This window comes from Paenibacillus sp. FSL H8-0048, assembly GCF_038002825.1.
Classification (GTDB): domain Bacteria; phylum Bacillota; class Bacilli; order Paenibacillales; family Paenibacillaceae; genus Paenibacillus_AQ.
Genome location: NZ_JBBODF010000001.1, coordinates 1728419 through 1786089, shown reverse-complemented (window position 1 = coordinate 1786089; position 57671 = coordinate 1728419). Strand labels below are relative to the sequence as shown.

Annotated in this window: 41 protein-coding genes (2 of these 41 running past the window's edge); 34 read left to right on the top strand and 7 right to left on the bottom strand. The window is 53.2% G+C overall.

Annotated features, from left to right (window positions below; genetic code table 11):
• On the top strand, window positions 1-2217 hold the 3' portion of the coding sequence (locus tag NSU18_RS07840) for a glycoside hydrolase family 31 protein (RefSeq protein WP_341148712.1). 210 nt of this gene lie to the left of the window's left edge; only the last 2217 of its 2427 coding nucleotides appear in the window; the start codon falls outside the window, past its left edge; the stop codon is at window positions 2215-2217.
• Window positions 2218-2274: 57 nt separating this feature from the next.
• Here NSU18_RS07840 and NSU18_RS07835 read toward each other — a convergent pair whose 3' ends face one another.
• Complete coding sequence (locus NSU18_RS07835) at window positions 2275-3141, bottom strand: AraC family transcriptional regulator (protein ID WP_341020661.1); 867 nt, start codon at window positions 3139-3141, stop codon at window positions 2275-2277.
• Between the two features lie 131 nt (window positions 3142-3272).
• On the opposite strand from NSU18_RS07835, the gene NSU18_RS07830 reads away from it, so the two are divergent.
• From NSU18_RS07830 to NSU18_RS07770, 13 genes are all read left to right on the top strand, one after another.
• Window positions 3273-4109: an amidohydrolase family protein gene (locus tag NSU18_RS07830; RefSeq protein WP_341020663.1), complete on the top strand. Its 837-nt coding sequence runs from the start codon at window positions 3273-3275 to the stop codon at window positions 4107-4109.
• A 20-nt stretch (window positions 4110-4129) separates the two neighbouring features.
• Window positions 4130-5089, top strand: coding sequence for an aldo/keto reductase (locus NSU18_RS07825; protein WP_341020665.1), 960 nt, complete (start codon window positions 4130-4132; stop codon window positions 5087-5089).
• Window positions 5089-6108, top strand: a complete 1020-nt coding sequence (locus NSU18_RS07820) for a zinc-binding alcohol dehydrogenase family protein (protein ID WP_341020667.1) — start codon at window positions 5089-5091, stop codon at window positions 6106-6108. Before NSU18_RS07825 ends, NSU18_RS07820 begins: the two co-directional genes overlap by 1 nt.
• Window positions 6109-6159: 51 nt before the next feature.
• Window positions 6160-8412, top strand: a complete 2253-nt coding sequence (locus NSU18_RS07815) for a glycoside hydrolase family 95 protein (protein WP_341023242.1) — start codon at window positions 6160-6162, stop codon at window positions 8410-8412.
• A gap of 636 nt (window positions 8413-9048) precedes the next feature.
• Window positions 9049-10746 (top strand): extracellular solute-binding protein, encoded by a 1698-nt coding sequence (locus tag NSU18_RS07810; RefSeq protein WP_341020669.1) that lies wholly within the window; start codon window positions 9049-9051, stop codon window positions 10744-10746.
• Between the two features lie 111 nt (window positions 10747-10857).
• A complete protein-coding gene (locus tag NSU18_RS07805) occupies window positions 10858-11844 on the top strand; it encodes an ABC transporter permease (RefSeq protein WP_341020672.1) in 987 nt (328 codons plus the stop codon).
• Window positions 11845-11858: 14 nt separating this feature from the next.
• A complete protein-coding gene (locus NSU18_RS07800; protein WP_341020674.1) occupies window positions 11859-12770 on the top strand; it encodes a carbohydrate ABC transporter permease in 912 nt (303 codons plus the stop codon).
• A gap of 132 nt (window positions 12771-12902) precedes the next feature.
• Window positions 12903-14435: a response regulator transcription factor gene (locus NSU18_RS07795; protein ID WP_341148711.1), complete on the top strand. Its 1533-nt coding sequence runs from the start codon at window positions 12903-12905 to the stop codon at window positions 14433-14435.
• 24 nt (window positions 14436-14459) lie between these two features.
• Window positions 14460-16268, top strand: a complete 1809-nt coding sequence (locus tag NSU18_RS07790; RefSeq protein WP_341148710.1) for a sensor histidine kinase — start codon at window positions 14460-14462, stop codon at window positions 16266-16268.
• A complete protein-coding gene (locus tag NSU18_RS07785; protein ID WP_341020680.1) occupies window positions 16261-17781 on the top strand; it encodes a response regulator in 1521 nt (506 codons plus the stop codon). The genes NSU18_RS07790 and NSU18_RS07785 overlap by 8 nt, the downstream gene beginning before the upstream one ends.
• 119 nt (window positions 17782-17900) lie before the next feature.
• On the top strand, window positions 17901-18920 hold the full coding sequence (locus tag NSU18_RS07780) for an endo-1,4-beta-xylanase (protein WP_341148709.1): 1020 nt from the start codon (window positions 17901-17903) through the stop codon (window positions 18918-18920).
• 44 nt (window positions 18921-18964) lie between these two features.
• Window positions 18965-20398 (top strand): glycoside hydrolase family 43 protein, encoded by a 1434-nt coding sequence (locus tag NSU18_RS07775; RefSeq protein ID WP_341020684.1) that lies wholly within the window; start codon window positions 18965-18967, stop codon window positions 20396-20398.
• Window positions 20399-20416: 18 nt separating this feature from the next.
• Entirely contained in the window at window positions 20417-21928 is a 1512-nt protein-coding gene (locus NSU18_RS07770) for a glycoside hydrolase family 43 protein (RefSeq protein ID WP_341148708.1), read from the top strand.
• Here NSU18_RS07770 and NSU18_RS07765 read toward each other — a convergent pair.
• The gene (locus NSU18_RS07765; protein WP_341020687.1) at window positions 21925-22815 is read right to left on the bottom strand and encodes an AraC family transcriptional regulator; all 891 of its coding nucleotides are present in this window, start codon (window positions 22813-22815) and stop codon (window positions 21925-21927) included. The two genes, NSU18_RS07770 and NSU18_RS07765, sit on opposite strands and share 4 nt — an antisense overlap.
• A 125-nt stretch (window positions 22816-22940) precedes the next feature.
• On the opposite strand from NSU18_RS07765, the gene NSU18_RS07760 reads away from it, so the two are divergent.
• Window positions 22941-24923 carry a glycoside hydrolase family 31 protein gene (locus tag NSU18_RS07760; RefSeq protein WP_341148707.1) on the top strand — a complete coding sequence of 661 codons (1983 nt, stop codon included), beginning with the start codon at window positions 22941-22943 and terminating at the stop codon, window positions 24921-24923.
• Window positions 24924-25448: 525 nt separating this feature from the next.
• Here NSU18_RS07760 and NSU18_RS07755 read toward each other — a convergent pair.
• Window positions 25449-26240, bottom strand: a complete 792-nt coding sequence (locus NSU18_RS07755; RefSeq protein ID WP_341020690.1) for a helix-turn-helix transcriptional regulator — start codon at window positions 26238-26240, stop codon at window positions 25449-25451.
• Window positions 26241-26411: 171 nt separating this feature from the next.
• On the opposite strand from NSU18_RS07755, the gene NSU18_RS07750 reads away from it, so the two are divergent.
• The 10 genes from NSU18_RS07750 (at window position 26412) to NSU18_RS07705 (ending at window position 39519) form a co-directional block, all read left to right on the top strand.
• Window positions 26412-28226, top strand: a complete 1815-nt coding sequence (locus NSU18_RS07750; protein WP_341148706.1) for a family 43 glycosylhydrolase — start codon at window positions 26412-26414, stop codon at window positions 28224-28226.
• Window positions 28227-28299: 73 nt separating this feature from the next.
• Window positions 28300-30324 carry a right-handed parallel beta-helix repeat-containing protein gene (locus NSU18_RS07745; RefSeq protein WP_341020694.1) on the top strand — a complete coding sequence of 675 codons (2025 nt, stop codon included), beginning with the start codon at window positions 28300-28302 and terminating at the stop codon, window positions 30322-30324.
• A 251-nt stretch (window positions 30325-30575) separates the two neighbouring features.
• On the top strand, window positions 30576-32132 hold the full coding sequence (locus NSU18_RS07740) for a response regulator (protein ID WP_341148705.1): 1557 nt from the start codon (window positions 30576-30578) through the stop codon (window positions 32130-32132).
• Between the two features lie 12 nt (window positions 32133-32144).
• Complete coding sequence (locus NSU18_RS07735) at window positions 32145-33869, top strand: sensor histidine kinase (RefSeq protein WP_341148704.1); 1725 nt, start codon at window positions 32145-32147, stop codon at window positions 33867-33869.
• Between the two features lie 135 nt (window positions 33870-34004).
• Window positions 34005-35693: an ABC transporter substrate-binding protein gene (locus tag NSU18_RS07730; RefSeq protein WP_341020701.1), complete on the top strand. Its 1689-nt coding sequence runs from the start codon at window positions 34005-34007 to the stop codon at window positions 35691-35693.
• A gap of 142 nt (window positions 35694-35835) precedes the next feature.
• A complete protein-coding gene (locus NSU18_RS07725) occupies window positions 35836-36759 on the top strand; it encodes an ABC transporter permease (RefSeq protein ID WP_341151003.1) in 924 nt (307 codons plus the stop codon).
• A 15-nt stretch (window positions 36760-36774) separates the two neighbouring features.
• Window positions 36775-37692, top strand: a complete 918-nt coding sequence (locus NSU18_RS07720) for a carbohydrate ABC transporter permease (protein ID WP_341020703.1) — start codon at window positions 36775-36777, stop codon at window positions 37690-37692.
• Window positions 37693-38030: 338 nt separating this feature from the next.
• Entirely contained in the window at window positions 38031-38297 is a 267-nt protein-coding gene (locus NSU18_RS07715; protein ID WP_341148703.1) for a hypothetical protein, read from the top strand.
• Window positions 38197-38595 (top strand): GNAT family N-acetyltransferase, encoded by a 399-nt coding sequence (locus NSU18_RS07710; protein ID WP_341151002.1) that lies wholly within the window; start codon window positions 38197-38199, stop codon window positions 38593-38595. Before NSU18_RS07715 ends, NSU18_RS07710 begins: the two co-directional genes overlap by 101 nt.
• Window positions 38596-38742: 147 nt before the next feature.
• Window positions 38743-39519, top strand: coding sequence for an alpha/beta hydrolase (locus tag NSU18_RS07705; RefSeq protein WP_341020707.1), 777 nt, complete (start codon window positions 38743-38745; stop codon window positions 39517-39519).
• Between the two features lie 533 nt (window positions 39520-40052).
• Here NSU18_RS07705 and NSU18_RS07700 read toward each other — a convergent pair.
• From NSU18_RS07700 to NSU18_RS07685, 4 genes are all read right to left on the bottom strand, one after another.
• Window positions 40053-41849 (bottom strand): hypothetical protein, encoded by a 1797-nt coding sequence (locus NSU18_RS07700; protein ID WP_341020708.1) that lies wholly within the window; start codon window positions 41847-41849, stop codon window positions 40053-40055.
• Window positions 41850-41895: 46 nt separating this feature from the next.
• Window positions 41896-42861: a carbohydrate ABC transporter permease gene (locus NSU18_RS07695; protein WP_341020711.1), complete on the bottom strand. Its 966-nt coding sequence runs from the start codon at window positions 42859-42861 to the stop codon at window positions 41896-41898.
• Entirely contained in the window at window positions 42858-43712 is an 855-nt protein-coding gene (locus NSU18_RS07690; RefSeq protein ID WP_341020713.1) for an ABC transporter permease subunit, read from the bottom strand. Before NSU18_RS07690 ends, NSU18_RS07695 begins: the two co-directional genes overlap by 4 nt.
• Window positions 43713-44174: 462 nt before the next feature.
• Complete coding sequence (locus NSU18_RS07685; protein WP_341148702.1) at window positions 44175-44942, bottom strand: helix-turn-helix transcriptional regulator; 768 nt, start codon at window positions 44940-44942, stop codon at window positions 44175-44177.
• A 256-nt stretch (window positions 44943-45198) separates the two neighbouring features.
• Here NSU18_RS07685 and NSU18_RS07680 point away from each other — a divergent pair, with 256 nt between their 5' ends.
• The 9 genes from NSU18_RS07680 to NSU18_RS07640 all read left to right on the top strand — a co-directional run.
• The gene (locus tag NSU18_RS07680) at window positions 45199-46590 is read left to right on the top strand and encodes an ABC transporter substrate-binding protein (protein WP_341020717.1); all 1392 of its coding nucleotides are present in this window, start codon (window positions 45199-45201) and stop codon (window positions 46588-46590) included.
• A 94-nt stretch (window positions 46591-46684) separates the two neighbouring features.
• Window positions 46685-49579, top strand: a complete 2895-nt coding sequence (locus NSU18_RS07675; protein ID WP_341020720.1) for an extracellular solute-binding protein — start codon at window positions 46685-46687, stop codon at window positions 49577-49579.
• An 18-nt stretch (window positions 49580-49597) separates the two neighbouring features.
• Complete coding sequence (locus tag NSU18_RS07670) at window positions 49598-50563, top strand: carbohydrate ABC transporter permease (RefSeq protein WP_341020723.1); 966 nt, start codon at window positions 49598-49600, stop codon at window positions 50561-50563.
• Window positions 50560-51441 carry a carbohydrate ABC transporter permease gene (locus NSU18_RS07665; RefSeq protein ID WP_341020725.1) on the top strand — a complete coding sequence of 294 codons (882 nt, stop codon included), beginning with the start codon at window positions 50560-50562 and terminating at the stop codon, window positions 51439-51441. Before NSU18_RS07670 ends, NSU18_RS07665 begins: the two co-directional genes overlap by 4 nt.
• Window positions 51442-51459: 18 nt before the next feature.
• On the top strand, window positions 51460-52920 hold the full coding sequence (locus tag NSU18_RS07660; protein WP_341020727.1) for a hypothetical protein: 1461 nt from the start codon (window positions 51460-51462) through the stop codon (window positions 52918-52920).
• Window positions 52917-53543, top strand: a complete 627-nt coding sequence (locus tag NSU18_RS07655) for a YIP1 family protein (protein WP_341020729.1) — start codon at window positions 52917-52919, stop codon at window positions 53541-53543. Before NSU18_RS07660 ends, NSU18_RS07655 begins: the two co-directional genes overlap by 4 nt.
• 14 nt (window positions 53544-53557) lie before the next feature.
• Entirely contained in the window at window positions 53558-56122 is a 2565-nt protein-coding gene (locus NSU18_RS07650) for a DUF5696 domain-containing protein (protein ID WP_341020731.1), read from the top strand.
• Entirely contained in the window at window positions 56119-57024 is a 906-nt protein-coding gene (locus NSU18_RS07645; RefSeq protein ID WP_341020733.1) for a carbohydrate ABC transporter permease, read from the top strand. Before NSU18_RS07650 ends, NSU18_RS07645 begins: the two co-directional genes overlap by 4 nt.
• Window positions 57025-57040: 16 nt before the next feature.
• Window positions 57041-57671 carry the 5' portion of a carbohydrate ABC transporter permease gene (locus NSU18_RS07640; RefSeq protein ID WP_341020734.1) on the top strand. The gene runs 320 nt beyond the window's last position, so 631 of the gene's 951 nt are visible here — the first part of the coding sequence; the start codon lies at window positions 57041-57043; its stop codon lies beyond the right edge, outside the window.

Sequence of the window (57671 nt, the reverse complement as noted above, 5' to 3'; positions counted from 1 at the left end):
GAAATCTCAACGGCGCAGCTAACGATTGAAGTGGATAAAGAAACCTGTGCGTTCAGCTATAGAGCTGCGGATGGTACACTGCTGACACGGGAGCCGGCCCGAGGCGGCAAAACCCTGGAGCGCACAGAGGTCTATCATACAGTCTTCGATGCTTCAGCAGATACGGTCGAGACTGGACAGGGTGCTGATGGGCTGCGTGCCAGAGCAGAGGGGGTGAATCGGAGGCTGGACCGGGAGGCTTTTCATACGAAGCTGGAATTTGAATGGCAGGAAGGGGAGGCCCTGTACGGACTTGGCTCCCATGAAGAGGGGATGATGAACCTCCGGGGACGGCAGCAATATCTGTATCAGCAGAATATGAAGGCGGTTGTTCCGGTCCTGGTGTCTACGCGCGGCTACGGGATTCTGGTAGATTCGGGGTCTTATATGACTTTTCATGACGATGCCTTTGGCTCGTACCTCTGGAGTGATGCGGATGAAGAGATGGATTACTATTTCATTTATGGTCCGGAATTCGATCAGATTACGGCGGGCATCCGCTATCTGACCGGAGAAGCGCCGATGCTGCCAAAATGGTCCTTCGGGTATGTGCAGTCCAAGGAAAGATATGTCTCCCAAGCGGAGCTGCTTGCCATTGTAGAAGAGTATCGTGAACGTTCGCTTCCCCTCGACTGTATCGTACTTGACTGGCAGTCCTGGACGGGCAATCTGTGGGGGCAAAAGACTTTCGATCCTGAGCGCTTCCCCGATCCGGTGCAGATGATGGACAGCCTGCATGCTATGAATGCCAAGCTGATGGTGTCGATCTGGCCGATCATGGGTGCGGGCGGGGACAATCATGAAGAGATGAAGGCGCGCGGCTTCCTGCTCGGTAATCAGGCGACTTATGATGCCTTCCGGGAGGAAGCGCGCGAGCTGTACTGGAAGCAGGCCCATGAAGGATTGTTCGCACATGGAGTCGATGCCTGGTGGTGCGATTGCACTGAGCCGTTCGAAGCAGACTGGAAGGGGGCAGTTAAGCCGGAGCCGGAGCAGCGGCTGCTGATTAATACGGCAGAATCGAAGCGGTATCTCGATCCGGGCTTGATCAATGCCTATTCTATGCAGCACTCCAAAGGAATCTATGAAGGCCAGCGTGCAGCGACCTCAGCGAAGCGGGTAATCAATCTGACACGTTCTGCGTTCGCAGGGCAGCACCGCTATGGCACAATTACATGGTCTGGCGATATAGCCGCCAATTGGGTGACACTCAGGAAGCAGATAGCAGACGGCCTTAACTTTTGCCTGACCGGTTCGCCTTATTGGACGCTGGATATCGGAGCGTTCTTCGTGAAGAATCACAAGGAGCAATGGTTCTGGAGCGGGGATTATGACGAGGGTGTTGCCGATCTGGGCTACCGGGAGCTGTATGTCCGCTGGTTCCAGCTTGGCGCGTTCCTGCCGATGTTCCGTTCTCACGGAACCGATACGCCGAGAGAGATCTGGCAGTTCGGCCAGGAGGGAGAGCCGATGTATGATACCTTGGTGAAATACCTGAAGCTCCGTTACCGGCTGATGCCGTACATCTACTCCCTGGCCGGAGCTGTGGCACACCGCAGTTATACTATGTTCCGCGCGCTGGCCTTCGACTACCGGGAAGATGTGCAGGTTCATGCTATCGGCGATCAGTTCATGTTCGGTCCGGCCTTCATGGCGGCTCCCGTGACAGAGGCCATGTATTACGGTCCCGGCTCCCGTGAGCTTGAAGGGGTTCTTAAGCAGCGGAGTGTCTACCTTCCTGAAGGCGAGTGGTACGATTATTGGAGCGATGAACGGCTGGAGGGCGGAGTGACGATTGTAGCAAAAGCGGATCTGGAGACGCTTCCCCTGTATGTCCGTGCCGGGTCCATTGTTCCGCTCGGCCCCGATGTTCAGTATACGGATGAACAGCCGGAGGCAGTGACGAGGCTCAAGGTATACGGCGGCAAGGATGCAGCCTTCACCCTGTATGAAGATGAAGGCGATAATTATAATTATGAGACTGGCTCTTATGCCATGATTGAGCTGAGCTGGTGTGAAGCGGACCGCAGGCTGACTATCGGGAAGCGGGCCGGAGACTATGCCGGAATGCAGGCGGTAAGGCAATTTGCCGTAGAGCTGGCCGGGCATGCCGGAAGCTGCGTTGTCACTTATGAAGGGGATGCTGTAACCGTCTGCGAGGAGGACCTTCAGAGCTAAGGCAGAAGGTCATTGTAACCAATCCGAACGTTTTGTAAGCTGAATTAAGAAGCACTACTACGCTCTGTTACTCTTGCGGTAGGCGGCGGGTGTCATGCTGGTGATTCTTTTGAACGTACGGTAGAAGTGGGGCAGGCTCTCGAAGCCGCAGGCCATGGCAATCTGCTCGATGGTATAGCTTGATTGCAGCAGGCTGTCCTTGGCGGCAAAAATCCGCTTGGTCGCAATATAATCCGTCACATTCATGCCCAGACGCTGCTTGAAGACCCGGCTGAAATGGGCCGGTGAGATCGAGGCCCGCGCAGCCAGGGAGCTAAGCTCCAGCGGCTGAACGAGATGATCGTTGATGTAGCTGAGCGCCTCACGGAACCACTCCGGCAGCAAGGGATTGGAAGCAACCGGCTCGGCGGCTTGCGGCAGACAGTAGCGGTTCAGATGCAGCAGTGCAAGATGAAGCAGCAGCGTAAGCGCCTGCCCGCCGTCCGGCTGATTCTGCTCGCGCTCCCGGTGGATCGCATCGATATCATTTTGCAGAATCTCAGCATGCTCAGGAGACAGAGTATACTTGTACTGCTTGTTGGTCTTGGCAGCGTCGAACAGCTTCAGATAGGGATAAGACTCACTGTAGGTATGGTTATGGATCAGAGCCGGGCTGAAAAAAAGGGCGGAGGAGGTCACCGGCTCCTCATTGTCGGGAAATCCCCGGTGCACCGTGTTTCCGGGAACAACGATGATGTCACCCGGATGCATCTCATAAAAGGTCTGATCGATGAAAAAGCTTCCTTTGCCGCCGTATACGTAGATGAATTCGTACCAGTCATGCTGGTGGTCGGGCAGCTCGCGCTGCGGGCTTTTCGTTTCCTTATAGTCCAGCAGCAGCGTAATTGGCAATTGATGGTCAAAATGCCTGCGGATCGGTTCCATGAAGTCTCCTCCTGAGTTTCATCTCTGCATTCTTACCCACATCATATCAAAATAAGGTATGAATTTGTTTGTTTTAGCTATTTTTATTCCTTTATCGGATGTTTACAATAAGGTGGAATGGAGGCGTTATCATGTATATTGATGCTCACCAGCATTATTGGAAGATAGACAGGGATGATTATGGCTGGATTACGCCGGAGATTCCGGTGCTGTTCCGGGATTATCTGCCCGCTGATCTGGAGCCGGAGCTAGCGAAGCATGGGATCAGCCGCACGATTGTGGTACAGGCTGCGCCGACCGTGGAGGAGACGGAATACATTCTGGGACTCAGCGGGCAGGCGGAGTCTGTCGCGGGTGTCATTGGCTGGCTGGATCTTGCAAGCCCTTCCTTTCAGGCAGAATTCGAGCGGCTCAGCAGACAGCCGAAGTTCACCGGGCTGCGGGTGATGATTCAGGAGATGGCGGACCCCGGTGTGCTTTTGACCCGGCCATATATAGAAGCGCTCTCATATCTTGCGGAGCGGGATGTGCCGGTGGATCTGCTGGTGCTGGCCGATCAGCTTCCGCAGCTCATTGCGATGCTGGAACAGGTTCCGGGACTGCGGGGAGTTATTGATCATCTGGCTAAGCCGAAGATTGCTTCGGGCCAATTAGAGCCGTGGCGAAGCCTGATGGCGGAGGTGGCTAAGCATCCGGGAATTTACTGCAAGCTGTCCGGGATGGTGACGGAGGCTGATCCGCAGGGCTGGACGCAGGAGGATTTTTCGGCTTATGTGCATGCTGTGCTGGAGCTGTTTGGACCGGGGCGGGTGATGTTCGGCAGCGACTGGCCGGTGTGCCTGATGGCGGCAACCTATGAGGAGGTTGTAGGGATTTTGCGCACAGCACTGCAAGGCCGCTTATCCGCGGAAGAGAGGGAGCCGGTGTTTGGAGCGAATGCTGCTAGATTTTATAAGTTAGATCTATAAACCATAGGAGGTAGTGCAAGATGAAATACAGACAGCTGGGCAATACGGGACTTGAGGTCTCAGCATTAAGCTTCGGGGCCTCTTCGCTGGGCAGCGTGTTCCGGGAGGTTCCGAAGGATGAGGCCATCCTTACGGTTCATACGGCGATTGATCTGGGGATTAACCTCATTGACGTCTCCCCGTACTACGGCCTGATGAAAGCGGAGACAGTTCTGGGCGAGGCACTCCAGACGCTACCGCGTGACAAATATATTCTGAGCACCAAGGCCGGACGTTACGGATCAGATGAATTCGACTTCTCCAGAGAGCGCATCATCCGCAGCGCGGAAGAGAGCATGGCCCGCCTGGGCACGGATTACCTGGATATTCTGCTGCTGCATGATGTTGAATTTGGCTCGTTTACGCAAGTGATGGAGGAGGGCATTCTGGCGCTGGAAGAGCTGAAGCAGGCAGGCAAAATCCGTTACTTCGGCGTCAGCGGCCTGCCGCTGAGTGTGTTCGAGAAGGTACTTCCGCAGACCAAGCTTGATGTCATTCTGTCCTACTGCCATTATTCGCTCAACGATACCACACTGCTCCGGCTTCTTCCGCTGCTGGAGGAGAGCGGCACAGGGCTGATGAATGCGTCGCCCATCTCGATGGGGCTGCTCAGCAACCGCAAGGTGCCGGACTGGCATCCGGCGGGAGCGGAGATTCAGGCGGCGTGTCAGCGTGCTGCTGAATATTGCAGGGATAAGGGGGAAGACATTGCCAAGCTGGCGGTTCAATTCTCTACAGCGAATGAGCAGATTCCTACCACACTGGTCAGTACGGCAACGCCGGAGAATATCCGCAACAATATTAAATGGACCGAAGAGCCCATAGATCAACAATTATTGGCAGAAGTGCGCGATATTCTGAAGCCGATCGACGGGGCGACCTGGCCGAGCGGACTGCCGGAGTGGAACGAAGCACAGAGCCGGAACGGGGAGCGCCTATAATGAAGGGAATTATTTGTGAGGAGATCGGAAAGTTCGTATTCAGGGAAGATCTGCCGGAGCCGGGGCTTGTGGACGGGGAAGCCCTTGTAAGCATCCGCCGTATCGGCATCTGCGGGACAGATCTGCACGCTTACCGGGGGAACCAGCCTTATTTCACTTATCCGCGTGTGCTGGGGCATGAGCTGTCCGGGATTATTGAGCGCATTGGCGACAACCCGCAAGGACTGCGGGCCGGTGACCAGGTCAGTGTCATTCCGTATCTGCATTGCGGAGAATGCCGGGCTTGTCTGAGCGGTAAAACGAATTGCTGCCAGAAAATGAGAGTGTTCGGTGTTCATCTGGACGGCGGGATGCGGGAACGGGTGAGTCTGCCTGTAGGTAATCTGCTGAAGACAGACGGGCTGACGCTGGATCAGGCGGCCATGCTGGAGCCGCTGGCGATTGGTGCCCATGCGGTTCGGCGCTCCGGTGTCGGCGCTGGAGATCAGGTGCTGGTGATCGGCGCAGGCCCAATCGGACTGGGCGTGATGGCCATGGCCCGGTACGCAGGGGCGAAGGTCATTGCGATGGATGTCAACGATGAACGTCTGGCCTTCTGCAAGGGCTGGGCGCAGGCAGAGCATACGGTAAGTGCCTTGAAGGAGCCGAAGGAACAGCTGACGGCGCTTACAGGCGGCAACTTCCTGCCGCATGTCATTGATTCCACCGGCAATATCTCCTCCATGGAAGGGGCTTTTGGACTGGTCGGGCATGGCGGTACATTGACTTATGTCGGCTTGGTCAAAGGGAACATTACCTTTAGTGACCCGGATTTCCATGCCCGCGAAATGACGGTGCAGGGCAGCAGAAATGCGACCCGCGAGGACTTCGAACGGGTAATTAGCGCCATTAGAGACGGTTACATTGATGTGGACCGCTATATTTCCCACCGCTGCTCCTTCGGGGAGATGACCGGGCAGTTCGAGAGCTGGCTGAATCCTGAGTCCAAGGTGATCAAGGCGCTGGTGGAACTGAATTAAGTCTGTTTGAACTGGATCTGAATACGAAGGGACGGAATATCGATGACAAGCATGGAACAGAGCCAGCGGTTATGGTACACGGAGCCGGCACAGGAATGGAATGAGGCACTGCCGGTCGGTAACGGCAGGCTGGGAGCGATGATCTTTGGCAGGGTAGCTGAGGAAAAGCTCCAGCTCAATGAGGATTCCGTGTGGTACGGAGGTCCGCGTGACCGCAACAATGAAGATGCGCTGCCCCACTTGCCGAAGCTCCGCCAGCTGATTCTGGAAGGCAAGCTGCGGGAGGCGGAAGAGCTAGCAGCCATGACGATGGTGGGGCTGCCGGAAGCACAGCGCCATTATCTGCCGCTTGGCGACCTGCTGCTGTCATTCGCCGGACATGAGCAGCCTGCTGAGGACTATCAGCGGGAGCTTGATCTCGAATCCGGCGTATCCCGGGTGAGTTATGTGACCGGCGGGGTCCGGTATACCCGTGAGCTGTTCGCCAGCTACCCGGATCAAGCTATCGTGGTGCGGATTACCTCTGACCGGAAGAACGCAATCTCCCTGAAGGCCAGGTTCAACCGCCAGAACTGGAGAATGCTGGAGAAGACCGAGAAATGGAATGACAGCGGGCTGGTGATGGGCGGAGAATGCGGCGGGCGCGGGGGCAGCTCCTTCGCTGCTGCATTGAAGGCCGTCACGCAAGACGGAACCTGCCGCAATATCGGCGAATATGTGCTGGTGGAGGGGGCAAGCTCGGTTACATTGCTGCTTGCCGCAGGAACCACATTCCGCTATCCCGATCCGGCGCTGTATGCCAAGCGGCAGTTGGAGGCCTTGACTATGGTGCCTTATGAGGAACTGCTTGCCCGCCATGTTGCGGATTACCGCAGCTTGTACGGCCGGACCTCGCTGACGCTCCCGATGAACCCGGAGCTGAGCGGACTGCCAACCAGTGAACGGCTAAATCGGTTCCGGCAGGGGGGAGAAGACCACGGACTGATCTCGACTTATTTTCAATATGGCCGTTATCTGCTGATTGCTTCCAGCCGTCCGGGCTCCTTGCCTGCGAATCTGCAGGGCATTTGGAATGACAGTTTCACTCCAGCCTGGGACAGCAAATTCACAATCAATATTAATGCGCAGATGAACTACTGGCCTGCTGAACTCTGCAATCTGGCGGAATGCCATGAGCCGCTGTTCGATCTGATCCAACGGATGCGTGAGCCTGGACGGGTGACTGCGAAGGTCATGTATGGCTGCGGCGGCTTCACGGCACACCACAATACGGACATCTGGGCAGATACTGCTCCTCAGGATACGTATCTGCCAGCATCGTTCTGGCCGCTGGGAGCAGCTTGGCTGTGTCTGCATATGTGGGAGCATTACCGGTTCAGCCAGGACCGCCAGTATCTGGCGAATGCCTACGATACGATGAAGGAAGCTGCACAGTTCCTGCTTGATTACCTGATAGAGGATGAGTCGGGCCGGCTGATTACCTGCCCGTCCGTCTCGCCGGAGAACACGTATCAGCTGCCCGGCGGAGAATCGGGCGTGCTGTGTGCCGGAGCCTCTATGGACTTCCAGATCATTGAAGCCCTGTTCAAGGCCTGTGTCCAGAGCTCGGAGATTATCGGCTGTGACGAGGTATTCCGCGAAGAACTCCGTTCAGCGCTGAACCGTTTGCCGGGGCCACAGATCGGTAAATACGGGCAGATTCAGGAATGGATGGAGGATTACGAAGAGGTAGAGCCGGGGCACCGGCATATTTCGCATCTGTTCGCGCTGTATCCGGGGGATGCCTTCACGGTGGAGCATACGCCAGAGCTGGCAGCAGCAGCCCGTACGACGCTGGAACGCAGACTTGCCAGCGGCGGCGGACATACCGGCTGGAGCCGGGCCTGGATCATTAACTTCTGGGCCAGGCTGCAGGATGAGCGTAAAGCCTATACCAATGTGCGGGCGTTGCTGGAGCATTCGACCCTGCCTAACCTGTTCGACAATCATCCGCCGTTCCAGATTGACGGGAACTTCGGAGGAACAGCAGGTATCGCGGAGATGCTGCTGCAGAGTCATACAGATAGGATCAGACTGCTGCCTGCATTGCCTGCCGACTGGAACGAGGGCAGTGTCAAGGGTCTGCGGGCGAGAGGCGGCTATACCCTCAATTTCACCTGGAGCGGTGGACTGGTTACGGAAGCAGTGGTAACATGTACCGTATCCGGCCTATGCCGGCTCGAAGGTCCAGGACTTGATCCCGTATCGTTCATAGGAGAAGCGGGCAGTTCGTATACCTTCACCGGTAGAGTAACTTTAGGATAGCTAGTTGACAAATAGGATAATATAGTTATGTAGGATTGGCGTATTTGTGCCAATCCTTTTTGGTGTGGTTAGCTAGAAAGTCGAGTGTGGGTCAAATATAATCGAAAAACCGACTACAATTTGCCGGGGGACGGCGCGCGAGCCGAATGTAATCGAAAAACCGACTACAATTTGCCGGGGTCGGCGTGCGAGCCGAATGTAATCGAAAAACCGACTACAATTTACTGGGGGGCGGCGCACGGGCCGAATGTAATCGAAAAACCGACTACAATTTGCCGGGGGGCGGCGTGCGAGCCAAATATAATCGAAAAACCGACTACAATTTGCCGGGGGACGGCGCGCGGGTCGAATGTAATCGAAAAACCGACTACAATTTACTGGGGGGACGTCGCACGGGCCAAATGAAGAGCACTAATATTCACCCATCACGAGCAGCCGTAAACACGCGCAGCCAGCTCTGAAAGAACGGCAATTCCGCTGCCGCGATTCAAGCAACCGTTTTCTTTTTGTGAATTTATAGGGGGGAAGACCTATATTCTATGAATTGTAAGCGCATTCTGAAAACGTATAATTAAAGTTGTCACCAGGAGAAATTAGAAGCATAAGCGATTAGCCAAAAAGGGGAGGCATAACAACATGCACAAAACGGCAAAACGTTCAGCAGCAGCCGCTGCGGCCGGTGTATTAGCACTCACACTGGCACTGACAGGCTGTGGATCAAGCAATAACACCAGCAACACCGGAAGTAAGGATACCGCAGGCAAGGATACCACCAGCGGAACCAACGCCAGCCCGGCAGCAGCCGGAGACGACACGGCTCCGGTAACGTTCTCGGTATTCATGAATGGTCCCGCACAACAACCAACGCCTGACAATAAGATTTTGAAGCTGATCAAAGACGAGACCGGAATCACCTTCAACCAGGAATTCCTGGTCGGCGATCTGCAGCAGAAGCTGGGGGTCATGATTGCCGGGGGAGATTACCCGGACATCATGTCGGGTGACGACAAATTAATCAATGCCAAGGCATACATTCCGCTGGAGGATCTGATTGAGAAATATGCTCCTAACCTGAAGAAGCATTACGGTGCGGTCTGGAACCAGATCAAGGATGAGAATGACGGCCACATCTACGTTCTGCCAAGCTATGGCGTCTATCAAGGTAAAATTACTGAGCCTACTTATCAGGGACCAGGCTTCTGGCTGCAAAAAGGCGTGCTTGAGGAAATGGGCTACCCTACTCCTAAGACCCTGGATGAGTACTTCGACATCATTGCCAAATATAAAGAAAAACACCCGGACATGATCGGGTTCGAATCACTTAACTTCGACTGGCGCGTGTTCCCGCTGCAGAATCCCCCAGAGCATCTGTCGGGGCATCCGAATGACGGGGCCGTTATTGTAGATAACAATGTAGCACAGATTTTTGCGGACAAGGATATCTCCAAGACCTATTACAAGAAGCTCAATGAGATTAACGCTCAGGGCCTGATGGATAAAGAAGCGTTCGTACAGAACTATGACCAGTATCTGGCCAAGGTTGCAAGCGGCAAGGTCATCGGGATGTTCGACCAGCACTGGAACTTCCAGGACGGCGAGAAATCCCTGATCTCCCAAGGCAAGCTGGAAAATACGTATATCGGTTTCCCTCTGCTCTATCCGGGCGCAGAAGAATGGTATCGTGACCGCGGAGCGGTCGGCACCAACCGCGGATTCGGAATTTCGATTAATGCCAAGGACCCTGTCCGCATTATCAAATTCTGGGATAAGATGATCACCGAGGATTGGCAGAAGACGCTTCAATGGGGCGTGAAAGGCGAAGATTATGAAGTGAACGCAGATGGTTCCTTCTACCGTACACCTGAGCAACGTGCGAATGCGGATAAGACCAGCTGGCAGGTTGCCAACAAAATCACAGGGATGTTCGGTTACATGCCTAAGATTCAAGGTACGTACAGCGACGGTAACGCAGCAGATGCGGGTACACAGCCTCAGGAATTCTTCGACAGTCTGAAGCCTTACGACCAGAAGATTCTGAAGGCGTACAACAAGAAATCATGGTCCGAATTCTTCAAGGAGCCGAAAGAGAACAATATCTACTTCCCTGCGTATTCCATCGTGCTTAAGGATGGTTCACCAGCCCAGCTCGCACAGTCCAAGCTGAATGACCTCATGATTAAGTATTTGCCGAAAGCCATTATGGCCAGCCCGGCTGAGTTCGATAGCGTGTGGCAGGATTATGTGGACAGAATCCACAAGCTGGACATCAAGGCCTATGAAGACCGGATGAATGAAGGCATTCAGCAGCGCATCGAAAAATGGAGCGTTAAATAAACCATTCAATACAGAACTAGGAGCGGGAAATGCTGTTTCCCGCTCTTCCTAAATAAGAATGCGTGAATAGGACAGCGTGGAGAGAATGATTTTTACAGGAGGGAATACAACATGTCTGATGCCGTACTGGACAAACAGGTCAAAAAACAGAAGACCCGAAAAAGCAAAATCGATCCGGAAATCGGTGTGAGTCTAAGCTGGAAAACACTGAAAACACAGAAACAGCTTATTTTTATGTCCGTGCCCATTGCACTTTATCTGATTATCTTCAACTATGTTCCCATCTGGGGCTGGCTTATGGCCTTTCAGAATTACCGCCCGGCGGTGTCCTTTGGCCAGCAGGAATGGGTAGGCTTACAGCAATTCAAGTTTTTATTCTCTGACGATACCTTTATGCTGGTACTTCGCAATACCATTGCCATGAGTTTCATTAATCTTGTACTGGGTACGGTTACGGCTATCGGTCTGGCTCTGCTGCTGAATGAGATCAAGCTCAAGTTCTTCAAGCGTGCCGTTCAGTCGATTTCCTATTTGCCGCACTTTCTGTCCATGGTTATCGCTGCGGGGATTGTGTCCACTTCACTCTCTATCGACGGCGGGATTGTCAATGTCATCCTAATGAAGCTTCACCTGATTAAAGATCCGATTATGTGGCTCAGTGAAGGGAAATACTTCTGGGGCATTATCGGGGCATCGAACGTGTGGAAAGAGGTGGGCTGGGGTACGATCATCTATCTGGCGGCCATTACCTCCATCGATCCTTCCCTGTACGAGGCTGCTTCCATTGACGGCGCAAAACGTTTTCAAAAGATGCGTTATATCACGCTTCCGGGAATTAAGGCTACATTCGTTATTTTGCTGATTATGAACATTGGACATATTCTGGATGCCGGCTTCGAGCTTCAATATCTGCTGGGCAACGGACTTACTGTGGACTATTCGCAAACCATTGATATCTTTGTAGTGAAGTATGGTCTGGCCATGGGTAACTACTCGCTGGCTACGGCGGCAGGGATCTTCAAAACGATTGTCAGTGTTATTCTCGTATTCATCGCAAACAATGTCGCAAAACGCCTCGGCGAAGAGCGATTACTATAGAGGAGGAAGCCCATATGAAAGCCGGGACCAAAGGTTCAAGCCGGATTGAGCCGGTTGTATTTCATACCTTCAACACGATATTTATGCTCTTTGTGGTTACTGTCACGCTCTATCCGTTCCTCCAGACGCTGGCTGTATCCTTCAATGACGGCAGTGACACGCTTACCGGGGGAATCTACCTCTGGCCCCGTGTATGGACGCTGGAGAATTACCGGGCGGTCTTTGTATCAGGAACAATCTATCATGCTGCATTTATCTCGGTATCCCGTACAATTATTTCAACTTTGCTCGGTGTATTCCTTACAACGATGCTCGCTTATGCACTGGCGCAGCCGCAATATATTTTCCGTAAAAAGATCGGCCTGCTGTTCATCCTGACGATGTATTTCAATGCCGGACTGATTCCGAACTACTTCCTGATCAAGAATATGGGCCTGCTGCATAACTTCATGGTCTATATCCTGCCGAGTCTGGTCAGTGCGTTCAACCTGATTATCATGCGGACATATATCCGCGGGCTTCCGTTCAGCCTTACCGAATCGGCGAAGATTGACGGAGCAGGTGAATTCAGAATTTTCTGGAAAATCATCTTCCCGCTCTGTACGCCTGTACTGGCAACAGTCGCACTGTTCATCGCGGTTGGCTCATGGAATTCCTGGTTTGACACCTTCCTCTATGCCTCCTCGGATATCAAGCTTAGCACGCTGCAATACGAAATGATGAAGATGCTCGGCTCCATTATGAGTACGAACAATGATCCGTCGATGCTGGCGGGAGGCCAGAACAATCAGGTCCAGTCGCTGGTTACGCCAGCCTCCATGCGTTCAGCCATTACGATCGTTACAGCGGTTCCGATTCTGTTCGTCTACCCTTTCTTACAGAAGTATTTCGTGGTAGGATTGAACCTGGGTAGCGTAAAAGAGTAATTGTTACTACGTATTATAGTAAGAAAAATAGGTATACGATAACCGTTTCGGGTGCAGCCGAAGCGGTTTCTCCTGTTCAAATATAAGTATGTATATGTTGCACACGATAACTTATATAAAGTTGGTGATTCCATGCTTAAGGTACTGTTTGCCGACGATGAGCCGATTATGCTGGAGGGGCTCCGCTTCCTGGTCGACTGGGAGGCATTAAATTATGAAGTATGCGGCGAGGCGCTGGACGGGGAGGATGCACTGCAGCTGATCGGCAGCACCCGCCCTGACCTGGTCATTACAGATGTGCGTATGCCGGTCATCGACGGCCTTGAGCTCATCCGAAGAACCTCTGAAAGCGATTATCAGCCAAAGTTTATTATTTTTAGCGGCTATGCTGATTTTGAGTATGCCAAGCGGGCCCTGAAATACGGAGTATCCAATTATTTGACCAAGCCGCTGGATGAAAAGGAGCTGACGGAGGCGCTGCAGACGGTTACGGAACAGATCCTTAAGGAACGCAAGGCCTCCTCACGGCGTGATGCGCTTTCGGCTCTAATGCAGGAGGATATGGTATCCCGGCTCCTGATGCGGGAGAATACGGAGGAGGAGCGGGAGCAGGGGCTGAAGACGCTGGGGATCTCCCCCGCCTCGCGGCTATGCTGTATTCTGGTCCATGGAGCAGCGCCGGACAGCTTGCATATGCGTGAGCAGCTCGCCGCCATGAACGCCAAGGAACCGCTGCGCAGCCTCGCGGTCTATCCGTTCACCGCAGGCAGCGGGAAGCACGGCTATCTGCTGGTGTCCCCGCAGGAAGGACCGGCGCTTGACCGGGCACTGCTTACCCGGTGGATGGAGGAGCTGCGGCCGCTGTACAGCACGCCGGTCTTTTTCACAGCAAGTCTTCAGCATCAGGGCCCTGAGGCTCTGAATACGGCATACCAGGAGGCGCTGGCTGCTGAGCTGTGCAGACCGTATGGTCCGGTGGGCGGGGAAGCAGGCTTCTTCGAGAAGCAGGATAAGACTCAGATGGCCATGCTTCCGGCAGAGCTGAGACGATCGCTGCTGCAATCCGTCACCGAAGGGAAGGCCCTGCATCTCACAGATCAGCTCGGAGAGGTGTTCAAGATTTTCTCGGCGGAGGTAGCTTCCAGCTCCTGGATCGACGCATTTCTGGCTAATATCAAAGCAGAGCTGCTACGTGAAATTACTGCCAGAGGGGGAGACTATACGCAGTGGGTGCAGAAATGGTTCCCGTCCCGGCATTCGGCCACTTGTCTGCCGATGCTTAAGCGTCAGATAGAGGAGGAGCTGTGCGAGGCTGCAGAGTGGTTCGCTGCGGCTGCGGATGGCAGGGTAGAAGATCAGATCGTGGCCGCAGCGATCGAGTATGTCCGCGGGCATTATCAGGAGAAGCTGAAGCTGCAGGATATTGCTGGGCACCTGCATGTGAACTCGGCTTACTTAGGACAACGGTTCAAGAAATACTACGGCAGCTCTTTTAACGATTATCTCCATGAATACCGCATTGAAGAGGCAAAGAAGCTGCTGCGCCGGACCGATATGGGGATTTCCGATATCTCAAGCAGAGTAGGCTATTCAGACGCCGATGTGTTTGCCGCCAAGTTCAAGGCGCTTAACGGAGTTACACCTTCCGTGTACAAGAAGAGCTAATTCAAGAGGGAGGAGAGGGCCTGCATGAAGAATAACCGGAAGCCATCTGCCTTCATCAATGATATTCCGCTCAAATACAAGTTTTTGTTCATCTACTTGCTGTGTGTGCTTGTCCCCATACTTAGCATCAATGCCCTCTTTTATGTGCAGATCAGCCGTAATGTGGAAGCACGGGAGAGGAATAATTTGGAGATATCGGTAGACCGGGTGGCTTATGACCTGATGCAGATCGTGAACGAATGTGTGGCGATCAGCAATACGGTGGCTGCGGACCGGCCTTTTATGGAGATGATGGATTACGCCTACCCGGATAATGAGGCTTATTATGATGCCTATAATGATTCTCTGAAGGATAAGCTGCGCCAGTACAGCACTCTCCACTCCTATATCTCCTGGATGGGCATATACACCTCAAATCCGACGATTCAGAACGGCAACAGCTACTTCATTCTGTCGGACGCGGATAAGCGAAGTGAATGGTACCGTAAAATCTCAAGCAGCACAGACAAGGTGCTGCTCACTTCTTATCAGGGAACCAACCCGCTGAATCCGCCGCAGCAGGAAGTGCTCGTCAGCCTGATCCGCAAGCTGGATAACTTCACGGGCCAGCCCTACACGAAATATCTGAGGATTGATCTGCGGCTGAACAATGTGCAGGACCTGTTCCAGAAGGAGCGTGACTATCTGGATTTCAAGCTGCTGGATGAGAAGAAACGGGTCGTACTGGATTCGAACCGTTCCTTCTCCTCACTGGATGGCAGTGCCTTGCTGAACGTGGACACTAGCCTTGACCAGGTGCCCAAGCAGATTGTCCGGGCGCTTAGCAGTGCGGCCTACACCAAGGGCTGGCGGCTGGTTGGCACTCCGGAAGGACGTAAGATCAACCATGAGATGGACAACGCGCTCAGGAACTCGCTGATTCTGCTCCTGCTGACGATCATCCTTCCCACGCTGCTCATGATCGTCATTATACGTTCCTACAATCTGCGGGTACGGCTGCTCTACAAACATATGAAGCAGGTCAAATATGAGCAATTCGAGAGCATTGATATGTATGAGGGGAAGGATGAGATCGGCGGTCTGATCCGCAGCTTCAATCTGATGACCGACAAAATCCGCAATCTGATCAATGATGTCTACAAGCTGGAGATTCAGAAGAAGGATCTGGAGCTGGAACGGGTGCGGGCGGAGCTGAAATATCTGGAGAGCCAGGTGGACCCTCATTTCCTTTTTAATACGCTGAATGCGATCCTGGTCATCTGTAAGAAGTATAAATATGAACAGGTTACCGATGTCATCCGCAATCTGGCCCTGATTATGCGCAGGCTGCTCAGCTGGAAGGATGATCTGATTACGGTGCAGGAGGAGGTATCCTTCATCGAAATGTATCTGCAGATTGAGAAGTTCCGCTTTCAGAACCGGTTCTCTTATGAGCTGGATATTGCGCCTGAGGTGCTGAACTGCCGGATTCCCAAGATGAGTATACAAGCTCTGGTGGAGAATTCCTGCAAGCATGGTCTGCAGTCGGTCAAATGGGCAAGGGAAATCCACGTGTCCGCTTCACGGAATGAGACCGGTCTGCTGATTGTGGTGACCGACAACGGCAAAGGAATCGAGAAGGAGAAGCTGGAATGGATCAAGTCCCATCTGGAGACAGAAGAGGATACGGGACAGAATGTCGGCCTCCGCAATGTGTATAAACGCCTCATGCTGTACTATGACGGCAGGGCTGGATTCAGTATTGAGAGCATCGAGTATGAACGCACGGTCATTACCATCCAGATTCCCGAGGATTTGAGTCTGGTTCCGATAGGGGAGGGAGCTCATGTATAAAGTAGTGCTTGCTGATGATGAGACGATTGCCTTAGAGGGGCTGCGGACGCTGACCGACTGGGGGGAGCTGGGCTTTGAGGTATGCGGCGCCTGTGAGAACGGGGAGGAAGCGCTGGCTGCCATTATCCGCAGCTCGCCCGATCTTGTAATTACGGATATCCGCATGCCCGGGATCGACGGGCTTGAGCTGATCCGTCGCGTACGCAGTCTTGATATGGAGCAGCCGGTCTTCATCGTGCTTAGCGGCTACGGCGAATTTGAGTATGCCAGAACAGCCATCCGTTACGGGGTAAGACATTACCTGCTGAAGCCGGTCATGGATGCGGAATGGGATAAGGTGCTTACGGACATTACGGATGAGCTGGAGCAGCGCCTTAAGCAGAGCATGCAGCACAGCATGCTGTCCAGCCGGCTGCTGCCGCTCGTGATCGCGCGCATGCTTGAAGGACACTGGGCGGAGCCGGATGAAGAAGCAGCTGAGCAGATGGACCGCCTGGATGAGGCGGCTACCGGGTGGACATATGTGCACGTGGAGGGTCATAGCAGCGGGATTTCGGAGCTGTGCCGGGAGCTGGCCGGACCAGCCGGTGCGATGTTCATTGATCTGCCCGGGGATCAGGCCGGGCTGGTCGTGGAGAGCTCGGGGGCGGCGGCTGGACTGGCGGAGCAGCTGTACGCCGGGCTGATCCGCAGCGGAGTAAAGGGCTCGGTCAGCATCGGGCCGAGTGTGCGCTCCCTCCGCGAGCTGCCGGTCTCCTACCGCGAGGCGGCAGACGCTGCGGCCCGCCACTACTTCTATTCGGACGAATACGGCCCGGTGGATTCGGCCAGTGAAGCTGAGGGACAGGTGAATTACTCGCTTCCTTCCGCAGCGCTGATTGAGGAGATCATCAGCGCGGTGGAGCGGCTGCAGGAGCAGAAGGCCGCGGAGAAGCTGGGCGAATTGTTCAGCGGTTTCAAGGAGAACCGGACAGATCCGGGAGTCGTCCAGATGACGGGCATGGATATCATGCTGCGGAGCATGGAGCTGCTGAAGGAATTCGGCGGCGCGGACGATCAGTGGATCGGCACGCTTGATTTTTTCAGAACCGAGCCGAGGTCCCTGGAAGACCTGCAGGTCACCCTGGAGACGGCGCTCTCCACCAGTATGAACTATATACGCCAGCACAAGGAGCGTAACTCCGAGCATCCGCTGATCCGCGTGGAATGCTTCCTGAGAGATCATTATGCGGAGCATCTGACGGTAAAAGAGATTGCAGAGCATTTCTATCTCAATCCGGTGTATCTGGGTCAGGCCTTCATTAAAAAACACGGCATCAGCATTCTTGAATACATTCATAATCTGCGGATTGAAGCGGCCAAGCAGCGGCTTGTCGACACTCAGGACACAGTCAGAAGCATTGTGGAGAGCGTCGGGTACGTACACTATCACCATTTCTTAAGAGAGTTCGAGAAACGGACGGCGCTGAAGCCCGTCCAGTTCCGCGCACAGGCACAGGGAAATAAAAAATAGGGTGCAATTATTTATTTGGGGTCCATCTATTTACTTTGGTGATGGTAAACGCATACAAATGCGTTATGATAGAGAGAGTTGTCCCAAAAAATGTTGTCAAATACAGGAGGTTAGCAAAAATGGAGCAAGCCAGCAGCGAAATTCCTGCATTACATGAAATGTTCCGGGAGGCCTTTAAAATAGGGGCTGCCGTCAGTACCGGCATTATAGCTTCCCAGGGTCCTTTCATCGCGAAGCACTACAACAGCATCACCGCCGAGAATGAGATGAAGCCGGCTCTGGTTCAGCCGCAGGAAGGCGAATACACCTTCGAGGCTGCGGACAGTATCTTCGAATTCGCAGAGCCGCGCGGAATCGGTGTCCGGGGGCATACGCTTCTGTGGCATAACCAGACCGGAGACTGGATGTTCCGGGATGCGGAAGGCGGAGCCTGCAGCAGAGAGCAGTTGCTTGCGCGTCTGCAGACCCACATCAATACGGTAGTGGGCCGATACCGGGGACGGGCGTATGCCTGGGATGTAGTGAATGAAGCGATTGAGGATAAAACAGACCAGTACCTGCGCGATACGAAGTGGCTGCAGATTATCGGCGAGGATTACCTCCGTCAGGCCTTTGAAATGGCACATCAGGCAGACCCTGACGCGCTGCTGTTCTACAACGACTATAATGAGACCGATCCTGTCAAGAGCGGCAAAATCTACAAGCTTGTCCGCAGCCTGCTGGACCAGAATACGCCGATTCACGGGATCGGGATGCAGGGACACTGGAATATCTACGGCCCTTCCATTGAGGAAATCCGCAATGCGCTTAAGCTCTACGCATCGCTGGGGCTTAAGATCCACATTACCGAGCTGGATCTCTCCGTATTCCGTCATGACGACAAACGCACGGATTTGAAAGCGCCAACAGCTGAAATGCTGAAGCTTCAGGAGGAGCGTTATGCCGAGATCTTCGCCCTTCTGCTGGAATTCAAAGATTCCATTGATTCGGTAACCTTCTGGGGTGTGGCCGATGATTATACCTGGCTGGACGGCTTCCCCGTCCGGGGACGCAAGAACTGGCCGTTCCTGTTCGATGAGCAGAAGCAGCCGAAGGCTTCATTCGCCCGGCTGGCCGAGCTGGCCGCACCGCAATCTTAATATTATTGCATGCCTGACATCTTACTATATCTGGAGGGAATCAAATGACAACTCAACTGAAGCAGGCTACCGGCAAGGTACCGCCAAGCGGCAATCCGCTGGTGGCACACAGATACGGGGCCGATCCTTATGCCCTGGTATTCGGAGACCGAGTCTATCTGTATATGACCAATGATGCACTGGAGTATGATGAGAACGGCGCCGTGAAGGAGAACTCCTACAGCAGCATTAATACGATTACCGTCATCTCGTCCGCTGACCTGGTGAACTGGACTGATCATGGTCCGATAGCCGTAGCCGGGCCGGAGGGTGCAGCGAAGTGGGCCACCCAGTCCTGGGCACCGGCAGCACTTCATGCCGTAATTGACGGCAAGGATAAGTTCTTCCTCTACTTCGCCAATAATGCCAGCGGCATCGGCGTTCTGTCGGGTGACAGTCCGGTGGGTCCATGGGTGGACCCGATTGGGGAGGCACTGATTCTGCGCTCTACACCCGGGGTAGAGGATGTTACCTGGCTGTTCGACCCGGCGGTGCTGCTTGATGACGACGGCAAGGGATATATATACTTCGGAGGCGGCGTTCCGGAAGGACAGTTCGCTGAGCCGGGCACAGCACGGGTGATGCCGCTGGGTGAGGACATGACCAGCGTGGTGGGCAGCGCGAAGGTGATTCCGGCCCCGTTCATGTTCGAGGATGCCGGAATCCATAAGTGGAACGGAGTCTACTATTATACCTACTGCTCGAACTTCTATGACGGGCAGCGGCCGGAAGGCAGCCCTCCTGCGGGAGAGATTGCCTATATGACCAGTGAGCATCCGATGGGTCCCTGGACGTATCACCACACGATCCTGAAGAATCCGGGACATTTCTTCGGCGTATCCGGGAATAACCATCATGCGGTCTTCCAGTTCCATGACAGCTGGTATATTGCTTATCACGCCCAGACCTTGTCCAAGGCCCAAGGGATTGCGAACGGCTACCGCTCCACACATTTGAACCGCCTGACTCATAATGAGGACGGGTCTATTCCGGAGATCCATGCGGATTACGAAGGTGTACAGCAGCTTGCAGCGTTGAACCCGTATGAACGTATTCCTGCGGCAACGATGGGCTGGAGCGCAGGGGTGAAGACAGAATACCTGGCTGAGGGCGGAGTTCAGGCCGTAACGGATGTGGAGCACGGCGGCTGGATCGGACTATCCGGGGTAGACTTCGGCAGCGGAGCCGGCTCATTCCAGGCGTCAGTACTAAGCCTGGAAGCGGGCGGCGTGCTGGAGCTGCATCTGGATGAGCCGGCGGGTCCGGTTATCGGCAGATTGGCGGTTCCGGCGGCGGACGGCCCGCAGGAATGGCTGGAGCTGGAGACGGCGGTCCAGGGAGCGGAGGGAGTGCATAACCTCTACCTGGTATTCACAGGAGAGACCGGTAAGAGCCTGTTCAAGCTGGCCCATTGGCAATTCATACCACAGCATAACTAACAGCAAGGAGGCGGCACATTGAATACAGCCATCATTACTAATCCAGTACTATGGGCAGATGTCCCGGATGTGGATGTGATCCGGGTTGGCCCAGTGTTCTATATGGTCAGCACCAGTATGCACTCGATGCCGGGTTGTCCGATTATGAAATCGGTGAATCTGAAGGACTGGGAGATTGTGAGTTACGTCTTTGATACCTTTGAGGACACTCCGGCCTTCCGGCTGGAGGACGGCGAAGGGATTTACAGCGGCGGTTCCTGGGCTGCCTCGCTGCGGTGCAAGAATGGAATCTATTATGTATGCTTCTCTTCCAATGATACAGACCAGTTCTACATCTACCAGACCGGGGATATTGAGCATGGACCGTGGGAGCGTTCGGTCATCCAGGACCTGCACCATGACCCGGCGCTGCTGCTGGATGAGGACGGCCGCAATTATGTGATCTACGGGAACGGGGATATCCGCATCCGGGAGCTAACATCGGACCTGAAATCGGTGAAGCCCGGCGGGACTGATCAGCTCCTGCTGGAAGGTGAGCGGCAGGGCATTATGCTGCGGATGGAAGGCTGTCACGCCCATAAGCGGGGCGGGTATTATTACCTGTTCTTCATTGAATGGCCGGCAGAGGGCAACATGCGCAGACGCCAGCTATGCTACCGGTCCCGGGAGCTGCTGGGTCCTTATGAGCGAAAGGTTATTCTGGACGATAACCTGGGCTACGAGAATCGTGGTGTAGCGCAAGGCGGGCTGGTGGATACTGAGGACGGCGACTGGTACGCTGTGCTGTTCCAGGATCACGGAGCAGTTGGACGTGTTCCCTGCGTATTCCCTGTGAGCTGGGAGGACGACTGGCCGGTAATCGGGGATGGCGGCAAGGCTCCGCTGGCCTTCGATACGAAGCTTCCCGCCGGGGAGCCGAAGGCGCTTGTAATCAGCGATGAGTTCGAGTATACGGAGAACCGGCTGGCGCTTCAGTGGCAATGGAACCATAATCCCGATAACGGGCTATGGTCGGTTACCGAGCGGCCGGGCTGTTTGCGGCTGCGTACAGGCAAGGCAGCTGATAGCGTAGTAACGGCGCGCAATACGCTGACCCAGCGGACGGAGGGTCCGGCTTGCAGTGCCGAGACGCTGCTGTATCTGGGCGGCATGCACGAAGGAGACCGGGCCGGGATGGTAGCCCTCCAGTCCGGGTACGGCACGGTTGAGGTGGCGGCCGGAGCGCAGGGACAGTACACTGTGGAGATGTGCATCCAGGGTGACGGTGGCGTTAAAGTGGTGGAGAGTATTCCGTTCACGGGTGAGCGCATCTGTCTCAGGATTGATTTCAACTTCAGGAATGGTGTGGACGAAGCCCGGTTCTTCTACTCGGGAGACGGGGAGGTCTGGCAGCCCATCGGGCAGACGCTGCATATGCTATATACGCTGGATCATTTCATGGGCTACCGGATCGGCTTGTTCAATTATGCGACCCGGCAGCCCGGCGGCTATGCCGATTTCGATTATTTCCGTTATCACCGGGAGGATTAAGACCGGGTCTGGAAATGGGAAGCATATTCGCTGGGTGTCATCGATGTATGCTGCTTGAATATTCTTCCGAAATACGTGAGGCCTGTGAACCCTACCCGGAAGGCTACCTCCTGAATCGAATACCGGCGAAGCTGGAGCAGGCGGCTGGCCTCATGTACCCGCAGCATGTTCACATATTCGATTAAGGTCTTGCCGGTGTTCTTTTTGAATAGATGACAAAAGTAGTTGGGGGTCACGCAGCAGATCCGTGCGGCTTCCTCTACGGTCAGCGGTTCATGGAAATGGTTGCTAAGGTGAATCAGCAGGGGCTGGATGCCCGTCTCCTGCGGGTCTCTTTTGGAAGGCGGTACTGTGAACTCGGCCAGGGGATAAGCGAGACCCAGGGAAGAGAACAGGCCGCCTTTTATACATAATTCATACCCGGGGCTCTTGCTCTGATAGCTGTCAATAATCTGTTCAATGCATCCTCTGATCTGGCGGGTAACCGGCTGATCCGCCCCATAAAAGGCAGGCAGCCGGATTTCACCGGAGAGCAGCGGCCGGATATGCTGAAGCTCAGTCAGGTCCCGCATACCGTTCAGCAGCGCTTCGTTGTAGACAACCGCATACAGCTCACTGCCATCCTCTGTCGGATAGGCCGCATGAATCTGCGGACGGCTGACGAAGGCAAGCTCACCCTGCACCAGCTCTCTGGAGTGGGGGCCGACCTGGACGCGGAAGCGGCCCTTGGTCACGAGAATCCATTCGAGATGGTCATGCCAGTGCGGCGGAATAATACTGCGGTCCGGAAAGCAGATATGAAATACATTGATGGGGAACAGGCCCTCGGGAATTTCCGTGTGCTCTTTTTTCCATGGATAAGGCTTGTCCTCGAACGCTCCACTCATCTTAATCCCTCCACATAATCGTAATATCGTATGATAGATGCGTACTTTTATGTATAGTATGGCGGCTTTGCACTCTATATAATGTGGTTGCAACCTTATTATAGAACTGTTGGAGGGATCGCGCTATGTTTCGTGAAGAGAATGGCAGACTAATCAGAGAATATGACCATGAGAGAGTCTGGATAGAGCCTTGGGGAGAGCATTCGCTGCGTATCCGGGCTTCGTATGCGGAGATTACCGATGAGCAGTGGGCACTTCTGCCTGCTGTGCAGACGCTGAGTAATATATCGATCACTAAAGAACGCGCGAGCATTGTGAACGGGAATATCCGGGCGGAAATAACGGACAAGGGACAGATCTTCTTCTATAACCAGCACGGCAAGCTGCTTCTTAACGAGACGGAGGATACGTATCAGTTAAAATACGGGGGCAGAGAGCTAAGCGCCATCCCCGGCAGCAGTGACTTCTCCGTGAAGCTCCGGCTGGAAGCGGACCCGCAAGAGAAGCTGTACGGCATGGGGCAGTATCAGCACTCCTTCCTGAATCTGAAGGGCTGCTCGCTGGAGCTGACCCACCGCAACAGCCAGATCAGCATTCCGTTCGTGCTGTCAAGTGCCGGCTACGGGTTCCTGTGGCATAATCCGGCGATCGGACAAGCGCATTTCAGTCTGAATGTGACCGAATGGACAGCCCCGTCCACCAAGCAGCTGGATTATTGGATCACCGCCGGTGACTCGCCTGCCGAGATCGAGGAGTCTTATGCCAAGGCTACGGGAACCGTACCGATGATGCCGGATTATGGCATGGGGTTCTGGCAGTGTAAGCTCCGCTACCGTACGCAGGAGGAATTGCTGGAGGTGGCAAGGGAGCATAAGCGGCGGGGGCTGCCGATTGACGTCATTGTTATTGATTTCTTCCACTGGACGAATCAGGGAGACTGGCGGTTCGACCCGGAATATTGGCCTGATCCGGAGGCAATGGTGCAGGAGCTGCAGGAGCTGGGCATTGAGCTGATGGTCTCGGTCTGGCCGACTGTCCAGACGGAGAGCGAGAATTATAAGGAGATGCTGGAAAAAGGCTATCTGCTGCGCTCGGACCGCGGGGTGCGGACACAATTCCAGTTCCTCGGCCAGAACGCGATCTTCGATGCGACGAATCCGGAGGCACGCAAGTTCCTGTGGGGTCTGATTAAGCAGAATTATTATGACAAAGGGATCAAGGTTTTCTGGCTCGATGAGGCGGAGCCGGAGCTGACGGTCTATGACCATGATATCTACCGTTATCATATCGGCTCCAGCAAGCAGATCGGCAATATCTATCCGATGAAATACAGTCAGACCTTCTATGACGGCATGGCCGCTGAAGGCCAGGAGAATATTATCAATCTGGTCCGTACCGCCTGGGCGGGCAGCCAGCGGTATGGGGCGCTTGTATGGTCTGGAGACATTCACTCCAGCTTCAAGGTGCTCAGCATTCAGGTGCGGGCCGGACTGAATATGGCTATGGCCGGGATTCCATGGTGGACCACCGACATCGGCGGCTTCCATGGCGGTAATCCGGCAGACGCCTCCTTCCGGGAGCTGATGGTCCGCTGGTTCCAGTACGGCGCGTTCTCTCCGGTATTCAGGCTGCACGGGGACCGTTCACCTTTTGTAGAGCCTACCGGAACGCGGGGCGGGGGCGTATGCGGAAGCGGCTCGGATAATGAGGTGTGGAGCTATGGGGATGAGGCGTATGTTATCTTCAAAGAGTTCATGCAGATGCGGGAGCGGCTGAAGCCGTACATCCGCGGGCTGATGGAGGCTGCCCATGAGAAGGGCACGCCGCCTATGCGTCCATTGTTCTATGATTTCCCTCAGGACCCGGCAGCCTGGGATATCGAGGATCAGTATATGTTCGGTCCCGATCTGCTGGTCGCTCCGGTCCTGGGCGAGGGCGAACGGGCACGCAAGGTATACCTGCCGTCCGGCTCAGAGTGGACCCATGTCTATACCGGCACTGCCTATGCCGGCGGACAGGCTATTATGATCGATGCGCCGCTCACGCAGATTCCGCTGTTTGTACGGGACGGTGCCGTGCTGCCGATTCTGGGCGGAGATGAAGAATAAGGATAGTGTGAACAAGAGCAGCGATTCTCCGGTGGAGGGTCGCTGCTTTTGGTAGTTGGGGAGGAATGTATGCGAAAAACCGATCACATTGGGCCGGCGTGGGGCGTGCGAGCGGAATGTAATCGAAAAAGCGATTACATTGGGCGTGGTGAAGGCGCGAGGACAGAATGTATGCTAAATACCGATCACATTTGGCGTGGCGGAGGCGTGCGAGTGAAATGTAGTCGAAAAAAAATACAATGGGCGCGAGTGCGTGGACGAAGGCTGATGGCGCAAAGTAAAGCAGTATTGGGGGATAAAAGTTCGAATAGTCGTGCAAGGGTTTTGCCTTAGTCAGTGGGAATTCGTTGGAAATCCTCCACTTGTAAAGGAACGTAGGAGCGCTAGCCAGAGAGCAGGTGGAAAAACAGCACTTAATTTGCTGCGGATCAACCAAAGTGGAGGAAACCGTGAAATTAAATGACGTTTATCCAACTATTTCCATCAGATGTTGCGAATGATCACAATTAAGATACGTTTATCCATCTAAGTCTCCTCCCGAATCAGCGGTTGCTTGGATGCCAGCCGCTCCCGGTAGGCGCGGGGGGAGAAGCCGGTTAGCTGGCGGAACTGGCGGCAGAAATGCTCGACATTGGCGTAGCCGCAGAGAGCAGCGATCTCGGCGATTTTGTGCTGGCCGAAGCCGAGCTTCTCCTTGGCCAGCCGAATCCGGCATTGAATGACATCCTCCATGCAGGAGATGCCGAAGGCGGATTTGTAGATGGTCTGGAGGTAGCCGGTGCTGATGTGCAGATACCCGGCCATCGAGGATACGGTCCAAGGGTGACCGGGATTACTGTACAGAGTCTTGCGCAGCTCCAGCAGATTATAATACTGCGGCGTAAGCTTGTCTTGGGACGCCTCAGACAGCTTGTTGAACAAGAGGCGGAACAGGTAGTCAATGGACAGCTCCCGGTAGTCATTCTGGAAGGAGTTCTCCAGCGTCAGCAGCTGGAACAGCTGATGGCAATATCCGGGGTCGGGCAGGGAGAACGGACTGCCCAGCGGCAGAACGCTTTCAGTGATATACGATTCATCCGCATCGAAACGGACCCAGTCGTTGACATATTTTTGGGAGCAGGCGCGGTAATAGATGTTGTGCCCTGGAGGATACAGAACGACAGAGTGAGCTGGGAATTCCTTCAATTCACCTTCCACTTCAAACACCGCAGGAGTCTGGGTCAGGACAAGAAGCCAGGCGTTCAGTCCTTCGGGGATACTGTAGACGAAATTGGCCGGATGTGCAGCATCGTATTCCACGTAGTGAATTGTAGGCATTGGCTTCTCCTTTCTTCGGATAGATCAATTAATGGTCAGTAAATATCATTGTTAGTATTTCAGTGAATCTCTATAATTTGTAGTGGACATTAGAGTAAATTCGAAGGTTAACCGAACAGTGCGTAATTATAGTTATTAGAAATTATCAATAGGAAGGAAGATTATGAATCCATGATACCACAACAAAACGAAGATCGGAAAGATATCCTTTGCTATACAAGACTGCCGCAAGAGGATATTGTGTATGCTTCGAAGCTGGCTTACAGTATGCACCTGGCTTACAAGACTGATGGGGGCCAGTATCGGGCATTGAATCATAACTCGGGTGTCCTGTTCGCCAAGGCGACGGAGAATGAGGATGGGACGCTCCGCGCCAAAAGCCTGAAGAAGCCGTATCTCTTCTACTTGGCAGACGGGAATTTCGGCGTCATTGCTGTGCGCACCGAGGCTGACGGGGAAGCAGATGAACAAAGCAAGGGGAAAGTGCTGCTGTTCTCTTCGGCCGATCTGCTGCAATACAGCGAGATTGGATTGCTGGAGCTTAAAGCGGATACTCATGTAAGCGATATCTCGTGTACCTATGACCCGGAGCGCAGCGGTTACCTGATTCAATGGATAGACGGGCAGGGCCAGGGCTATGAGAATTTCACTGCCGACATCATGAGCCTTACGAATGTCTCAGCACCGGTGGAAGCGGAGCCGTTCACGCTGGAAGCGGTGCAGACTGATATCGAGGGAATCCAGCCGCGCAACAGGCTCTCTGTCTCCGCTGAGATCGCCCGCAGACTCTTCTGCAAGCTTACGGTACCGGAGAACATTGCTGTCGTAGTACCGGACCGGGTGAATGCGGCATCGGTGGAGGATGTGCAGGCGGTCCGGGCAACAGCCCTATACAGTGATGGAACGCAGGCTGCCAAAAAAGTCCGTTGGAACACGGATGCCATCAACTGGGACAAGGCCGGGACCTACAGCATCTCCGGGGAGATCCATCAGGATCATTTCCCATTCCCGATTGCACTTAACCGTGCGGACCCTTGCATTGCAGCGTGGAAGGGGAAATATTATTTCATAGCGACTAATGATGCAGATAAGGAACATACGCTGTATATGAGGGAAGCCGATACGATTCCCGGGCTGGTGACAGCGGAGGAATCCCTGATCCTCGATTCCACCACTTATGAAGAGATCGGCGGCCTGCTGTGGGCACCGGAACTCCATATCATTGAAGACGAGCTGTATATTTTCCATGCCGCAACACCCGGAGAGTTCTTCCATGAGGAATCACATGTGATGAAGCTGAGTCCGGGCGGCAATCCCATGAATGCTGCGGACTGGTCCAGGCCCCGCCGGGTAGTGAAGAAGGACGGAAGCTATCTGTGTGAAGCAGGCACAACAATCTCGCTGGATATGACCGTCATCCGCTGGAACGGCCAGCTCTATGCCGCATGGTCGGAGCGCCAATTCCTGCCGGTGGATCTGGGAGCCTGGGTCTACATCGCCACGATTGACCCGCAGGAGCCGTGGAAGCTGACCAGTGATCCGGTGCTGCTGACCCGGCCGGATTACGGCTGGGCCAATAACCATACGTTCGTGGACGAAGGTCCGTTTGCTCTGTACACGGAGGACAAGCTGTACGTGACTTTTGCCAGTGCAGCCGTGGATGCTACTTATGTGGTCGGTCTACTGACCGCAGACAAGGGGGCAGATCTGCTGGATATCAACAGCTGGACCAAGGGCAATTATCCGCTGCTGACCTCCAGAAGCGTGCCGGGAGAATATGGACCGGGCCATAATTCCTATGTAACGGACGAGGACGGGGTGATCTGGAACGCCTACCACGCCAGACCGGGAATCGAGGGACCGCGAAGCTCCGGCCTGCGGCGCGTGCATTTTGACATTGATGGTGCTCCAGTTCTGGATCTCACCGAGGAGAAGGACCTGAATCCGGGCCTGAAGCAGGTATACATGGAAGTCATTGTAGGCTAGAAAGGTTATAGCGAAATATAGAATATTCATTTAAAATGTCTAAATGACATACAAGAAAGAGGAGGATGATCATATGGAATATCATGTTGCAATGCAAGGAAGTGATCAGGCTTCCGGTACAGCAGACCAGCCCTTCCGCTCCATTTCCCGCGCTGCGGCGCTGGCGGAGCCTGGAGATACGGTCACCGTTCATGCGGGGACATACAGGGAATGGGTGAGCCCGGCTAACGGAGGAACAGAGGATCAGAGGATTGTCTATCAGGCTGCCGGAGATGGGGAGGTCATTATCACAGGCGCTGAGCCGGTGGCAGACTGGCAGGATGAAGGAGACGGTGTTTGGAGTGCGGAGGTGCCGAACAGCCTGTTTGCTGTGCGCAATCCTTTTGAAGAAAAATTATATGGCGATTGGCTGTTCGAAGGGGCGTTCGAGCCGCATCTGGGGGAGGTCTATCTCGACGGCAAATCGCTGTATGAATGTGATAGCGTTACCAAGCTGCGCGATCCCAAGGTATGGCCGCAGGCCAAGTACCCGGCGGACTCTCTGCTCCAGTGGTATGCGGAGGTGAGCTCCAATGCAACTAAAATCTGGGCGAGCTTCGGTGGCAGGGACCCCCGCCGGGAGAATGTGGAGATCAGCGTGCGCCCTTATTGCTTCTGGCCGGAGCAGACGGGGCGGGGTTACATAACCGTCAAAGGCTTCACGCTCCGCCAGGCAGCTCCCCAATGGGCACCGCCAACGGCGTTGCAGGAAGGGCTGATCGGACCGCACTGGAGCAAGGGCTGGATCATTGAGGATAACCACATCTGCGAGTCCAAATGCACAGGGGTGAGTCTGGGCAAAGAAATCTCAACCGGGCATAACGAGTGGTCTAATGGCCGGATGAAGGGCGGGACGCAGCGGGAGCAGGAGGTTATTTTCCGTGCACTCCGCCAGGATTGGCATAAGGACAACATCGGAAGTCATATCGTCCGCAATAATGTGATCCATGATTGTGAGCAGGCTGGAGTCGTCGGTCATTTGGGCGGGGCCTTCAGCCAGATTTGCCATAACCGGATTTATAATATCCATCATAAACGGATTTTCCACGGGGCAGAGGTAGGCGGAATCAAGCTGCATGCTTCACTGGATACCCAGATTTGCGGCAATGTCATTTACAGCTCCTACCGGGCGTTATGGCTGGACTGGCAGGCACAGGGCACCCGCATCAGCCGGAATGTGTTCTACGACAACCTGTCGGAGGATTTCTTCATGGAGGTCTGCCACGGTCCTTATATGGTCGATCACAACCTGTTCCTGTCGCCGATGAACTTCCGCAATATGGCCCAGGGCGGCGCGTTCGTCCATAATCTGTTCGCCGGCAGATTCGTGGTACGTCCTGAACTTACCCGTTATACGCCGTACCATATGCCGCACGAGACAGCGGTTGCCGGGTACAGCAATATCGCGGGCGGTGACGACCGATATTACAACAATATCTTCCTGCGTGACGAGGACAAGGACAATGAGGTAGTACCGATGACGTTCTTCGAGCATCTGCCGCTTGCCCCGAGAGAGCAGCTTAATGATAACGGTGAACGGGTGATGGACGGTATCCCGGATAATTCCCGCTGTTATCTGCATCCTGTTGGACTGGGCGGCTATGATGAGCACCCGAATTCCCTGGACAAGCAGTGGTGGGAATACACCAAGGAAGAGATCAAAGCGCTGATCGATTCCGGGAAGCCGTTCCATCCCGAACAGATGGCCCTTCCTGTAGCTATTCAAGGCAATCTGTATCTGAAAGATGCGGTGCCGGGTGCGCATGAGCGCAGCGCGAAGGTCTATGCCGACAAGGGTCTTGAGGTTGAGGTGGATGCGGCTTCCGGCAAGGTGCAGGTGCATATCGTGAACCCTGAGCTGCTGCGTGCAGCCGCGCCAACCGTAGTCACCACGAATCTGCTGGGCAGAAGCTATCACGCCGAGATGCGCTATGAGGAGCCGGACGGCTCACCGTACCGGTTCGACTGCGACTTTTTCGGTAAGCAGCGCCCGGACTCGAATGTGACGCCTGGACCGTTTGAATTAACGGATAACAGTCCGGTGAAGATTGTACTGTAACGCAGAATACTGGAAAGCCTGTCCCCCCGGGACAGGCTTTTTGCTCGCCATAGATTGGTGATGCAGTGTTAACCAGCTCCCGCTGTAATGACGCAATAAATTAGGTGGAATCTGCAATGATTATTAACTGAAGCTACTTTAAAATGTCACTATCCTAACGAAGCAGGTTCCGCCGGCGGGAAACCGACGGCGGAATTTTTTTTTGTAGCCGTTAGTTGTATAGCCATATTCACTTGTGGGAGGTTCAAATGATGTTCAAAGTATTGCTGGTAGACGATGAGGTATTTGTCCGCAAGGGACTGCTGGAGATCATTCCGTGGGAAGCGCTTAATTTCAGTATCGCCGGAGAAGCGAACAATGGGGCAGAGGCGCTGGATATGATCCGGCAACTCAAGCCTGATCTGGTTATTACGGACATACGGATGCCTATTCTGGACGGACTGGAGCTTATCAGCAGCGTGGCCGAGAATAATGCTCAGGATGTGGTCTTCATCGTAATCAGCGGCTTCAATGATTTCAAGTATGCACAGCAGGCACTCCGCTACGGGGTGCATGACTATATTCTGAAGCCGATTGACGATGAGGAGATGACCGCCACACTGCGCAAGCTGTCCTATACGATGGGCAGGAAGAGGATCACCACACTGACTAATGATGATCACACCGCCAGTGTAATTCTGGAGGCGTTGGTGCAAGGGAAGCTGCCGGATACAGAAGCGGAGCCCCTCGCCGCAGCACTGGGCATGGAGCATAAGCGAGGCTTCCTGTATTGTCTGGCCGAAGTGTATTCAGACCCGGAGGACCAGCAGCTTACGCTGAAGCAATTTCAGAGCGGGCTGCAGTTCATTGAAGAGGACGGTAACCGCATACCTGTGTTTGAGCAGCAGCAGGGAAGCTTTGGAATGCTGCTCTGTACAGAAGCGGTAACGGGCGGAGCCTGCGGTCTTGCGAACCGTCTGGAATGCTTTAGGTCAGCATTGGCGGACAGGCTTGGTTGCAGGCTCAGTCTCTACGCAGGCGATCCGGCCCAGGCGCTTATTGATGTTCACCGTTCGTATGCGGAGGCGAATGAAGCGGCAAGACATAAATATGCCGAGCCCGCCGGGCTCATTATGTACTCCCTGATTAAGGAGAGGCCTCTGTACGTTTTTGATATGAGTCCGGCGGTCATAAGCAAGCTCATCGTCCAGCTGGAAGAGGGGGACAGGTGCGGCTACCTGGACACTGTGGACAGTATCTTTCAGCTGTTCCATAAGCAGCGGTTCACACCGCAAGCGGTATCAGGCTCTCTAGCCCGGTGTAGAACGGGAATCATTGCTGTCATTAAAGAAATGGACGGCAGTAAAGAGCAGATTCTGAAGCTGAGGGGGCTGACTGAACGGGAGCATGTGAATTGGAGTCTGCAGATGCTGAAGGAGAATTTCACACTGGCTATGCAGGAAGCAGCAGAGTATATTGCCCTTCTCCGCAAAGAGCATTCTGCAGGGGGCATTGTGCTCGTTAAGCGGTATATCGATACCCGCTACAGGGAGAATATCAGCCTGAAAAGTATAGCCGCCCAATTCTATATGAATGCAGTATACCTGGGACGCCTGTTCCGCAAGACATACGGTGTCTATTTCAACGATTATTTACTGGAGCTCAGGATACAGGAGGCCAAAAAGCTGCTTCGGAAAAGTGATTTCAGAATATATGAGATCGCCGAGAAGGTCGGTTTTCAGAGTGCGGATTATTTCGTGACCCAATTCGAGAAGCTGGAGCAAGTGTCGCCGACAGAATACCGGAACATGTTGATAGAAAAAGAATAACGGGGCGATCCAATGAAAAAGCTGTTAAATTACATGAAGCTGCGCGAGAAGCTGCTGCTCATGTACGTACTGTCCGTATTTATTCCCATTGTCCTCACCAATATCGTGTTCTATCACGTCACAACCACCAATATCCGCAATCAAAAAATCCGTGATGCCGACATGGCACTGAACAATTTGAGAGCCGAACTGCAGGTGGCAATCGACCAGGGAGTAGGCTTATCGTATTCGCTGTATGCCGACCCCATCTTTAATAAGACCATTTCCCGCAAATTCACCAGTGAGATGGATTATGTACAGACATTCAACAGCTACCTGGAAGGAGCCTTGTCCAATCAAGGCGTACAGGGTGTCCGTTGGTATCAGGTGTACACCGATAATCCTACAGTGCTGACCTCCGGCTATATTGACCGTCTAACCGGTAAAATCCGCAAATCAGACTGGTATACCCAGTCCAAAGCCTTGTCGGCACCTTATCCGACCTTTGTCTATTCGGAGCAGAAATTCAGTCTGATTCAAAAATTAAATAATTATTACACCAGCGGAATGGAGCAGCTCGTCAAAATTGATTTGAACATGGAGCGGATTCAGCAGATTTTTAACGGCAGCACCTTCAATGGCGCTGTGTATCTGTTAGATCCCCAAGGCCGGGTTCAGTATGCGAATGATGAGGCGGCGAGCCCGGGGCTGGTCCCTTTCAGGAGCATTCTCCAGCCTAAGAATTCCCTTGAATTCCAGGCTGCGTATACCGGGATTAATTATCTGGAAGGGTGGACACTTGCGGGCGTGATGAATGAGGAGCTTGTGCTGAACGAAGTCAGGAAATCGCGTTCTTTTGTCATTTGGTTTGCCTGCATCAACTTTATATTGCCCACAATCATCATTGCGGTGATGTCCCGCTCGATTCATGTACGGCTGGTCCGGATTCTCAAATATATGAAGAAGGTCAAGGCGCAGAACTTCCAGACCATTCCCTATGAAGAGGCCAGAGATGAGATCGGCCAGTTAACCATGGAGTTCAACCGCATGACCGAAACGATCAACAGCCTGATTAACGAGGTCTACGTTGCCGATATCCAGAAGAAGGACCTGGAGCTTAGGGAGCAGCAAGCGCAGCTGCATGCCCTGCTTAGCCAGATTAATCCCCATTTCCTGTTCAACTCGCTCGAATCCGTGCGCATGCGCAGCATCATCAAGGGCGAGAAGGAGACGGCAAAGATCATTCAGCATATGGCGAAAATGTTCCGGAAGTCCATCTCCTGGAGTCAGAACTATGTTACCGTCAGCGAAGAGCTGGAGCTGATTGAGAGCTTCCTGGAGATTCAGCAGTACCGCTTCGGCGACAAGCTGGAATATAGCATCGTGGCAGACCCGGAAGCCCTGAGGCAGCGGATTCCCAAAATGGTGCTGTTGCCGTTTGTCGAGAATGCCAGTATCCATGGGGTCGAGTCCATCGCGGATAGCGGAATCATCTCCATCTCAGTGACTGTGCAAGCAGAACGGCTGATTCTCAGACTGGAGGATAACGGGATGGGGCTGTCACCGGAGAAGCTGGAGGAGCTGCTGCTCTATCTGCAGGAGGATGGCGGTATCGGTGAGCGGGTTGGGATGAAGAATGCATACTACCGCCTGAAGCTGATCTTCCAGGATCAGTTTGAATTTGCAGTTGAGACCCGGGAAGGGGAAGGGATGGTTATTCTCATCTCCCTGCCGCTGATGGATAACAGCACCGTATGACATCGCAATATGGGTATACATTTTGAAGCACAAGGTATGGTTTGTCGGGTAAGAAAGTAAGCGGTTTCTTGGTATATTGAAAGAGCTTACACAATTTATGGAATTACAAGAACAGTTAAGGGGGATTTAGTAAAAATGTTAAAAAATAAGCTTTTGACCACCAGTCTGGTACTCATTCTGGCGGCGGCATTGGGAGGCTGCGGCGGAGGCAACAGCAACACTGCGCCGGACACCTCAGCACAGAGCACGAATGCGGGAGGCAATGAGGATGCTCCGGCAGTGACCTACAAGTATTTCAGCTTCGGGGCACCCAAGAAACAAGTCTTGGGAAGTGAAACAACAATCGGCAAAGAGCTGCAGAATCAGACTGGAGTGGACTGGAATATTGAATATCTGGTCGGCGATGGGGATACCAAGGCGGGCGTGATGATTGCCAGCGGAGACTATCCGGACATTATTGATTCCAGCGGTCAAATGGCTAAGCTTATGGACGCAGGGGCATTTATTCCGCTTGATGATCTTATTGAACAATACGGACCCAATATTAAACGGGTATACGGACCCTACTTTGATAAATTCAGACAACAAGACGGCAAGCTCTACTTCTTCCCTTACGGTGCGAACATCGGCTATGTCTCCGAGCCTAACTTCCAGACCGGCTTCTACATTCAGCGGTCTGTGCTGAAGGAATTCAATTATCCGAAGATTAAGACGCTTGATGAATATTTCGACTTGCTGAAGCAATACAAAGAGAAGCATCCCCAGGTGGGCGGACAGGAGACGATTGGCTTCGCTACCCTTGCTGGTGAACAGGGAAGCTTCTTCACCCTTCAGAATCCAGCCAATCACCTGGCAGGCTATCCGAATGACGGCAGCACCATTGTCGATATGAAGACCCATGAGGCTAAGCTGGTTGGGGGCTCCGATTATCAGAAGCGATGGATCAAGAAGCTGAATGAAGCTAACGCCGAGGGGCTGGTTGACCCTGAATCCTTCACCATGAACAGAGACCAGTATCTGGCGAAGCTGACGTCGGGACGTGTACTCGGGTACTTCAGCTATTCCTGGCAGGTTGGGGATGCGACGAATAACCTCAAGAAGGCCGGTAATGACGACATGCGCTATGTTGCGCTTCCGATCGTATTTGATAAAGAGATCAAGGATCAATATATTGACCCTCCCGGCTTCGTAAACAATTATGGTGTAGGCATTACAGTGAAAGCCAAAGACCCCGTTCGTATTATCCAATACTTCGACAACCTGCTCAAGGAAGAGAATCAGATTCTGGTTCAATGGGGTATCAAGGATCAGAGCTACGCTGTTGACGCGAATGGAAGATTCACTTATGCCAACGATGCGCAGCGCCAGCTGCACGAAGATCCTGAGCAGAGCATGAAATTCGGGTTTGACTATTTCAACTACAGCTGGCCGCGTTATGGCAATAACTCTGTTCTGCAGGATGGCAATGCCTATGGTCCGGGTAACCAGCCTGAGGTAGCCTCTTACGGTTATACGGATGGCGACAAGAAGCTGCTCGAAGCTTACGGAGTGAAGACCTTCAGTGAGCTGTTCAACGACCCCGATGAGCGCCCTTGGTCTCCTGCCTGGTCCATTGCCCTGGAACAAGGTTCCCCTGAACAGATGTTCATTACCAAGGCTGACGATTTACAGCGTAAACATCTGCCTGCTATGGTTCTGGACACACCGGCCAACTTCGACAAGAATTGGGGAGATTACATGGCCCAGTTCGACAAGCTGGATAAGAAAACCTATGAAGATTTCATCACCAAGAAGGTTCAGGAACGTGTAGCAGGCAAATGGTAATCTAGAGACAGAACCAGCTATAAGCTGCGGGCTGGAAGGGGGAAGCTGCTCCGGCCCGCAGCTGTAATCAGCAAGGTGTCAGAAGGGAGAAGAACCAGTGGAGAAACCAGTACATGCTCTACCCCCCCTCAACAACAAGGGAATCCTTTTCAATAGAAACCATTCATTCTTCAAGCGTCTTATTCAGCAGAGAACACTGGCTTTCATGTGTATTCCTTTTGTTCTTTGGGCGTTTGTATTCAAGTACCTCCCGCTCTGGGGCTGGACCATGGCTTTTCAGAATTACAAGCCGGCCAAGAGCTTCTCAGAGCAGCAATGGGCGGGGTTAAAGCACTTTAGGATACTGTTTGAGGACAGCACCTTTTATCGTGTGCTGCGGAATACACTCGTCATGAGCGGTATTCAATTAGTATTTGGGTTTGTTACGGCAATTACGCTTGCGCTTCTGTTAAATGAGCTGAAGAATATTATTTTTAAGCGTGTGGTGCAAACCGTCAGCTACTTGCCGCATTTCATCTCCTGGGTAGTGGCGTCGAGTATTGTGCTGACGGTATTATCGCCGGACGGGATTGTCAATGTCCTGCTTACCAAGCTTCATCTCCTGGACAAACCTGTACTCTGGATGGGCAAAGGGAGTTATTTCTGGGGAATTCTCGGGGCAACACAGGTATGGAAGGATGTGGGCTGGAACACCATCATCTACCTGGCCGCCATCACTTCCATCGACCCCTCTCAATATGAGGCGGCTGAAATCGACGGAGCCAGCCGTTTTCAGCGGATGCTTAATATCACGCTTCCCGGACTCAAGCCGGTTATTATCATTCTCCTGATTATGAATATGGGTAATATTCTTGAGTCCGGATTTGAGGCGCAATATTTGCTCGGTAACGGGATGAACATTGACTTCTCGGAGAACCTGGATATATTCGTGCTGAAATATGGACTTGGAATGGGTAATTTCTCCCTGGGTACTGCTGCAGGGATATTCAAAACTTTGGTCAGCTTCATCTTCCTGTTCTCAGCCAACAGCATCGCCAAAAAAATGGGAGAAAGCAGATTATTCTAAAAGGAGGTATATGTCATGCAAGCAGCAAGAAAATCGCGTTTGCGTAATTCCAGTCTGGGAGACCGTGTATTTGATATTTGCAACATCATTTTTATGCTATGTCTGATGATTGTCACGATGTATCCCTTCGTTAATATGATCGCCATCTCCCTTAATGATGCTAATGATGCTGTCAGAGGCGGGATTTATTTGTGGCCGCGGATGTGGACCTTTAGCAATTACAAGTATATCTTCGGGGAATCGGACATCTATCATGCCACGCTGATCTCCCTTCTGCGTACAGTGATCGGAACGGCAGTCTCAGTCTTCTGTACCGCCATGCTGGCCTTCACCTTGAGCCGCCAGGAATTCGTACTCCGCAAGTTCGTCACAATGTTCTTCGTATTCACCATGTATTTCAGCGGCGGCCTGATTCCCGGCTACCTGCTGATCCGGAATGTGGGCCTGACGGATTCTTTCTGGGTCTATATTGTTCCGGGGATTATCGGTGTGTTCAATATGATTGTCATCCGATCTTTCATTGAAGGCCTGCCTGAAGGGATTCTGGAGTCCGCCCGGATCGACGGTGCCGGGGAATTCACGACCTTTGTCCGTGTAGTACTGCCGTTGACGATTCCTGCAATGGCCACTGTATCTCTGTTTGTGGCTGTGGGACAGTGGAATTCCTGGTTTGATGTATTTCTGTACAACTCCTCCAATATCAAGCTGAGCACACTTCAGTACGAGCTGATGAAAATTCTGCAGACAACCAATACGTCTGCGACTGCAGGTGCAGTGGATGCCTATCAATCTGCAGATAATGCAGTAAGGGTAACGCCAACCTCGTTGCGTGCTACGATGACCATCGTTGCAAGTGTACCCATTCTGATGGTCTATCCGTTCCTGCAGAAGTATTTTGTTCAGGGGATGACGGTCGGCGGCGTTAAGGGTTGATGACAGGGGGGAGGGGCAGGGATTTAACCTGCCTGCACCCCGCTTGAGGTTATATCATCTTATGAATCCAAGCATCGGTATACAATACAGTAAGTGCAAGACAACAGATTGTTATGATTGTTCTCTGCCTATAAATGAAGAGATAGTTCCTCTTATAATAGAAGCAGAGTGCAATTATGAGAGCCGGATGGGGATGGAAGCAATGAGTGAGGAGTACATGAACACCCTGGAGAATTTCAATAACATTCATGCCTTTTTGAGAACAATGGTAACTTTGACGGGGCAGCTTCTTCAGCTTAATTGTCCACCCGGATTATCCGCAACTGGCAGGCGAGATGGTGGAATGGACACGGAATGTATGGGGCGAGGGGAAAAAGAAGCTCAACACCGACTGCTATCCCTATGGTCTGGAGGTTCAGGCATTATTAGACCAAGGATTTGTGCAGGATTCTCATATCGGGAACACCCGAAGATACGATCTTACGCATACGGAATACATTTTGAATCTGGAAGAAGGGTTCCATATCCGCTCAATGGCGGAAGGGACAGACGAAGGCCAATGCAGGGAGCATAGAGTACTGGAGAAAAGATCTAAAGTCCTATAAGGCGGAGCTTGATTTCTCGGTAGTGGATGATAAAGGGCGGCCTGTTGCCTTCTGTTTCGGGTTCGTGGATCAGGACAACAAGATAGCGGTTATAGAGACGATTGGGACCCACCCGGATTACCGGCAACGCGGCTTCGGCAAGTCTGTCATTTCTGCATGCTTCATCCGCTTGAAGGAGCAAGGTGTGACAACGGCATACATTACGGGTTTTTCTGCTGAGGCTAATGCCCTCTATCAATCTCTGCATCCAGTGGAGATTATTCCAATGCATTCGTATGTGTATGAACGTCAAATCTAGTCCGTACAGGCGTTACTGATGGATTTCGATGCTCCAAATATTTTTTTGCTCAGCAGCTTCCTCAGCAGGATTCCGGACTTAGTTTATCGAATAAACAAAGTGTGGGGATGTACATATAATCTATGAGAGGAATGAGCAGCTTTGGACATGAACCATCAGAAGTATACAACACAAGCAGCGGGATATGATCAGGAGAAAGCAGGAATTGAGCGTGGTAAGATCACGATGATCGAATATCCCTCTGCAACAGTTGGCAACCCCCGGAAGGCAAGAGTCTATACGCCGCCTGGCTATTCAGACGCTGAGAAATACAGTGTACTGTATCTGCTGCACGGCATTGGCGGAGATGAGGACGAATGGTACACACACGGCACGCCGCAGATTATTCTGGACAACCTGTATGCCGATCACAAGCTGAAGCCGATGATTGTAGTTCTGCCGAATGGCCGGGCGATGCAGAATGACCGTGCGGTGGGCGACATCTTTGCGCCTGACAAGCTGGAAGCCTTCGGGGCCTTTGAGTCTGATCTGCTGAACGATCTGATCCCTTATATTGAAGCGAACTATTCCGTGCTGACGGACCGGGAGCACCGCGCGCTGGCCGGGCTGTCCATGGGCGGAGGGCAATCGCTCAACATGGGTCTGAATAACCTGGACCGCTTCGCCTGGGTGGGAGCCTTCTCACCGGCACCTAACACGAAGGAGCCTGAGCTGCTGGTACCGGACCCGCAGAAGGCAGCGGATGCGCTTAAGCTTCTCTGGTTATCCTGCGGAGACCTCGACAGCCTGAAGTATGTCAGCGACCGCACCCATGCTTATTTCTCAGAGCATAACGTGCCTCACATCTGGGTGGAGGAACAGGGCGACCATGACTGGCCGGTCTGGAAGAACGGCTTGTACCAGTTCGCTCAGCTTATTTTCTAAATGGTCTAGGAGGCGCCCGGAGTGGGTGCCTCCTATTCTGGCTGGAAGCGCTGCGTAATCTCCTGCCAATCACCCGCCCAACGTACGATGACCGCCAACTAATTACTCAGTAATTACTCAACTAACGTCTGTTTATCATCCACCGGTCACACAAGACAGCACAGCACGCGGCTATGGAGAAGTTGCGAGGAAATAGATGGAATTTATACACTTGCTGATGAACCAACTTTCCTTACGGGAACAGGAGTTGGATAAAAGGCACTTAATTCATCACAATTCACCTGAAGTGGGTGAAATCTCAAAATTAATTATGTTTTTTCCACTTGTTGCCGGGTAATCCTTAGAAAGCGGGAAATTAAGATACGTTTATCCATTTGTTTGCCGATGAGGTACCCGAACGGCTGGAGATTGGTTCGTTGGCCGGAATTGAGAGACGGAAGCCGCCAAAAAAGGCAGTCCCAAAGCCATTACATAATGGCTCCGGGGCTGCCTTTTCTTTTGCTTTTACAGCTTACGCATTAACGTTCATTTGCTTACTTGTTAGCAATCGCGTCAGCACGCATTTTAACGATTTTCTCTGCTCTTTCCTTGTCTACCGCGAAGACATCGTTCCAGCCCAGACCTTCCACATCGCTCTTCAGCTTGGTCCAGAGCTGGTCGAATTCGGCCTGGTCCTTGGCGAAGATCATTTTCCAGGAGGTGTTCTTGACATAATCCGAGATCTGGCTGCGTTTGTTCTTGACGTCAGAGGAATCGGAGCCAAGACTGGTGTTGATGTTCGGCACGATGTCGATCATGTTGTTCTTTGTATAGTACTCGGTCGGAGTAGTGGCGTCATAGGTGCTCTGCCAGTCGGTGGTCAGCTTGGTTTTATTCGCTTCGATGGTGGAAGCCCAGTAGGTGCTGTTATAGAACTCTTTGGTTTCCGGGTCGGTCACGAAATCACTCATAATCATCGAGTTGACCTTGCTCTGGCCATCCTGGTAACCGCCGCCGCCATATTCAGCAGGGACCGGGGTGTTTTCCTGGAATGCAGTCTGACCAACTTCGGTCAGCTTGAATTTGCCGTCTGCTGTCTTTTCATAGTTGAAGCCCTCAAAACCGTTGGTATAGTAACGCAGGCCCTCCGGTGAAGACATCCAGTCCATCAGTTCCATGATTCTTTCCGGTTCTTTCGCTTTGGAGCCGATGGCGAATACTCTGCCGTTCCCGAAATAAGCATCACTGTTCTGGATCAGGTGGGTATCGCCAATCGGAACTGCCACGTTGCCGTCACCCTGGTTGCCGCGTTCAATCGTGTTGTAGAAGCCTCTCTGCCAGGAGTACCACAGGAGCAGCACCTGCTTGTTGGTCAGCTTCTCAGATACCTTGTTCCAGTCCTGGGAAGGGGAATCCGGGTCGACGAGACCCATTTTGTTAGCGTCATAATAGAACTGCAGAATCTTCTTGTACATGCTGTTGTCGTCCACAATCGGAACGATATCGCCTTTGGCATTCAATTGAATCGTTGTCGTACCGTTCGGCTGCTCATAGCCATACCAGTTGCTCAGCCACCGGACATTCTCCATGCTTCCGCCGTCCCAGTCCTTCCACAGCGTAATCGGAACAATCGGCTTGCCGTCCGGAGTCTTCGGATATTTAGCCTGCATGTCCTTCAGGGCTGTCATCAGGTCGTTCAGATTGTTCAGCTTCGGCGCGCCGATTCCCTTGTAATAATCCCAAGGCATGATCGGGCTGGAGTATGGCAGCTCTTCCGAGAAGGTCGTTGGCGAAGTATCGGCGGTGAAGGCCGGGAGAGCATAGATTTTACCATCCGGATTCTGTTTCTCGAAGGCCACATTGAACGGCTTGAAGTGATTGTCTACATATTGGGACAGATGCTCCGTGTTCTTAATCATGTCGGTTAGATCCATAATCATGCCTGCCGGAATCAGTTCCTCAAGCTGGCTGTTCTCAATAATCAGGAGGTCGCCGAGGTCACCGGATGCCGAGCGTGTCTTGTACAGCTGGTCGCCCGCTACCTGCGGAGCCAGAATGTTCAGTGTGATATTGAACTTGTCTTTCAGCAGCTTGCCGTACCATCCCGTCTGCTCGCCTTGATAGTTAGCTGCGTTGTCGAATACCGTAATGGTTAGTGGTTTGCTGTGATCGATGCCTTTGCTTGTGCCCGGATCGGATGACTCAGCAGGTGTTCCGGGCTCGGCCGTCCCCGCAGCAGCTCCTCCATTGTTGGAATTACCACTGCAACCACTTAGCGCCGTTGTTACCAGCAGGATGGTCGTCCCTAGTAACAGCGCGGACTTTCTGCCCAGCTTGATGTGTGTTTTCATGTGTAGCCCCCCGAATGTTTAATGTATCATAAATGGCGCTGGCGGATTAGCCTTTGACCGCACCAATTATAATTCCTTTGACAAAAAATCTCTGGAAGATCGGATATACCAGCAGAATAGGTGCGACTACGATAATGGTTACGGTCATGCGGATGGAGGTAGAGGTCTGCTTGGTCGCCAGGGTTGCCATAGCCGTGGAGCCGGCATTCTGCAGATTGACCATGGTCGACAAGGAGCTTGCCTGGTTGATGTAGTTATATAGTATGAACTGTAAGCTGTAGAGCTTACTGTCCGTTACCAGCAGGAGCGTATCCTGGAAAGAGTTCCACTGGTTGACCGCTGAGAAGATGGCAACGGTTGCAAGGATCGGCTTGCTGATCGGCAGAATGACTTTGTAAAAAATCGTGAAGATTCCTGCGCCGTCAATACTGGCCGCCTGCTGAAGCTCCTTCGGTGTTGCCTCGACGAAGGTTTTGACCAGGATGATGAAGAAAGGAGCAACAACGGACGGAAGAATATAAGCCAGGAAGTTGTCCGTCAGATGCAGCGATCTCATGGTCAGATACCAAGGAATGATCCCGGCGTTGAAGAACATCGTGATAATGGTGAAGCGGTACCAGAACTTCTTGCCCCACATGTCCTCCTGGGCGAACATAAAACCGAGGAAGGCCGAGGCGCCGACCGTCAGCAGCGTACCGATTACGGTTCTGCCGAGAGAGATCATGAACGCATTGCCCAGACCCGGGATTTTGAACACATCGATATAATTCTGGAAATGAATCCCCTTAGGCCAGAAAATAATTTCGCCCTTCGCACTGAGATCATTCGCGCTGATCGTATTGATAATGATCGAGTAGAACGGATAAACGCAGATGAAGGCGAACAGTGAGAACAGGATGTAGATAATAGTAGAGATGATTTTATCGGTAGCGCTGACCTGCATTTTGACTGTTTTCTTGGTGAGGTCAATCTCGCGGGTGTTTGGCGTAAGACTGGTCTGGTTGTCACTCATACAATGCCCTCTCCTCTCAGCATTTTGGACAGCCCGTTCACCGAAAAGAGAAGCACCACGCTGATTACACTCTTCAGCATACTGATCGCAACAGAGACGGAATAGCTGCCGCCGCCCATGGCGAGGTTATACACATATAGATCAAGAACCTGAATAGTGTCCTTGTTAAACGCATTCTGGAATACGAAATACTGCTCCAATCCGTTGTTCAGGAAGCTGGCAATCTGGAGCATCAGCAGGACGAAGTAGGTTGGCATCATGCTTGGCAATACGACATGGCGGATCACCTGCATCCGGGTAGCCCCGTCTACATAAGCCGCTTCATACAGCGATTCGTCGATGCCCATGATGGCTGCGATGTACAGAATGGCGGACCAGCCCAGTGTCTTCCAGGTAGCCCAAGCCCACATCGTCCACCATACGTGCTCGGAGCTCTGCAGGAACATGGTTGGAGAATCGGTCAGCCCGGTCATATGCAGGAAGCCGTTGACCATCCCTTCGCTGGAGAACATGGAGAAGGCGAGGGAGTACACAAGCACCCAACTGATGAAGTTCGGCAGTGTGGTGACTGTCTGGATGAATTTGCGGAAACGTACCGCCTTGATTTCGGTCAGGAAAATAGCGAAGATCATCGGGAGCCAGGAGAAAAGGATGCCCAGTCCGCTGATGCCGAAGGTATTCCAGATGACCTGCATTAACTGGTCGATCTTGACCTGATTCTCAACCAGGGAATGGAACCATTTGAAACCGACGAACTCGGAGGCGGACAACGGGATAGGCGGGGTGTAGTCAAAAAATGCATATACCCATCCATAAAGCGGATAGTAGGCAAAGACAGCGAGTAAAAGCATAAAGGGAGAGATGTAAAGGAATTTCCGGAACGAATTGCTTCTCATGCTCTGGCTGCGCATTGTTTCACTCCTCATCATATTCTCTTTGTATGATTGCTTCCTGAAGCTAAGCCGGGGCAAGCAATCCTGAGTAACTTGTCTGGTTGTCATCCCCCTTCATAATAAAAGCAATGATAAGCAATTTCGGAGTAATTGATAACGCTTTCATGTATGAAACTATAATAAGTTATCGTCTATCTTCCTACAATGACCGATCCTCACCAATTATTGATCTATTGTAAGGTGAAGGAGACGCGGACGAAAAGGGCAATGGCATGGGAGGAGGAAGGGAGAGAAGCAGGAGACGCGGATGAAACGGGAGTTTATAGGAGTGGGAAGAAGGCATACGGGAGGCTAGCGGCCGGACTTATTCAGAGCCTTGCTCCAGATTTCGCACAGGCCGCTCCTTCCAATCCCTCTGCCTCAGGCAGTGATGAAGCATTGCTTGCGGTATTCATTGGCACTGGTCCCGGTGTATTCTCTGAATTTCTTGTAGAACCAGTCGGTTTCCGAATACCCGACAGCGTCTGCAATCTCATAGATTTTCATGTCAGTCGTTTCCAGCAGCAGCTTAGCCTTCTCCATCCGCTGGCGCAGGAGATATTCGTTGAAGGATATCTTCTCCTGCTGCTTGAACTTCTGTCCGAGATAAGCGCAATTGAAGTTCAAGGAGTCGGAAATCTGCTTGAGCGTAATATTACGATGGAGCTGCGCATCCACGTATTGCTTGATCGTACTGACAATTGGAGACGGGGAGGGCGGCTCTTTTTGAAGGGTGAACTCCGCATAATCCTGCTCCGCAGCAGCCGGTCTGCCGTCCGGAGCCAGCACCCGACTAATTGCCTCCAGACTTCCGCTCAGCTCAGCCGGGTCCACCGGGTCTTTCAAGTAATCGCTTACATTGTAGAGTAAAGCTTGGCGCGCCAAGCCGAAATCCCCGCTGCCGCCGAGCAGGATAATCGGAACGGAGCAACCTTGCCTGATCTGCTCACAGACTCTCATGCCCGCCGCATGGGCGTCCCTAATGTTCAGAAGAACCAGCGATATCCCCTCGCTGTGGATCAGCCGCAGAATATCGGATGAATAATCAGCATGCGCATGAATGATGAAATTCTTAAGTCTGCTCCCTGCCATATAAGAAGCGATCTCCCGCACCTGACGGTTTCGCTCTACACATAAGATTCTGTACAAGATGAAGACCCCGCTTTCAGAGAGAAGTTAAGCTTCCTTCATCCATTATGTGCAACACAGCCGGGCGCTACAATGTGCAATTCTTGCACCAGGCTCCATTTGTTTACCTGATCGGAATCCGGTTGCCCGGCGGATAAGGACTTGCGGACCCGACCTATAATTTGACAGGTGAACACCTGAAGTTAGACGGGTTGCTGCCTGAAAATGTAAGCGCTAAACTTTCGAGGTAAGTCATTCATACTTGGGGGGACAGATCATGCGGGCAAAAAAAGTAATGTCAGTATTCATTAGTATGTTGTTATTAGCTGCAACGACGGCTTGCGGCGGCGGAGCAGGGAACGGCGGGAACGCCGGAGGGGGAGCATCAGCCCAGCCGGCGGCGGCTACGGAGGCTCCGGCAGCTGAGGCCACTGCGGAAGCTACGCCGGCTGCGGAGCCGAGCAATGCTACACCGGACAAGGATTTCGATATGGGCGGCAGAACGATCAAGATTGTCTCCTGGTGGGATATGAAGATTCCCGAGGACAATCCTGACAATATCCAGCGCTCTAAGAATCTGAAGGAATTGATGGCCAAGCATAACTTCAAGGTTGAATATGTAGCGCTGGACTTCGGTGAATACCAGAAGAAGGTAGTGGCTTCACTGGTTGCCGGTGAACCGCTTGGCGATATTGTCAGAATGGGCAAGGGATATATGATTCCGGTGCTGACGAAGCAGGATATGTTCTGGCCGGTAGACGAGTACACCAAGAATGAGAATGCCTTCAATCAGCGGATGACTACGGAATTCTCACAATATGAGGGCCGGGGCTATGGCTTCTCGGAGAATGCGGGCAACCTGATCAGCGGGGTCTTCTATAACCGCACGCTGATGAAGAAGCTGGGCATGAAGCCGCTCCAGGAATATGTGAACGAGGATAACTGGAACTGGGAGACCTTCACCCAAGTCGCCAAAGAAGCGAACAAGGATACAGATAACAACGGAAAACTTGATGTTTGGGGCCTGGCCTCAGGCGGGTTCTTAGAGATGGCAATGGCCTCCAACGAGACCGATCTGACCATTGAGGACAAACAGAATCTCGATGATCCCAAGCTGCTGGAGGTCTTCAAGTTCATCGCGAAGCTGGGAGCTGAGAAGGTAGCGCGGCCGACTGAAGGCGGGGACTGGCAGGAACCGGCGCAGTTCTTCCGCCAGGGGAACACGCTGATGTATGCGGGAGCCGATTATGAGGCGAACGGCTTCAAGACGGATATGAAGGATTATGACATCGGCTTTGTTCCTTTTCCAAAAGGGCCTAATGCTACCGAATACCACAGTGTGGAATCCAATGTCCAGTTCCTGACGATCCCGAAGAAGGCCGAGAATCCGGACCAGCTGCTGTATATCTGGGAGAAGATCAACGATATCGAGTCGATCTACGATTATCCGAAGCAGGCTTCCCTGGAGAGCACATATGACAACGAGGATGATATCAACAACGCCAAGCTGGTCGAAGGCGGTATGCTGTTAACGAACCATAACACCTTCTCGACTATGCCTTACTACGAGATGATTGACGAGTTGAAAAAGGGAACGTCGGCATCTACTGTCATTCAGAAGTACAAGGCGAAGGTTCAGGCTTCTGTAGACGCGGTCTACAAAAAATAAACGGATATCCGCATGGAACAACAGTCCCCCGCGGACTGTTGTTCCCATTCTTGCGGCAATTTACATGATCCATCGCTTAAGGGGAGGAGTACGATTGAATATTCGAATCAGGAACATAGCGATTATATTGGTTGTTGTCCTGCTGGCCGGGACGATCTGGATATTTAATTCCCCGGGGCAGCGTGTGCATTCCGATTCTCCCGCAGTAGGCAAGTTCACAGCAGCCGCGCAGGATGCCGAAGAAGGCAGCTATGAAGCCTATCTGAAGCAACACGGGGATGCCCCGCGCCCTGACCGGGAGATCCGTATCGAAGGGGAGAGCTATTCCCCTGGCAGCGGAGATGTCTTCGAGGTGAAGCAGCAATTCGAGGGGCTTGACGGAACAGCAGTCATTACACCGGAATCGGGAACCATCTCCTGGGAGGTGCCGGTTCCGGAATCCGGGCTGTACAACATCCGGGTTCATTATTATCCGGTGGAAGGCAAAAGCTCGTCGATTGAGCGTTCCTTATCCATCAACCGGGAGGTGCCGTTCAAGGGAGCGGATACCTTGCTCTTCGACCGGGTCTGGGGGAACCGTGAAGAAGTCATCAAGCAGGATGACCGCGGCAATGATCTGCGCCCCAGACAGGTGGAGCAGCCGGTGTGGCAGTCCACGGTTATTGCGGACAGTGAAGGCTTCTATGAGGAACCATATGCCTTCTATCTGGAGCAGGGGAACCAGACCCTGTCGCTGACTGCGCTCCGTGAGCCGATGGCCATTGATTATATCGAGCTGTTCCAGGACCGGACAGTGCGGTCTTATGCAGAGGCTCAGCAGGATTATGAGACTAAGGGCCTTCAGCCGGTAAAAGAGCCTTATATCGAGGTCCAGGCCGAAGCGGCATCCGCCAAATCCTCGCCTACCTTATATCCGTTATCTGACCGCTCCAGCCCGGCAGTAGTGCCTTATGCGGTCTCGAAGCTAAGAATCAATACCATCGGCGGGGTGAACTGGAAGCTGCCGGGGCAATGGATCGAATGGGAGATTGATGTCCCTGAAGAAGGTCTGTACCGGATAGCGCTCAAGGAGAAGCAGAATCAGCTCCGGGGTGTCTATGCCAATCGCAGCCTGACCATTGACGGTGAATATCCCTTCACCGAGATGAAGCAGATCCGCTTCAATTACTCGCCCGGCTGGCAGATGAATGTACTCGGCGGGGAAGAGCCTTATCTGTTCCATCTTACACAAGGGACGCACAAGCTGAGACTGACCGTGACCCTGGGCGATATCGCCCCGCTGGTCCGTACCATCCAGTCCAGTGTCCTGACCCTGAATGAAATGTACCGCAATATTCTGGCGATTACCTCCAATAACCCGGATAAGTTCCGTGACTATCAGCTGGAGAAGCGGATACCGGAGATGACCAAGGTGTTCCGGGAGCAGGCGGAGATTATCCGCAGTGTCGGTGAATATCTGGAGCAGGCCACCGGGGAACGCAGCGACAAGGTATCCGTGCTGTACTCGATGGTCACCCAGCTGGAGGATATGGCTAAGCACCCGGATACGGTAGCCAAACGGCTGGTCTCCTTCAAGACGAATGTCGGCGGTCTGGGAACCTGGATTCTAAGCGTGCGGGAACAGCCGCTGACACTGGATTCACTGGTGGTCTCGGCGCCGGATAAGCCGCTCCCGTCTGCGCAGGCTACCTTCTTCCAGAAGCTGAAGCATGAGCTCAGAGCCTATGGTGCCTCGTATACCGAAGACTACGACAGTATCGGTAACGTGACGAAGAATCAGAAGGCGATTACGGTCTGGATCTCGACTGGCCGGGATCAGGCTCAAGTGATGAAGAGCATGATTGACGATACCTTTACACCGGATACGGGTATCTCTGTGGCGCTGCGGCTGGTGCCTCCGAACATTCTGCTGCCGGCAACCCTGGCGGGCGAAGGGCCGGATGTAGCCATGCAGATCGGCGAGGACCTTCCAGTGAACTATGCGATGCGCAAAGCATCGGCTGATCTGTCCCAGTTCGCCGATTTCAAGGAAGTAGCTGAACGGTTCAGGGACAGTGCGCTCACCCCTTATAAGTACAACGGAAGTGTCTACGGGCTGCCTGAGCAGCAGATCTTCCCGATGCTTTTTTACCGGAAGGATATTCTGCAGGAGCTTGGCCTGGAGCCGCCTACTACGTGGGAGGAAGTCTACAATGTGGTCTCTGTTCTGCAGAGGCATAATCTGGAATTCTATCTTCCGCTGGAGGATACACTGAACAACGCGACGCTGGTGCCTAATGCGGCCTTCACCATGCTGCTCTACCAGAACGGCGGGCAGCTCTATACGGATGACCAGAAGCGAAGCGCGCTGAACTCGGAGACCTCCATGAGTGAATTTAACAAGTGGACCCAGTTCTATACCAATTACAAGTTCCCGGTGAAGGTGGACTTTCCGAACCGCTTCCGTACAGGTGAGATCCCGATCGGGATTGCCGATTATACCATCTATAACAGCCTGACGGTAATGGCGCCGGAAATCCGCAATTTGTGGGAATTCACGGTGGTGCCGGGAACGAAGCAGGCGGACGGCAAGGTGGACCATAGCGTGGCCAGCCATACAACCGGTGTCATGCTGCTGGAGAATGCCAAGGACAAGGATTCGTCCTGGGAATTCATGAAGTGGTGGACAGACAAGGACACCCAGGTCCAGTACGGCCGGGAAATGGAAGGGCTGATGGGAGCGGCGGCACGTTATCCGACCGCGAACATTGAAGCGCTGGAGGAGCTGCCGTGGCCTGTGAAGGATTACAAGGAGCTGGAGAGCCAGTGGCAATGGGTGAAGGGTAACCCTCAAGTTCCGGGCGGGTACTTCACAGGCCGGCATCTGGACAATGCGTTCCGCAAGGTGGTCAACGGGAATGTAAATCCGCGTGAAGCCCTGTCGGATTATCTGATCTACATTAACGATGAAATTCAGATCAAACGGAAGGAATTCAAACTTCCGTATTAGGTTGGAGGCTGCAAGCTGATGGTACAAATACACAATACCACTGAACCAGCCTTGCAAGGGCTGGCTGGCGGTCCGCTCAAGGAATCCCGCCTGGCGCAATTATGGAGAGATATCAAGAAGAGCAAGCATTATTATTTCATGATGAGTCCCTATATGATCATCTTCTTCCTGTTCACGGTGATCCCGGTGGTCGTCTCCTTCGGGCTGAGCTTTTTCTATTTCAATATGCTGGAGACGCCGAGATTCATAGGCTGGGAGAACTATTCCAGGCTGCTGCTGGGCGATGATGTGTTCATGATCGCGCTGAAGAACACCTTTTTGTTCGCTGTCATCACAGGCCCGTTAAGCTACATTGCCTGCTTCCTGTTCGCTTGGCTGATTAATGAGCTGTCGCCCTTCGTGCGGTCGCTGATGACGCTGGTCTTCTATGCGCCTTCGATCTCGGGCAATGTGTTCTTCATCTGGCTGATCGTCTTCTCGGGTGACAGCTATGGTTATCTCAACGGCTTCCTGATGAAGATCGGGGTGCTGCTGGAGCCGATCATCTGGCTGCAGAATGAGAAATACATTCTTCCCATCATCATTATTGTGCAGCTCTGGCTGAGTCTCGGCACAAGCTTCCTGGCCTTCATCGCCGGACTTCAGACCGTGGACCAGACGCTGTTCGAGGCGGGAGCGATGGACGGAATCAGGAACCGCTGGCAGGAGCTGTGGTTCATTACCCTGCCATCCATGCGTCCGCAGCTGATGTTCGGCGCGGTCATGCAGATTACCGCCTCCTTCGCGGTGGCCGAGGTCTCCATTGCGCTTGCGGGCTTCCCGAGCGTTAACTATGCAGGTCATACGGTCGTAACGCATCTGATGGATTACGGGACATTGCGCTTTGAGATGGGCTATGCCTCGGCGATTGCCACCATTCTCTTCGCGATTATGCTCGGAACCAACATGATGACCCAGAAGCTGCTCCGAAAGGTGGGTGAATGACCCTGTATTCAAGAGTGATAGGGGCTCTTCGCCCTCAAAAAAGACTGAACCGTTCCTTTGCTGTCAGCTTTATGCTCTTCGGCCTGCTGCTGGGCTTCGGCGCATTCATGGTTCTTCCGCTGATCTACGCGGTGAACAATGCCTTCAAGCCGCTGGATGAGCTGTTCATCTTCCCGCCAAGATTCCTGGTGCGGAACCCGACGCTGGAGAACTTCACCGATCTGATGGTGATCATGGGCAATTCCTGGGTGCCGTTCACCAGATATATTGCGAATACGCTGCTGATCACACTGGTAGGAACCGCAGGACACATCCTGCTGGCGTCGGCAGCGGCGTATCCGCTGGCCAAGTTCAAATTCCCGGGCTCAAGCATTCTGTTCAAAATTGTAGTGCTGTCCCTGATGTTCTCGCCGCATGTTACGGCAATACCGAACTATCTGGTCATGTCACAGCTGGGGTGGATCAATACCCAAGCTGCGATTATCGTGCCGTCACTGGCCTTTTCATTAGGGTTGTTCCTGATGAAGCAGTTCATGGAGCAGATCCCGGATGCGCTGATTGAGGCGGCCAAAATCGACGGTGCGAATGAGTACCGCGTGTTCTGGCAAATCGTAATGCCGAATGTGAAGCCGGCCTGGCTGACGCTGATGATTCTGCAATTTCCGGCGCTGTGGGGCACAGATGGAGGAAGCTTCATCTACAGTGAGAACCTGAAGACGCTTCACTACGCGCTTAGCCAGGTCATCCAGGGCGGGATTGCGCGTGCCGGGGTCGGAGCGGCAGTCGCGCTGCTGCTGATGACCGTGCCGATTCTGTTGTTCATTATTTCACAGAGCAGTGTCATCCAGACGATGGCTACTTCCGGTATGAAAGAGTAGAGAGGAGGAACGGTGACCATGGTCGCAAGGATAAAGAAACTGAGAACCGGTCTGCTGGCCTTGTGCTGCCTGGCCAGTCTGGGGCTTGGCGGAGAGCTGGCCCTGGCAGAGAGCGCAGCCCCTTCCTACAATTATTCATACTGGGGGAATGCGGTGGCGGCTCCGTCCGCCTACGAGGCAACTACGCTCATCACGGGTGCCAGCTCCGGTGCGGGCCCATTTAATAATCCGCAGGATATTCAGGTTACGGAGGATCAGCAGATCTATGTTCTGGATAGCGGAAATAACCGGTTTGTCATCCTGGATCAGGACTACAAATCCGTCAAGACGGTAGATGCGTTCGAGTTCAAAGGGAAGGCGGAGAAGTTCAACAATCCGCAGGGCATCTATGTGACGCAGCAGAAGGAAGTGTATGTGGCGGATACGGGCAATAAGCGTATCGTCCATCTCGACAGCAGCTTCAAGGCGGTGGGGATCATTGAAGCACCGAAGTCCGAGCTATTGCAGGCGAGCTTTGAATTTCAGCCTGTCCGTGTTGCTGTAGACAAAGCGGACCGCATCTATGTGATGTCGGCCGGCGTCTTCGACGGATTCATGGAATTCGGGGCAGATGGTGTGTTCAAATCGTTCATCGGCGCGAACCGGGTGCATGTCGATGCGGTGGAGTATTTCTGGAAATCGATCTCTACCAAGGCGCAGCGCGAGCAGATGGTCATGTATACGCCAACCGAGTTCACGAATCTGGACATTAATGACGAAGGCTTTCTGTATGCTACCAACGGTGACGATTACGGGGACCCGATCAAGAAGCTGAACGCGCAGGGTGCGGATATTCTGCGGAGAGAGGGCTATTACAAGCCCAGCGGCGATCTTATGTATTCAACACGGTCAGGCGGTGCCCCGCGGCTCGTGGATATTGATGTGAGCGACAGTGAAATATACGCGGTGCTGGATGCCAGCCGGGGCCGGGTGTTCACGTACAACGGGGACGGCTATCTGCTGTACATTTTCGGCGGAATCGGTAACCGGCTGGGCGAATTCAACACTCCGGTTGCCCTTGAGCATAGCGGTGACGATATTCTGGTGCTGGACCAGGCGCTGGGTGAAATCACGGTATTCCAGACCACAGAGTATGGAAGAACGCTGAACAGTGCCGTACGCAGCTACTATAACGGTGATGAGGAGATGGCTTCCCGGGAGTTCAGCAAGGTCGTCAACCTGAATGCGAATATGGAGTACGCTTATGCGGGCATAGGCAAGGCATATCTGCGGCAAGGCGAGTACAAGGAGTCGGCGGAATATTTCGAGCGCAGCATGGACCGGACCAACTATTCCAAAGCGTTCCTGCTCTACCGTAAGGAAGTGCTTCGCGGACATTTCTCCACCATTATGACGGGTCTGATCGCACTGTTAGCCCTATGGCTGGGCCTGAGAATGTTCCGGAAAATGAAGGCCAGAAAGAAGGTGGAGCTCCATTGAACAGAGAAGCGCTGCAACATCCGCTGTATGTGATGGTTCATCCGTTCAACGGATACTGGGACCTCAAATATGAACGCAGTCAAAAAACCAGTCTGATCCTCTCCTTCGGCATTCTGTTTATGCTGATTCTGACGAATGTGCTGGGCGAACAATACAGCGGGTTCCTGGTGAACATGAATAATCCGCGGTATCTGAACAGCCTGCTGGAAGCGGTCTACGTGCTGGTTCCTGTTCTATTCTGGTGTGTGGCGAATTGGTCGCTGACCACGCTGATGGACGGGGAGGGGAAGTTCGTGGAGATTTTTATTACCACCTGCTTCGCACTGCTTCCGATCGTGCTGATTAATTTCCCCTGGATCTGGATCAGCAATTTCATCTCGGCCCAGGAGAGCTCCTTTTATTACTTTTTCAAAAACTTTGCCATTCTCTGGTCGGGACTGCTGCTGTATGTGGGCATTATGACCGTTCATCAGTTCTCCCCGTCCAAAACGGTCGGGACGATTCTGCTGACGCTGCTCGCTATGGCCTTCATGGCTTTCCTGACCCTGCTGTTCTTCAGTCTGGTTCAGCAGATGATTGCATTCGTCTCGACCATATACCAAGAAATTGTCTTGAGGAGATAGGAGGAGGACCGGGAATGAGGAAGCCGTTAATCATGCTGCTCTCGATTCTCTTCAGTATGAGTGTGCTGGCCGGCTGTTCGGCGTCAAGTTCAGGCAGCCAGGCCAGCGGGCATGAACCGAATCTTGAAGTGTCCTTTACGGAAGGGAGCGCGCTGAAATCTGCCTTCACCGATAATGGGGTGAGCGGGATGACAGGCGTGCTTGAGAACGCACAGCTCCGGCTGTTCATGGACGAGGCTACCGGGGGGATCGCCGTCAAGAATCTGACGGACGGGACGGTCTGGTACAGCAATCCGCTGGACCGTGAAGCGGATGCCAAGGCCAGCGGGGATAATAAAGACCTGCTGTCCGCGCAGCTCAAGCTGGATTTCTATAACAACCTGGGTCAGGTCAGCTCTGTCAATTCATATACGGACAGCGTGGCCCATAAGCAAATGAAGATGGAACAGACGCCCGGGGGGGTCAAGGTCTTCTACCAGTTCGGAACGACCGCTGCAACAGCAGAGGACCTGCCGATGAAGATGGGCAAGGAGCGGTTCGAGGAGAAGATCATGAGCAAGATGGATAAGACCGGGCAGCGGACGATGAAAATTGCCTATACCTTCGATGAGGAGAACGGAGTCTATACGCGAAATGATGAAGCGCTGAAGGGGCTTCAGCTGGAGCGGACGCTGAAGGGCTTCGAGAAGGCGGGATATACCGAGGAGGATCTGCAGCAGGATATCGCCGAGAACAACCTCAGCCAGACCAAGCCTGCACCGCGTATTTTCCAGCTTGCCATTGAATATGCCCTGGACGGGGACCAGCTGGTCGTCAAGGTCCCGGTAGCGGATATCCGTTATCCTGCGGATTATCCGGTGAATGACATCTCCCTGCTGAGCTTCCTGGGTGCCGGAGGGAGTAAGGATTCCGGGTCCATCCTGGTGCCGGACGGCTCAGGAGCGCTGATTCATTTCAATAACGGCAAGACCCGTTATCCCGCTTATAAGCAAGCCGTGTATGGTGTGGACGGGACGATGGAGACTACGGATGCCTATGCACAGCAGCAGGAGATCAAGCTGCCGGTGTTCGGCCTGATCCGGGAGGAAGGCGCCATGCTGGGCATTATTGAACAAGGTGCTTCTCTTGCCACCATCAACGCGGATACCAGCGGCAGATTGAACGGATACAACTATGTATATCCGAGCTTCACCCTGATTGCCAAGGGAGATCTTACCCTGACATCAAGCGATCAGAACCGCACCCTGCCGAAATTCCAGCAGGAACCGCCCAAGACAGATTACGTCGTCCGTTATGCGTTCCTGAGCGGAGCGGAGGCTTCCTATCCGGGCATGGCGCGTTATTACCAGAGCTATCTGGCGGAGCATGGCGGACTGCCTGAGGCGCAGCCGGCAGCTTCCGCAGAAGCCTCTGTCAATACGCCGTTCTATTTGGAGCTGGTGGGCGGAATCACGAAGACCAAGCATGTCCTTGGCATTCCTTATCAATCGCTGGAGGCGCTGACCACCTTCGAGGAAGCGCAAAAGATTCTGGAGCAGATGAAGCAGCGCGGGATTGATAACATCAAGCTGAAGTATGCGGGCTGGTTCAACCGGGGCCTGGATCATAAGGTGCCGGACCAGCTGTCTGTGGATAAGGCAATCGGAGGCAGCAAAGGGCTGGAGCGGCTGACTGCCTACGCCAAGGAGCAAGGCATTCAGCTCTTCCCTGACGTCGCACTGCTGCGGGCGAACCAGACCTCAGGCTTCCGGATTAACCAGAAGGCTTCCCGGATGCTCAGTGAGATTCCGGCCGCCGTCTATCCGTATAATATGGCCTTGAACCGGCGGGACCGTTCCTTCACCCCTGCCTATATTATTTCGCCAAGCAGGATCGGCGGATATGTTGATGCCACGCTGAAGGAGATTGCGCCGTTTCAGACCGGCGGCATCTCCCTGAGGGATATGGCCGATCAATTGAACAGCGATTTCCGTAAAAATCAAGAAATTGACCGGTCAGCGTCCGAGCAGATATCGGTCCAGTCGCTGGAGAAGATCACCGGAGCGTCCATGCGCATTCTCGCGGACGGCGGGAATGCCTACGCCCTTCCGTATCTCTCTGACATTACGGATGCTCCGGTGTCCAGCAGTCGGTTCAAGCTGGAGGATGAGGAGATTCCGTTCTATCCGATGGTGGTGCGGGGATATGTGAATTACACCGGCAAGCCGTTTAACCTGTCCACGTTCACGAATCCAAGGCAATATATCCTGAAGAGCCTGGAGTATGGCTCCGGCCTCTATTATGAGTGGATGCATGCGCCTAATTACAAGGTGAAGGATACCGACTTCGATAACCTGTATGCGGTCCATTATGAGCAGTGGATTAACCAGGCGGCTGATATGTATACCGAAGTGAACGGAGTGATGAAGAACGTTCAGAATCAGCGGCTGACCGGTCATGAGAAGCTGGCAGACGGTGTCTATAAAAGCACTTACGGTAACGGGATGTCTGTCATCGTCAACTACAATAAGACCGCAGTCCTTGCAGAGGGCCGGACGGTTGAGGCCGAAAGCTATATTACGGGTGGTGAGCAATCTTGAAATCCATACTTAGACTGGACCGCAGATCCTACAATGAGCAGAAGGCAATCATGGGCTTCTTCTATGTGCTGCCCTGGCTGCTGGGGTTCATCTTCTTCTTCCTGATTCCGTTGTTGTCTTCGCTGCGCTACAGCTTAAGCTCAGTGCAGGCCAACTCCGACGGACTGATTGTTCATTTCAGCGGCTTCCAGAATTATGTCGAAGCGCTGACGGTGAATACCGAATTCAACCGCTCGCTGGCCGATGCCATTATGAATATGGTCATCAATGTGCCGCTGATCGTTATCTTCAGCCTGTTTCTGGCAGTGCTGCTGAATCAGAAATTCATCGGCCGGTCGCTGGCCCGTTCGATCTTCTTCCTTCCGGTCATTCTGGCCTCCGGGGTTATTCTGAGCCTGGAGAGCACCAGCCTGATTCAGGCGGTCAATGATCAGAATGCCGGTGCGGGAGCGATTCAGGGACTGGGCACCTTCGAGCTGGAGGGGCTGATGCTGGACGCGGGCTTAAGCGAATGGGTAGTGAACTATCTGACCAGTGCCGTGAGCCGCATCTATAGCATTGTGAGCCAGTCCGGTGTACAGATTCTGATTTTCCTGGCCGGCATCCAGACCATCTCGCCGCAGCTGTATGAGGCGTCCAAGATGGAAGGGGCAACCGGCTATGAGGCCTTCTGGAAAATTACTTTTCCGATGGTCAGCCCGCTTATTCTGGTGAATTCCATCTATACGATTATCGATTCCTTCTCGAATAACGCCATGACGGATCTGATCCGGGAGACCGGCTTCACCCAGTTCAACTTCGGTCTAAGCTCTGCGATGGCCTGGCTGTATTTCGCCGCAGTGGCCTTAATTCTGGCTGTCAGCAGCTATCTGATCTCGAAGAAGGTCTTCTACTATGATTAAAGGGAGGATGGGACAAATGCATGCGACCCGCTTACTGTCGCCCGAACGCTGGAAGAAATGGATATGGTCCTTCGTGCGGCTGACGCTCATTGCAGGCCTGTCGTTCGTAATCCTCTATCCGGTGCTCCAGAAGATATCCACGGCCTTCAAGGCCAAGAGCGATCTGTATTCGCCGATTGTCGTCTGGCTTCCCGAGAATTACACGCTCGACAATTTCGTCAAAGCGATTGGAATTATGGACTACTGGCAGGCCCTGCTGAATACCTTCAGCCTCTCGGCGCTGACTACGATCTTGACCGCCATTTCCTGCGCGCTTGCAGGTTATGGCTTCGCCCGGCTGAAATTCAAGGGAAGCCAGCTGCTGTTCGCCGGAGTCATATTGACCATTCTGGTTCCGCCGATCACCATTCTGATTCCGGTCTACCTGAATTTGAAGGATTTCAGCCTGATGGGGCTGATTCCGCTCTTAACCGGCGGTAAATCGGTGAATCTGCTCAACACCTACTGGCCGTTTATTCTAACCTCTGCTACGGCTAACTCGCTGAAGGCGGGGCTGTACATTTTCATCTTCCGGCAGTTCTTCCGGGGGATTCCCAAAGAGGTGGAGGAAGCGGCTTACATCGACGGGGCCGGGGTCGGCAAGACCT

Coding starts and splice junctions, on each gene's coding strand:
- NSU18_RS07700 (WP_341020708.1), bottom strand. CDS start 41,849: ATGAAAACACACATCAAGCTGGGCAGAAAGTCCGCGCTGTTACTAGGG.
- NSU18_RS07690 (WP_341020713.1), bottom strand. CDS start 43,712: ATGCTTTTACTCGCTGTCTTTGCCTACTATCCGCTTTATGGATGGGTA.
- NSU18_RS07660 (WP_341020727.1), top strand. CDS start 51,460: ATGGTCGCAAGGATAAAGAAACTGAGAACCGGTCTGCTGGCCTTGTGC.
- NSU18_RS07720 (WP_341020703.1), top strand. CDS start 36,775: ATGCAAGCAGCAAGAAAATCGCGTTTGCGTAATTCCAGTCTGGGAGAC.
- NSU18_RS07810 (WP_341020669.1), top strand. CDS start 9,049: ATGCACAAAACGGCAAAACGTTCAGCAGCAGCCGCTGCGGCCGGTGTA.
- NSU18_RS07835 (WP_341020661.1), bottom strand. CDS start 3,141: ATGGAACCGATCCGCAGGCATTTTGACCATCAATTGCCAATTACGCTG.
- NSU18_RS07695 (WP_341020711.1), bottom strand. CDS start 42,861: ATGAGTGACAACCAGACCAGTCTTACGCCAAACACCCGCGAGATTGAC.
- NSU18_RS07805 (WP_341020672.1), top strand. CDS start 10,858: ATGTCTGATGCCGTACTGGACAAACAGGTCAAAAAACAGAAGACCCGA.
- NSU18_RS07670 (WP_341020723.1), top strand. CDS start 49,598: ATGGTACAAATACACAATACCACTGAACCAGCCTTGCAAGGGCTGGCT.
- NSU18_RS07820 (WP_341020667.1), top strand. CDS start 5,089: ATGAAGGGAATTATTTGTGAGGAGATCGGAAAGTTCGTATTCAGGGAA.
- NSU18_RS07665 (WP_341020725.1), top strand. CDS start 50,560: ATGACCCTGTATTCAAGAGTGATAGGGGCTCTTCGCCCTCAAAAAAGA.
- NSU18_RS07740 (WP_341148705.1), top strand. CDS start 30,576: ATGTTCAAAGTATTGCTGGTAGACGATGAGGTATTTGTCCGCAAGGGA.
- NSU18_RS07745 (WP_341020694.1), top strand. CDS start 28,300: ATGGAATATCATGTTGCAATGCAAGGAAGTGATCAGGCTTCCGGTACA.
- NSU18_RS07750 (WP_341148706.1), top strand. CDS start 26,412: ATGATACCACAACAAAACGAAGATCGGAAAGATATCCTTTGCTATACA.
- NSU18_RS07825 (WP_341020665.1), top strand. CDS start 4,130: ATGAAATACAGACAGCTGGGCAATACGGGACTTGAGGTCTCAGCATTA.
- NSU18_RS07815 (WP_341023242.1), top strand. CDS start 6,160: ATGGAACAGAGCCAGCGGTTATGGTACACGGAGCCGGCACAGGAATGG.
- NSU18_RS07765 (WP_341020687.1), bottom strand. CDS start 22,815: ATGAGTGGAGCGTTCGAGGACAAGCCTTATCCATGGAAAAAAGAGCAC.
- NSU18_RS07775 (WP_341020684.1), top strand. CDS start 18,965: ATGACAACTCAACTGAAGCAGGCTACCGGCAAGGTACCGCCAAGCGGC.
- NSU18_RS07830 (WP_341020663.1), top strand. CDS start 3,273: ATGTATATTGATGCTCACCAGCATTATTGGAAGATAGACAGGGATGAT.
- NSU18_RS07680 (WP_341020717.1), top strand. CDS start 45,199: ATGCGGGCAAAAAAAGTAATGTCAGTATTCATTAGTATGTTGTTATTA.
- NSU18_RS07650 (WP_341020731.1), top strand. CDS start 53,558: ATGAGGAAGCCGTTAATCATGCTGCTCTCGATTCTCTTCAGTATGAGT.
- NSU18_RS07790 (WP_341148710.1), top strand. CDS start 14,460: ATGAAGAATAACCGGAAGCCATCTGCCTTCATCAATGATATTCCGCTC.
- NSU18_RS07780 (WP_341148709.1), top strand. CDS start 17,901: ATGGAGCAAGCCAGCAGCGAAATTCCTGCATTACATGAAATGTTCCGG.
- NSU18_RS07705 (WP_341020707.1), top strand. CDS start 38,743: ATGAACCATCAGAAGTATACAACACAAGCAGCGGGATATGATCAGGAG.
- NSU18_RS07785 (WP_341020680.1), top strand. CDS start 16,261: ATGTATAAAGTAGTGCTTGCTGATGATGAGACGATTGCCTTAGAGGGG.
- NSU18_RS07735 (WP_341148704.1), top strand. CDS start 32,145: ATGAAAAAGCTGTTAAATTACATGAAGCTGCGCGAGAAGCTGCTGCTC.
- NSU18_RS07730 (WP_341020701.1), top strand. CDS start 34,005: ATGTTAAAAAATAAGCTTTTGACCACCAGTCTGGTACTCATTCTGGCG.
- NSU18_RS07800 (WP_341020674.1), top strand. CDS start 11,859: ATGAAAGCCGGGACCAAAGGTTCAAGCCGGATTGAGCCGGTTGTATTT.
- NSU18_RS07755 (WP_341020690.1), bottom strand. CDS start 26,240: ATGCCTACAATTCACTACGTGGAATACGATGCTGCACATCCGGCCAAT.
- NSU18_RS07760 (WP_341148707.1), top strand. CDS start 22,941: ATGTTTCGTGAAGAGAATGGCAGACTAATCAGAGAATATGACCATGAG.
- NSU18_RS07795 (WP_341148711.1), top strand. CDS start 12,903: ATGCTTAAGGTACTGTTTGCCGACGATGAGCCGATTATGCTGGAGGGG.